Annotated in this window: 35 protein-coding genes and 1 pseudogene; 20 read left to right on the forward strand and 16 right to left on the reverse strand. The window is 64.7% G+C overall.

All coding sequences use genetic code 11. The features are described from left to right. Nucleotides 1-311 precede the first annotated feature (311 nt). The 4 genes from V8688_RS17370 to V8688_RS17385 all read left to right on the forward strand — a co-directional run bounded on the left by V8688_RS17370 (nt 312) and on the right by V8688_RS17385 (nt 5,765). Entirely contained in the window at nt 312-860 is a 549-nt protein-coding gene (locus V8688_RS17370) for a lipocalin family protein (protein WP_218716455.1), read from the forward strand. Then, entirely contained in the window at nt 857-2,179 is a 1,323-nt protein-coding gene (locus tag V8688_RS17375; RefSeq protein WP_342801235.1) for a deoxyribodipyrimidine photo-lyase, read from the forward strand. Before V8688_RS17370 ends, V8688_RS17375 begins: the two co-directional genes overlap by 4 nt. An 89-nt stretch (nt 2,180-2,268) precedes the next feature. Further along, on the forward strand, nt 2,269-3,690 hold the full coding sequence (locus tag V8688_RS17380) for a WGR domain-containing protein (protein WP_218716432.1): 1,422 nt from the start codon (nt 2,269-2,271) through the stop codon (nt 3,688-3,690). A 113-nt stretch (nt 3,691-3,803) separates the two neighbouring features. Then, nucleotides 3,804-5,765: a UvrD-helicase domain-containing protein gene (locus V8688_RS17385; protein WP_342801236.1), complete on the forward strand. Its 1,962-nt coding sequence runs from the start codon at nt 3,804-3,806 to the stop codon at nt 5,763-5,765. 124 nt (nt 5,766-5,889) lie between these two features. Here the strand turns inward: V8688_RS17385 and V8688_RS17390 are convergent, their stop codons facing one another. Both V8688_RS17390 and V8688_RS17395 read right to left on the reverse strand, forming a co-directional pair. Further along, entirely contained in the window at nt 5,890-6,624 is a 735-nt protein-coding gene (locus V8688_RS17390) for a glucose 1-dehydrogenase (RefSeq protein WP_218716434.1), read from the reverse strand. Between the two features lie 187 nt (nt 6,625-6,811). Continuing rightward, a complete protein-coding gene (locus tag V8688_RS17395; protein WP_218716435.1) occupies nt 6,812-7,357 on the reverse strand; it encodes a hypothetical protein in 546 nt (181 codons plus the stop codon). Nucleotides 7,358-7,636: 279 nt separating this feature from the next. Here V8688_RS17395 and V8688_RS17400 point away from each other — a divergent pair, with 279 nt between their 5' ends. After that, a complete protein-coding gene (locus V8688_RS17400; protein ID WP_218716436.1) occupies nt 7,637-8,734 on the forward strand; it encodes a sialidase family protein in 1,098 nt (365 codons plus the stop codon). A 3-nt stretch (nt 8,735-8,737) separates the two neighbouring features. Then, entirely contained in the window at nt 8,738-9,010 is a 273-nt protein-coding gene (locus tag V8688_RS17405) for a MoaD/ThiS family protein (protein WP_218716437.1), read from the forward strand. Between the two features lie 3 nt (nt 9,011-9,013). Here the strand turns inward: V8688_RS17405 and V8688_RS17410 are convergent, their stop codons facing one another. Beyond that, complete coding sequence (locus V8688_RS17410; protein ID WP_218716438.1) at nt 9,014-9,169, reverse strand: hypothetical protein; 156 nt, start codon at nt 9,167-9,169, stop codon at nt 9,014-9,016. A gap of 141 nt (nt 9,170-9,310) precedes the next feature. Here V8688_RS17410 and V8688_RS17415 point away from each other — a divergent pair, with 141 nt between their 5' ends. The 8 genes and pseudogenes from V8688_RS17415 (at nt 9,311) to V8688_RS17450 (ending at nt 17,301) form a co-directional block, all read left to right on the forward strand. Next, nucleotides 9,311-11,143 (forward strand): PQQ-binding-like beta-propeller repeat protein, encoded by a 1,833-nt coding sequence (locus tag V8688_RS17415; protein WP_218716439.1) that lies wholly within the window; start codon nt 9,311-9,313, stop codon nt 11,141-11,143. 129 nt (nt 11,144-11,272) lie between these two features. Next, nucleotides 11,273-11,488 (forward strand): hypothetical protein, encoded by a 216-nt coding sequence (locus V8688_RS17420; protein WP_342801237.1) that lies wholly within the window; start codon nt 11,273-11,275, stop codon nt 11,486-11,488. Further along, complete coding sequence (locus V8688_RS17425) at nt 11,485-12,735, forward strand: hypothetical protein (RefSeq protein ID WP_342801238.1); 1,251 nt, start codon at nt 11,485-11,487, stop codon at nt 12,733-12,735. The genes V8688_RS17420 and V8688_RS17425 overlap by 4 nt, the downstream gene beginning before the upstream one ends. 191 nt (nt 12,736-12,926) lie before the next feature. Next, a pseudogene (locus tag V8688_RS17430) lies at nt 12,927-13,043 on the forward strand (IS481 family transposase); the annotation flags it as partial. A 202-nt stretch (nt 13,044-13,245) separates the two neighbouring features. Then, nucleotides 13,246-13,584, forward strand: coding sequence for a WXG100 family type VII secretion target (locus V8688_RS17435; protein WP_342801239.1), 339 nt, complete (start codon nt 13,246-13,248; stop codon nt 13,582-13,584). Continuing rightward, nucleotides 13,584-13,880, forward strand: a complete 297-nt coding sequence (locus tag V8688_RS17440) for a WXG100 family type VII secretion target (RefSeq protein ID WP_342801240.1) — start codon at nt 13,584-13,586, stop codon at nt 13,878-13,880. Before V8688_RS17435 ends, V8688_RS17440 begins: the two co-directional genes overlap by 1 nt. A gap of 45 nt (nt 13,881-13,925) precedes the next feature. Further along, a complete protein-coding gene (locus V8688_RS17445; RefSeq protein WP_342801241.1) occupies nt 13,926-15,674 on the forward strand; it encodes a hypothetical protein in 1,749 nt (582 codons plus the stop codon). 1,261 nt (nt 15,675-16,935) lie between these two features. After that, complete coding sequence (locus tag V8688_RS17450) at nt 16,936-17,301, forward strand: hypothetical protein (protein ID WP_342801242.1); 366 nt, start codon at nt 16,936-16,938, stop codon at nt 17,299-17,301. 240 nt (nt 17,302-17,541) lie between these two features. Here V8688_RS17450 and V8688_RS17455 read toward each other — a convergent pair whose 3' ends face one another. Genes V8688_RS17455 through V8688_RS17465 form a run of 3 tightly spaced genes read right to left on the reverse strand, consistent with a single transcriptional unit; the run spans nt 17,542 to nt 19,018 of the window. Next, nucleotides 17,542-18,015, reverse strand: coding sequence for a SitI3 family protein (locus tag V8688_RS17455; RefSeq protein ID WP_342801243.1), 474 nt, complete (start codon nt 18,013-18,015; stop codon nt 17,542-17,544). Beyond that, nucleotides 18,016-18,498, reverse strand: a complete 483-nt coding sequence (locus tag V8688_RS17460) for a hypothetical protein (protein WP_342801244.1) — start codon at nt 18,496-18,498, stop codon at nt 18,016-18,018. Between the two features lie 19 nt (nt 18,499-18,517). After that, nucleotides 18,518-19,018 (reverse strand): hypothetical protein, encoded by a 501-nt coding sequence (locus V8688_RS17465; RefSeq protein WP_342801245.1) that lies wholly within the window; start codon nt 19,016-19,018, stop codon nt 18,518-18,520. Nucleotides 19,019-19,220: 202 nt separating this feature from the next. On the opposite strand from V8688_RS17465, the gene V8688_RS17470 reads away from it, so the two are divergent. Next, a complete protein-coding gene (locus V8688_RS17470) occupies nt 19,221-21,170 on the forward strand; it encodes a UvrD-helicase domain-containing protein (protein WP_342801246.1) in 1,950 nt (649 codons plus the stop codon). 89 nt (nt 21,171-21,259) lie between these two features. Here V8688_RS17470 and V8688_RS17475 read toward each other — a convergent pair whose 3' ends face one another. From V8688_RS17475 to V8688_RS17485, 3 genes are read right to left on the reverse strand one after another with little or no spacing between them, the layout of a single operon-like run. Then, nucleotides 21,260-22,342 carry a Fic/DOC family N-terminal domain-containing protein gene (locus V8688_RS17475; protein WP_342801247.1) on the reverse strand — a complete coding sequence of 361 codons (1,083 nt, stop codon included), beginning with the start codon at nt 22,340-22,342 and terminating at the stop codon, nt 21,260-21,262. Further along, nucleotides 22,339-23,319, reverse strand: coding sequence for an IS630 family transposase (locus tag V8688_RS17480; RefSeq protein ID WP_342801248.1), 981 nt, complete (start codon nt 23,317-23,319; stop codon nt 22,339-22,341). The genes V8688_RS17475 and V8688_RS17480 overlap by 4 nt, the downstream gene beginning before the upstream one ends. Beyond that, a complete protein-coding gene (locus V8688_RS17485) occupies nt 23,208-23,528 on the reverse strand; it encodes a helix-turn-helix domain-containing protein (RefSeq protein WP_342801260.1) in 321 nt (106 codons plus the stop codon). The genes V8688_RS17480 and V8688_RS17485 overlap by 112 nt, the downstream gene beginning before the upstream one ends. Before the next feature lie 430 nt (nt 23,529-23,958). On the opposite strand from V8688_RS17485, the gene V8688_RS17490 reads away from it, so the two are divergent. The 4 genes from V8688_RS17490 to V8688_RS17505 all read left to right on the forward strand — a co-directional run bounded on the left by V8688_RS17490 (nt 23,959) and on the right by V8688_RS17505 (nt 31,593). Beyond that, on the forward strand, nt 23,959-25,464 hold the full coding sequence (locus tag V8688_RS17490; protein WP_342801261.1) for a class I SAM-dependent DNA methyltransferase: 1,506 nt from the start codon (nt 23,959-23,961) through the stop codon (nt 25,462-25,464). Then, complete coding sequence (locus tag V8688_RS17495) at nt 25,461-26,690, forward strand: restriction endonuclease subunit S (protein ID WP_342801249.1); 1,230 nt, start codon at nt 25,461-25,463, stop codon at nt 26,688-26,690. Before V8688_RS17490 ends, V8688_RS17495 begins: the two co-directional genes overlap by 4 nt. 14 nt (nt 26,691-26,704) lie before the next feature. After that, a complete protein-coding gene (locus V8688_RS17500) occupies nt 26,705-30,169 on the forward strand; it encodes a DEAD/DEAH box helicase family protein (protein WP_342801250.1) in 3,465 nt (1,154 codons plus the stop codon). Nucleotides 30,170-30,330: 161 nt separating this feature from the next. After that, nucleotides 30,331-31,593 carry a hypothetical protein gene (locus V8688_RS17505; protein WP_342801251.1) on the forward strand — a complete coding sequence of 421 codons (1,263 nt, stop codon included), beginning with the start codon at nt 30,331-30,333 and terminating at the stop codon, nt 31,591-31,593. Here V8688_RS17505 and V8688_RS17510 read toward each other — a convergent pair. The 7 genes from V8688_RS17510 to V8688_RS17540 all read right to left on the reverse strand — a co-directional run bounded on the left by V8688_RS17510 (nt 31,590) and on the right by V8688_RS17540 (nt 40,199). Beyond that, nucleotides 31,590-32,303, reverse strand: a complete 714-nt coding sequence (locus V8688_RS17510; RefSeq protein ID WP_342801252.1) for a 2'-5' RNA ligase family protein — start codon at nt 32,301-32,303, stop codon at nt 31,590-31,592. The two genes, V8688_RS17505 and V8688_RS17510, sit on opposite strands and share 4 nt — an antisense overlap. Nucleotides 32,304-32,403: 100 nt before the next feature. Next, a complete protein-coding gene (gene argS / locus V8688_RS17515) occupies nt 32,404-34,170 on the reverse strand; it encodes an arginine--tRNA ligase (RefSeq protein ID WP_342801253.1) in 1,767 nt (588 codons plus the stop codon). A gap of 48 nt (nt 34,171-34,218) precedes the next feature. Next, a complete protein-coding gene (locus V8688_RS17520; RefSeq protein ID WP_342801254.1) occupies nt 34,219-34,941 on the reverse strand; it encodes a hypothetical protein in 723 nt (240 codons plus the stop codon). Continuing rightward, nucleotides 34,938-35,855, reverse strand: coding sequence for a class I SAM-dependent methyltransferase (locus V8688_RS17525; protein WP_342801255.1), 918 nt, complete (start codon nt 35,853-35,855; stop codon nt 34,938-34,940). The genes V8688_RS17520 and V8688_RS17525 overlap by 4 nt, the downstream gene beginning before the upstream one ends. Continuing rightward, nucleotides 35,852-37,369 carry a pyridoxal-dependent decarboxylase gene (locus V8688_RS17530; protein ID WP_342801256.1) on the reverse strand — a complete coding sequence of 506 codons (1,518 nt, stop codon included), beginning with the start codon at nt 37,367-37,369 and terminating at the stop codon, nt 35,852-35,854. The genes V8688_RS17525 and V8688_RS17530 overlap by 4 nt, the downstream gene beginning before the upstream one ends. A 387-nt stretch (nt 37,370-37,756) precedes the next feature. Further along, nucleotides 37,757-39,214 carry a hypothetical protein gene (locus V8688_RS17535; RefSeq protein WP_342801257.1) on the reverse strand — a complete coding sequence of 486 codons (1,458 nt, stop codon included), beginning with the start codon at nt 39,212-39,214 and terminating at the stop codon, nt 37,757-37,759. Then, nucleotides 39,207-40,199 (reverse strand): hypothetical protein, encoded by a 993-nt coding sequence (locus tag V8688_RS17540; RefSeq protein ID WP_342801258.1) that lies wholly within the window; start codon nt 40,197-40,199, stop codon nt 39,207-39,209. Before V8688_RS17540 ends, V8688_RS17535 begins: the two co-directional genes overlap by 8 nt. Before the next feature lie 109 nt (nt 40,200-40,308). Between V8688_RS17540 and V8688_RS17545 the strand changes: the two genes are divergently transcribed. Then, a partial coding sequence (locus V8688_RS17545) for a DUF4231 domain-containing protein (protein WP_342801259.1) occupies nt 40,309-41,386 on the forward strand: 1,078 nt, incomplete at its 3' end.

A 41,386-nucleotide genomic window follows, 5' to 3' on the forward strand; every position in this document is an offset into this window, starting at 1 on the left:
GGCCGCGCCGGAGATCGCGTCCCGGCAGCCGACCATGCGCGCCAGCGCCCGGCTGCCCGGCCGGTCGGTCTCGAATCCACACGGCCGCAGCAGCACCTCGGGACGAACGGCCACACTCGCGCCGTACGCGGCGGTCGCCAGGCCGAGCAGACGGAACGGCCACTCCCGTGTCATCGACAACTCCTCTCGCTGGGTGAATCAATTATGCATCGTTTCTTGATAGTCTGTCAGTACCAACAATCCGAGGAGTTCTCGTGCGCATCGCCCATTCCTCCGTTCCGCTCCGCCTCCCGCTGCTCGCCTGCGCGGCGATGGCCGCCGTGGCGCTGGCACCGGCCACCGCGTCCGCCGCGCCCCCGGCGCCGGTGCCGTCGCTCGATGTCGAGCGCTATCTGGGCGTCTGGCACCAGCTGGCCGCGGTCCCGGCCCCGTTCAGCCTCGATTGCGCCGGCGACACCACCGCCACCTACACCCTTGACGACGCCGGTGACGTCGGCGTCTACAACCGCTGCCGTACCTGGTCGGGCGGCACCAACGAGATCCGGGGCACCGCGACGGTGACCGATCCCGTCACCAACGCCCAGCTGCATGTCTCCTTCCCCGGCGTGCCCGGCCAGGATCAGCGCACCGGCGCCCCCAACTACATCGTCACGGCCCTCGGCCCGGACTACTCCTGGGCGGTCGTCACCGATCCCAGCCGCCTGTCCGGCTTCGTCCTGTCACGCACCCCCGCCGTCGACGCCGCCACCTGGAACGACATCGACGCCGCGATCGTGGCCGCCGGCCAGAACACCTGTGTCTACCTGACCACGCCGACCGCGGGCGGCCGCTCCGACATCACCCCGCTGTGCGCCCGATGACCGTCTCGATCGCGCTGTTCACCCGTGACCTGCGCACCGCCGACAACCCGGTCCTCACCGCCGCGCACCGCGACAGCGATGCCGTCGTCCCGCTGTTCGTCGTCGACGACGGCATCGTCCCGGACCGCTGCCCGCCCAATCGCGCCGTCTTCCTCGCCACCGCGCTGGCCGAACTCAACGAGCGCCTGCGCGGGATCGGCGGGCGCCTGGTGGTCCGGCGGGGCGAGGTGACCGATGTCGTGGCCCGGATCGCCGCCGAGACCGGCGCGAGCGCGGTGCATCTGGCCGAGGACGTCAGCGCCTACGCCACCCGCCGCGAACAGGCCCTGCGGGACCGCCTCGCCGGCACGGACTGCGCCGTGCGCACCCACAGCGCGGTCGTCACCGCGGCCGATCCCGCCGTCCTCACCCCCGCGACCGGCCGTGACCACTACGCGGTGTTCACCCCCTACTTCCGGCGCTGGGTCGACGCTCACCAGCGCCACCCGGTGGGCACCCCGCGCGCGCTGTCCGTTCCCGACGTGGCCGGCGACGCTCTGCCTGCGCCCGGCGACCTGTCGGCCGGCGAGCCGTCCCCGAACTGCCCGCGTGGTGGCGAGATCAGCGGCCGGGTGCTGCTGCGCAAATGGCTCGCGGGCCCGATCCAGGACTACGCCGACCGCAACGACGACCTCGCCGCCGATGCCACCTCCCACCTCTCCCCGCACCTGCATTTCGGCTGCCTGTCGCCGGTCGAGATCGTCCACCGCACCGACCTGTCCGACCCCGGCGGTCACGCCTTCGCCCGCCAGCTCGCCTGGCGCGACTTCCACCACCAGCTCCTGGCGGCGCGCCCCGACACCGCCTGGACCAGCTACCGTCCCGGCCCGTTCGCCGTGCGCACCGACCCCGACGCCGTCGCCGCCTGGAAGGACGGCCGCACCGGCTACCCGATCATCGACGCCGCCATGCGCCAGCTCGTCACCGACGGCTGGCTCCCCGGCCGCGCCCGCCTGATCACCGCCTCCTTCTTCGCCAAATCCCTGCGCCTGGACTGGCGCATCGGCGCGGCCCACTTCCTGCACTGGCTCGTCGACGCCGACCTCGCCAACAACCAGCTCAACTGGCAGTGGGCCGCGGGCACCGGCACCGACACCCGCCCCAACCGCGTCCTCAACCCCCTGCGCCAAGCCGACCGCTACGACCCCGACGGCACCTACGTCCGCACTTGGCTCCCCGAACTGGCCCACCTCGACGGCCCCACCATCCACCGCCCCTGGCGCGCCGAGATCCCCCACTCCGCCTATCCCCCACCGCTACTCGACGTCGCGGGCATGTGACCTGCGCGGACTCCACTCGCCCCGCCGATGTCGGTGTGCCTTGCTAGTTTTCGCTCGTTCGACCCACCGCACGAGCTCAGCGAGGATCCATGACGACCGCCGAAACCACCTACCTGGAACTGTCCGACGACACCGGTTCCTCGCACAAGTTCTACGAGGTGATCGTCACCGGCACCCAGGTGAACATTCGCTTCGGCCGGATCGGCGAACAGGGTCAGTCCAAGGCGAGCTCGTTCGCCACCGCGGAGAAGGCGAAGTCGGCCGCGCAGAAGAAGATCGGCGAGAAGGTTCGCAAGGGCTACGCGCCCGCCGTCATGGGCGCGCGCGAGCGTCGCTCGGTGACCCGCCGCGTGATCACCAGCCAGCGTTCCACCGCCAAGAGCGCTCCGGTCCTGTGGCGCTTCGACTCCGGCGCCGCCGCGTTCGGCATCTTCGTCGACGAGCAGCGCTGCTGGGTCGGCAACGAGAACGGCGAGGTCTACACCCTCACCCCCGACGGCGTCGTGACCAACCGCTACCAGCTCCCCGACGGCGTGAAATGCCTGGTGGCCGATGACTTCTGGATCTACGCGGGCTGCGACGACGGCCGCGTCTACGACCTGTCGGGCAAGGTCCCGCGCGCCGCCTACGACGTCTCGGCCACCGACGTCTACTGGCTCGACATCCACGACGGCATCCTCGCCGCCTCCGACGCCGCGGGCGGCCTGACCGTGATCGACCACGAAGAGGAATCCCTCTGGTCGGCGCGCAGTACCGGCAACTCCGGCTGGATGGTCCGCCTCGACCCCACCGGCGTCTACCACGGCCACAGCGCGGGCGTCACCAAGTACACCTTGGAAACCGGTGCCACCCAATGGCATTCGCCTACCCGGGGCTCGGTCCTGTTCGGCTGGCAGGAGACCTCCGACGTCTACGCGGGCACCTCGGCCAACCGCGTCGAGGAGATCACCAAGCAGGGCGTCACCACCCGCGCCTACCAGTGCGACGCCGCCGTCTTCTCCTGCGCCGCCTCCCCCGACGGCCGCTACGTCTTCGCCGGCGACTCGCACTCCTCGGTCTACTGCTTCGACGCCACCGGCACCCGCCGGTGGAAGCTGGCGACCGGCTGCGGCTCGGCCTACTCCATGCAGTACCACGACGACAAGCTGTACCTGGTCACCACGTCCGGGGCGCTGGCCTGCCTCGACGTGAGCGAGTCCGCCGTCCGCGACGCCGACCAGGGGGTGCTCCCCAGCACCGTCTCGGTCAAGGCCCCCGAGATCTCCGCCGTCCCCGCCTCCAGCACCCTCGAGGTCACCACCGACGCCGGCACCGGCATCGTCGTCGAATGCGTCGAACACGGCGGCTCCCTGCGCGTCCACGTCGTCAGCCCCGGCTACGAACGCGGCTGGAACGTCCAGTTCCCCCGCGACATCCGCCAGGCGGGCACCCGCTACGTCGTCGACGCCGTCACCGAATCCGCCCGCGGCGGCTTCTACCGCGTCCGCGGCGACATCCGCCGCCTGAGCTGACCGGCAGGCCGGCCGAACGCCGCTCCCTCGATGACCGGATTCCTTGTCTGACATGAAGTATCTTGTCAGACAAGGCATTACGCCCTAATGCCACGGACCGCATCGGGGGGATCATGTCCGACATCAGCAGGCATCGCCGCGCCCACTGGGCGGAGCAGCAGCTCGCCGCGCATCCGCAGCTCACCGCATCGCAACGTCGCTTCCTCTCCGCCATCCTGATCGAACCGCGATGGCATCTCTTGCTCGACACGACACCGCCCACGCCGGACCGGGCGGCGGCATTCGCGATCGGCCGGTCCGGAGTGTTCGCGCTGGTCTTCACCGATACGGTGCCGGCCGACCAGGTCGTTCGCGGAATCCGCCGCACCGCCGAGGAGATGTTCGCGAACTTGCTGTTCGACCGTGCGCAGTTCGTCCCCCACACCCTCGAACTGGTGCTGCTCATGCGACGGCGGGTGCCCACGGAGGCACACGATCCTTTCCTCACCGCCGATGAAGCCACGATCCGTGACACCCTGCTGACGCGTGAACGATTGCTGTCGCCGAGTCGGGCCGCGACCATCGCGGCCACAGTCGCCACCCGGGTGGGCGCGAGCTTCACCTCGATCAGCACCGACGACGCACCGACACCGGAAACCGTCGCCACGGATGGCTTGTTCGACAGCGCGGATCTGGACAACGACACCCGGTCCGCCTCTCTGACCCGGCCGGATCGCGAGTGGATCACCGTCCTCGACCCCGAACAGCTCGCCCTCGTCCACGCCAATTTCACCGGGCCCGCGCGGTTCAGCGGCCCGGCGGGCACGGGTAAATCCGTGGTGGCGCTGCACCGCATGGCCCATTTCGCCAAGCGGAACCCAGGTCGGCTGCTGTTCACGAGCTTCGTCCGCACGCTGCCCACTTATCACCGGTCCGGGTTCGCGCGGATCGCACCGACCGTGGTCGACCGCACCGAGTTCATCGGCCTGCACGCGTGGGCGACCGGATTCCTCAAATCCCGCAAGGTCACCTTCCACCTCGACGTCGACGCGGCCGACGACGCCATGGCCCGAACGTGGATGGGTGTCCGTCACCGGCTCGACGGCTACGCGGGGACCGATTTCACCTACTGGGAAGAGGAGATCAAACGAGTCATCAAGGGTCGCGGCCTGACCACGCTCGACGAATACCGCGCCATCGAACGATCCGGTCGCGACGGGTTGCGCCTCACCGGCCGCCAACGGGAATACGTCTGGGACAACCTGTTTCTGCCCTATCAGCAAAGACTGGCGGACAAACAGACCCACGACTTCAACGACGTCATCGCGCTGGCCACCGATGAACTCCGGCAGAGCCCGTTCGACGACGACGAGCGCTACTCGATGGTGGTCGTCGACGAGGTGCAGGACTGCACGCTGATGGAGCTCCGGTTGGTCCACCGCATCGCCGGAGGCACAGACACCGACCAGCTCCTCCTGGTCGGCGACGGACAGCAGCAGGTCTATCCAGGTGGTTGGCGGCTCTCCGATGCCGGGATCCCGCTGGCAGGTGGCCGCGGCCGGGTGCTGCGCACGAACTACCGGAATCGTGCCGCCGTGCTGGATCTGGCCAAGAAGCTCGAGGCGGGCAATACGGTCGACGACCTGGACGGCGGGCGCGGATTCGTCCTGCGCGACAGCGACGGGACGCTGCCCGACGGCGCGGCCGTGAAAGTCCGTCTACGCCGCGACGAACTCGATGCCGCCTTCCTGCACGCCGTCCGAGACTGTGGTGTCCCCACGGGCGAGATCGCCGTGATCGTGGACACGCACCGGGATGCCAAGCACTGTCGCGACCTTCTCCACGCGGCCGGCCTGCCGACGATGGCGCTCGACGACTACAACGGCACTCAGCTCGCCGAGATCAAGATCGGCACCGTGCACCGCGCCAAGGGCATGGACTTCGCCGCCGTCTTCCACATCACCACCGAACCGGCGACCTTCGCGACCGTCCGGGGCGCCACCCGTGATCGGGCGGAACTCGCCGCACGGCAGAAGCTCGTGGCCGTCACCCGAGCACGCGACTACGCGTGGCTGGCCTACATCACCGATCAGTGACCTGGTGTGGGGGCGGGCGACACACCCCGTCGCCGACCCCGACTACCCGTCATGGTCGGTTCGTGCCCCACGGATCGGCCCGTGGGGCTGAGTCCGAATCACCCGGTACGGACCTCGTCCTCGTTCAGAAACTCTTGTGCGGCACCCCGACCGTGAGCCCACCGTCGACCACGAATTCCGCACCGGTCGAATACGACGACTCGTCCGACGCGAGATACGCGACCAACGCCGACACCTCGTCCGGCTCGGCCGCCCGCTTCACCGGAATCTGCAGGAAGTCCGCCGGAATCCCCTCGGTCATCGGCGTGCTGATCAGCCCGGGATGCACCGAGTTCACCCGGATTCCCTGCGCCGCCAGCTCCAGAGCCGCCGACTTGGTGAGTCCGCGCACCGCGAACTTCGTCGCCGTGTACCCGTGCAGACCCGGGCTGCCGCGCATCCCCTCGACCGAGGAGATGTTCACGATCGACCCGCCGCTCGTCATCGCGGGCACCGCGGCCTGCATCCCGAGGAACGTCCCGGTCAGGTTGATGTCGATGATCCGCTGCCACTCCTCCAGCGCGAAGTCGACCAGCAGATTCCCGTTGACGATCCCCGCGTTGTTCACCAGCACGTGCAGTCCGCCGAAGGTCTCGACCGCCGCCGCGACGACCGCGGCCCACTGCTCGGGTTCGCGCACATCCAGGTGCCGGTAGATCGCGGCATCGCCGAGCTCCTTGGCGACGACGGCGCCTTCGTCGTCGAGCACGTCACCGAGCACCACCGACGCGCCCTCGGCGACGAACCGGCGCGCGTGCGCCGCGCCCATCCCCCGCGCTCCGCCGCTGATCACCGCGACTTTGCCGGCCAACCGTCCCATGTCCACATTCCTCTCACCAGAACTGAGCCACTCTCACCGTAGGAGCGTGGACCCGTTCCGCGTGGGGATATGCCTAAATGAAAGGTGAGTCGATCCGACGAAATACCGACACGGCCCGCTCGCCGCACCGGGTTTCAGCCCTGGCCGATGCGCCACTACGCCCCTGCGGCCGGATGATTCGCCGTGATCAGCAGGTGAGGTTGGCCGCGCCGTACGAGGAGAACGACACGTGCACGTGGTCGTAGTGGTTCTGGGTCGGGCTGCCCCGGTCCTCCATGTAGGACCAGCCGCCGCCGTCGTTGTAGCGCTGCTGCCAGATCACATAGGTGACGCCGAAGCGCGCCTTGTTGGCCAGCACGAACGCGGCGATCGCGTCACCCTGCGCGGGGTTGGAGGTCATGATGTCGAGCGCGAGACCCGCGCCGTGGTCACCGTCGAATCGCCCGTTGGCGCCGCCGATGTCGTCGAGCCCGAACATCTTCTGCACCATGTGGCTGACCTGCGCGACGTGGGGCTGGGTGCCCTTCCACTCCGTCGAGCACAGGTACTTCAGCTTCGAGGCCGACAGCGTCGCCGACTCGTCGTCCGCCGCGACCGGCGCCGGCGCGATGGTCGGTTCGTCGTGGGTCAGCGCGGGCAGGACGTCGACCTCGACCGCGGACGGCGTGTGCGGCACGACGGCCGCGACCTGCTGTACTTCGGTTCCACCCGGCCGGAACGCCATCCAGAGCATGCCGGGAACCGTTGCTGCGAGGCTGCACACAGCCAACGACATGCGCCCCGTCGGAGGAGCGGGGGTGCGATGTTGACCAGGCACTTTATCAATCACCAGCTACTGTCGAGAACAAGGTCACTGCCAGATTACGAAATGGTCGCGAAAAAGTCACGCTCGTGCGACGGGTTGCGCACGATCGGACCAGTATCCCTCACCGATCGCGATCATGCGGCCCTTACGTCCCCGCGGAGTACGCTCATTTTCATCCGCGTCGGTGAGACGACCTGGAGGTCGGCGATGGACGTACTTCTCGGAATCGGCACGCGCAAGGGATTGTTCCTGGCCCGCAGCTCGGACGACCGGGCGAGCTGGACGGTGAGCCCGCCCCAATTCCCGGTCGCCGATGTGAAAGCCCTGGCCATCGACACCCGCCGCACGCCACCACGTCTGCTCGCGGGTGTCCTCAACAGCCACTTCGGCCCGACGCTGGTCTCCAGCGACGACCTCGGCGCGACCTGGACCGAACCCGACGACGCCCCACTGGCCTTCCCCGCCGACACCGACGCCGCACTCGAGGGTGTCTGGCAGATCGCACCCGCCACCGCCGCCGAACCCGAGGTGGTCTACGCGGGCGTCGAACCGTCGGCGCTGTTCCGTTCCACCGACGGCGGAAGGACTTTCACGCTGGTCAGAGGCCTGTGGGACCATCCCCACCGGCCGCAGTGGGCGCCGGGCGGCGGCGGTCTCGCACTGCACACCGTCCTTCCCCACCCCACCGACACCCAGCGCCTGGCCGTGGCCATGTCGACCGGCGGCGTCTACCAGACCGCCGACGGCGGCGCCTCCTGGACACCGACCAACAAGGGCGTCACCGCCGACTTCATGCCCGGCGAGCTGCCCGAATGGGGCCAGTGCGTGCACAAGGTCGCCCGCGACGCCGAAACCCCCAGCACCCTCTACCTCCAGAACCACGGCGGCGTCTTCCGCAGCACCGACGACGGCACCACCTGGCAGTCCATCGACGCCGACCTCCCCCCGTCGAACTTCGGCTTCCCCATCGTCGCCCACCCCCGCCGCCCCGGCGTCATCTACACCTTCCCCCTCGTCGCCGACATGGACCGCTTCCGCTTCCCACCCGACGCCACCTGCGCGGTCTACCGCAGCGACGACGCGGGCCGCACCTGGACCGCGACAACGAACGGCCTACCGACGGTGCCCTTCTGGGCCTCCGTCCTGCGCGACGCCATGACCACCGACGACGCCGACCCCACCGGCATCTACTTCGGCACCCGCAACGGCGAGGTCTACTGCAGCCCCGACGAAGGCGACCACTGGCACCTCGTCGCCGACAAACTCCCCGACGTCCTCTGCGTCCGCGCCGCCGTCATCGGCTGACCCATGGCCCGCGTCCTGCTCCCCTCCGCCCTGCGCCCCTACGCGAACGGCGCGCGCGAACTCGACATCGACGGCCCCACCCTCGGCCACGTCCTCGACACCCTCCGCGACCGGTCCCCCGCCCTGGAACGCCGCCTCCGCGACGAACGCGGCACCCTGCGCCGCTACGTCAACTTCTACATCGACGGCGACGAATGCCGCACCTTGCACGGCGTGGACACCCCACTGACCACCACCACCGAACTGATGATCATCCCCGCCGTCGCCGGCGGCTGACCCTCACAACCCGTACTTGCGCACGAACTCCTCGGTGAGATCCACCGAGGGAACCCCCTGATCCACACCCCGCGTCTCGATCGTCGTCTCTTCGATGAGCTCCGAAGGCTCCGGCGGAAGTTCCCGCCACCTCGCCCGCGGATCATGCTGCTCGGACATCTCAGCTCCCCTCGTCCCCCTCCAGAGTAAACGGAAGTGGTTACCGCCGTCGGCCGTCGAGACGCGCGGGCTTGGTAGCCCGCGACTACGCTACTTCCCTGCCGGAGACACATCGGTCACTGACAAGGGGAGTTCAGTTCCATGGGGGATCTACACAGCACCACGCCGGACGACCGCCCAACCGCGACGCTCCCCACCCTGGAGCGTCCACTCGGCCGCCTGCCCCGCACCCGCGCGACAGCCGCCGCGACCGGCACCGGCCTGCTGATCGGCGGTGTCCTCCTCGCCCTCTACAGCTGGTTCGGCGCCACCACACGCCCCGTGAGCACGACGCTGGCCCAGTCCGCGCAGTTCGCCGCCGTCGCCGGCGTGCTCGGCACCGTCGTGCTCGCGATCGTCGTCGCCGCGTGGTTCACCGGACGGCGACGCAGGATCGATCTGTGGAACAGCCAGCACGCCTGGGAACTTCGCGCCAGCGGTGCGGTCGTGCTGGTGCTCTTGATCCTCGTCGGCATGTCCTGGAGTCGGCATCTGCCCAGCAGCTTCTCGGAGATCCGCGCGGACTATCCCTACTTCGACCAACTCCCCACGGCAGTCGGCGCGATCGCGCTCGTGGGCGTAGGCGCGATTCTCGCCCTGCTGCTCACGATTCACATGGGTCTGGCCAGAACCGTCAGCCGCCGCATTCTCTCGATCGCCGTCACCGCCGGGTTGGCGGTATCGACCGCCGTCGCAGTCACCGCCGTACGCGCGGGCGACGACAGCGCCAACATCGACCACCTGACGGTCGCCGAGGCTCCGATCGCCCCGGTTCCCGGCCGGATCACGGCCGAGGCGTATCGCCTCCAACTGCCCCCGACCAACGAACGACGGGAGTCCACTGGCCGCCAAGTACTCGCGGCGGGAACGGGATTCGTCGTCGTGAGCATCGACGGCGTGCGCGCCTACGACGGCGCGACCGGCGGACCACGCTGGCACTATCTGCGCCGACCGCAGTCCGGCCATCGCGTCATGTGGCCCGATTCGGGCGCCGCGTTCACGACGGCCGACCGCTCGGTCCTGATCACCCGCTGGTTCGCCGAAGACACCACGACACGTATCGCTTTCGACGCCGTGACCGGCCGGCTCCTCTGGACCTCCGCAGACCACAACGACTACACGGCCGACTATCCCGACGTTGCCCGCAGGGTGATCAGTGCAACCACCGCCACCGACCTCCTGGTCGAAACCGACGACGCAGTCACGGGATACGACGCCCGCACCGCCGCCCGGCGCTGGACGGTCGCTCTCCCCACCGCCGGCTGCACCCCGGACCAGGGGAAGACGCTGGCGTCGGACCGAGCCGTGTACCGGCTGTACCGCTGCGGTGAATCGACCCGTCGTCTCTTCGCGATCGACACCACCACAGGCACGCTGGTCGGATCCCGCGATATCTCCACCCGCAACAGTCCCTCGGCCTCACTGCTCGAGAACACGTTGCGAATCAGCTGGTACCAGCACGAGGACCAGGGCAATTACTACCTACTCGTCGACCGCGCCGACCGAATATCGACTGCCCCGATCCGTACCGCAGGCAGCCCCTTCGCCGCCGACCCCAACGGTCCGGAGGTGCTGGTCGCGATGCCGGAGCCCGAAGGCCCACAGCACAGCAAATACGCCGGGATGACGACAACCGACAGCATCGACCTCCGACGGATACCCGGCATGACACCGGGATACGAAGGCATCGACGGCGACTACTTCTACTTTCTCGCCGACGAATTCGTCGATCTGAACTTCGGTGGCTCCACCCACGAACTGTCGATCCGGGACCGCCGAACCCTGCTTCCCACCAGCACGATTCCCATCACCAACCCCTGCCGCCCCGGCCTCGCCCAGCCCACGCTGATGCGCGCCTCGTCAGCCGTCCTGGTCGTGTGCCAGAACAACGAGGCGATCGGCGACGCCACCCTCGACATCATCGGCTTCCGATAACAGTCCAGCCCCGACGCCGACGCACCCTCCCATATCCGACAGTGATCCTCGCCGCCGAAGAAGCGGCGGCGATCACCCACAGCTATCGTGTAATCGCCACTGCCACAACACCATCGAAGGAGCCCGACGGTGCCGGACCGCCTCGACAAGCTGACCGCGACCCTCGGAGCCCCTCCCCCGGCGGAGTTCGCGACCCTCGACGTCGACGACCTCACCCGCCTCCACGGTCTCACCGAATCGGCACTGGCCGCCCGCAAGGCCGCCATGGACGACGCCCTCGGCGCGGGAATGCACCTGATCCCCCGTCTGGCCCGCCCGGCCGTCCGAAAGGTCCTAGGACTATGAGCAGCATCCGGCACACCATGGCCGAGATCGCGAAACTGGCCCGCGTCCTCGACGTCGACCGGGCCGAACTGGATTTCCTGACAACCCAATCCCCTTCGGCGATCAAGGCTTTCCGCGACCAGGTCAGCGACGAGATGTCCGGCCGCGACGTCCTGCGCATGCAACGCGTCGCCGCCGCGGTGAAACTGGTCCCCAAACCGATCGCCGCACTGGTCGCCGAAAAGGCACTCGGCCCAGCCCTGGCCGCCGCGGTCGCCGGCGCGGTCGAACCGGCCCGCGCGGTGGGGATCGCCGAATCCCTGTCCCCCAAGTTCCTCGCCGACGCCACCGTCCTGCTCGACCCGAAACGCGCCGCCGAAGTCATCGCCCGCGTCCCCGACACCATGGCCGCCGAGGTGGCCAAGGAACTGATCGCCCGCGGCGACTACCTCACCATGGGCCGCCTCGCCGGCGCCATGCCCGACTCCATCCTCTGGGCCGCCCTCCCCCAAGCCACCGACAGCGACATCCTCCAGGTCGGCCTCCACCTGGAAGACAGCTCCCAGGCCGAACGCCTGCTGAACATGGTCACCGACCGCGTCCCCGGCATGGTCACCACCATGTACGCCGAGGAGAAATGGGCCGACGCCATCTCCCTCCTCGACATCATCGGCCCCGAGGAACGCGCCCGCATGGCCGACATCGTCGCCGAACAAGACGACGAAATCCTCGACGGCCTCCTGACCGCCGTCACCGACCTCGACGCCTGGGACGCCCTGCTCCCCGTCGCCGCAGGCATGGCCATCACCGGCCTGCAACGCCTGGCCCAGCGCCCGGTCATGCACGACCCCGCCACCCTGACCCGAGTCTCCGACATCTCCCTCGCCCAGGGCCTCTGGCTGGACCTGCTCCCCCTGGTCCCCCACCTCGACCCCACCCAACAGCGCTGTATCGCGAACCGCGTTCTCGCCGAAGACGACACCTCCCTCCGCGACCTGATCATCCTGGCCAGCCCCGAAGCCCCCACCATGCTGCCCTTGGCACTGATCGTCGAAGGCGAACCCCGAACCCGCGTCCTCACCCTCCTCGACGGCATGGCCGAACTCGGCACCCTCGTCGACCTCCTCGGCGGCGGCGACCACACCGCCTGGGCAACCCTCGTCGCCATCACCAGCGAACTCCCGGACCGCATGCGCAAACTCCTGGTCGTCCAGGCCCGCGCCTGCGGCCTCGGCGAAGTCGCCGCGGCGCTGTCGAGCGAAGCCTGAACAGAACTGGTCTGTCGGCCACGCGTTCCGAACTGTGGACTCACACCGCTCCCTCACCAGCCGTCCAGCCCGTTCCTTGTCACCTCCTTCACCACCACCGATCCCACAAGCTACGTTGCGACAGCGTTGATATCGCGGTAACGACAGTGACAAGGCAGTTACAGCCGCTCGGCCTGAACCGTCGCCGGTTCGTCGATGTGAATAAGGTCGGGCGCATCCCTGATGGCGGTGGCTGGCGCGCTCACGGCCGCACCTCCGCCCAAGCCACGACGGCCGAAGCCGCCACAAGGCGCGGGGCGAAATCCGGATACGTCTAGAAGTAAGTGGCTTCATGGACCGAGCACGAGCGCGCTTCCACGCGCACGGCATTCACTACCTCGACCGGAGACTCACCGACACCAGCTCCTACTACCGAGCCGCCGACTTCGCCGCGGATTCGACCTGTACCTGCCACGAACCACGCTCAACCGGCTCCACGAGGACCGGGAACAGCGGCTAGAGTCAGACACTATGACCAGCTCTGGGGGAGATGGCCGCGCGCTGTCAGTGGTGCCGGACCAAGTTCGTGAGGTCGGCAACTTCGTCTATGGCCTTGCCGAAACGCTGCGACAGGCACTGGAGTCAGCCGCGCGCGAGGTTGACGACGTGACGGAGGGCAGCTGGACAGGTGGCGCGTCTGTCACCTTCGCGGCCGGCTGGGCTGAGTGCCGCACCGGCGGCATCGAGATCATGACCGCATTGACCGGCATGGCCGAGAAGCTCGGCGTCACCGCCGACACCTATGCACGCCGCGACGAAAGCAATGCGGACGCCGTCGCTGCGGTCACACTCGATCTACCGGGGCTGTAATGGCGGAGTTCACAGTAGATCTCGACCGGCTGGACAACCTCGTCACCAAGCTCGCCGGGTTGTCCGGCTTCGTCGGCGATCACCTCGACGACATCGACGACAAGGTCGCCGGGCTGCTCGGAACCGGCTGGGAATCCGTCGCTGCGGCGGCCTACCAGACCGCGCATCAACGGTGGGCAGCCGGAGCACGCGATTTCGCAGACGGCATCCGAACGATGAGTGACGCGGCCAAAGCTGCACACGGGCACTACGGGACCGCTCAGTCGTCCAACTCGAGGATGTTCCGTGGTTGCTGACACAGCACTGTCCTCGGCAGCGCGGCGATCGCTCGGGCAAGGCTGATGGCGCCCGGGCTCGCGATCAGATCCGACGTCTACTACGCCGCCGCGCAGAAACTCAGTACGCTGTCGACCGAAATCGGCACTGCGGTCACCCGCGATCTCGCTCCGGCTCTGACCACTACGACCGGCATGGTGGGCACCTATCTGACCGCTGTGCCGTGGGCGACCGCGTATCTGCTGCACGCCAGCGAGATTCGGACTTTCCTTCAGACCTACGCCGACGCGATGCGTCATTACAGCGACATCATCAATGCCGCAGGCTACAACTGGGACACGGCGGAGTACAAAGCGGATTCGAACCCGAACAAGGGCGTTGCGCCGGGCCGTCCAGCCCGGGCACCGCTGTCATCCATCGCAGGTGCGGGGTTCCCTGACATTCCCTGCGCAACAGGCGACAACGGCCCTGGCGTAGTGATCAATTCCACCGGAGTCAGTTCCTCTGGGTGGACCGGGGTACCCAACGCGCGCGCTGATGCTCTCGACACCGCAGCCTCTGGGTGGGAGACCTTCTCGAACAGCCAGGAACTGAACAGCGCGGCGGCAACCCTGCAGGCGGTACACGATTCGTTTGCCGTAGTCCAGGCCGAGGAAGTCCCTGATCTGCAAATGGGCTTGGTCGCCTTGCGCGCCGCTGCACAACAGATTTCCACCGTCGCTGCGGCGCTGGCCGATGCAACACGCACCCACCACATCAATCTCGTCGCCGCCCGCCAGAAGCTCGCTACAGTTGCTACAACCACAGCATTCCCGGCTCATCCCGACGCCCATGTGGCCACAGCGATCGGTACCACCTCGATGACGATCACGGTCGATGCCGACCTGATCGAGCCTGATATCGGAATCGCTCGCAGCGCACTGTCCACCGCGTTGAGCAGTACTGACCTCTACAACCAATTGTCGGTAGTCGGATCCAACCGCGGACTACCTGGTTGTGACGCTCTCACTGGTCTGCGTGACCTCCAGGCGATCCAAGCGCTGGCAATGATCGTCGAGTCCGGCAACGAGCACGACAACGCGGCCATCGTCGATGACCTCACGAACCTGTCCACGTGGACTACCCCGGCACCGACGCTGACTCTCGGCGACCCCAGCGCACTGGATGCCTGGGGGCCGCAGATGAAAGCCTGGGCCATCTGGTCGGTCCAGTACGGGCACGAAGCGGGCGTCGATCCGCGCATGGTCCTGGCCATGGCTCTGCAAGAGGGGGCGCCGCTGCGATCCGGCTACGCCAATGGGAACGACTTCCACGCCGCGACTCATGGCAAGCCTGAGAACTACCACCCGGACTCGGACAAAGGAATTCTCGCCGGATACGCCTGGGACAAAGCACGAAGGTGGGCAACACCAATCGGCATCGACAAGAACGACGCCGGAAACTCCATCGGCCTGACCAATCAAAAACCAGGCCCATTCAACGAAGTAAAGGACAAATACCCGACACAATTCGAAGGGCAGGAATGGGCAGACTTGACAACAAGCGACGAGCTGGGAATCAAGGCCGCCGCCTACAATCTCCGGATGTTGCAGGACGCAGCGATGGAGAATACAACCGACGAGGTACGCGCCAGTACACCACTGAACCAATTTCTCGGTTCGGGATACAATGCCGGCGGCATGGAGGAACGCACCATAGATGTCGCCACGGGCCGCGGAACATTTAGCGACGGTGAAACCGAGCACGGTCAGAGCACACTTGAAGTGTTCAAGGCGGCAGACAACATTTTGCGGGGATCGGGAGCATACTATTGATAATCCAGTGGTTGAAGCGTCATACTCGGCGCCGCTGGGCAGTTCGAATTGTTATGCTAGCGGTAGTGACCGGGCTGGGCATCTACGGCTACAACCGATGGGACGAGTGGCGCTATAGCCCGAGCGAGGCCCGGCGTATCGTGGAAAATGCTGTCGCAACCGGATTCAATAGGGTAGATGTGACCGATGTGTCGAGCGGAAACGGTCCGCCCGGCGCAAAAGCATATTTCCTAGGAGCACCCCCCTTACCATCAGATGTCGCAGCTTTGATCACTATTCCTGGCCATCCGCTGCACAACCTCGATCCGCCGTACGTTTCGACCCCGAAGCAGCTTCCAAACGATTACACTATTCTCGCGAGATCCGCACAGGAGGGCCAGTGCGAGGCATCAGTTACCGCGGATCGCAATCCTCGCAACATAGCCTCGCCTTGGGGAAGGCAGAAGCATCCCAGGGAGATACTGTCGCCAGATCAATTGGAGTCGGTACGGAGAGGCGACTTGGTCCTCATCATCGTTTCGATCTACAACTGCAGGTAGGGCCAAGGATATCTGGGTCCAGCACGGAGGCGACGAGCCGTCAGTCACTCACCCTCGACGGGACCTGTTGAGCGGTCCCAGATGACGAGACCCGCCCGGTAGTAGAGCAAGGGACCGGCTTCCCCGTCGAGAACGGCCACCCCAGATCCAGCGGACAGCACCGAGCGACGTGACAAATCCGATCACGTGTGGCCGGGTCCGTCTTCGCTGGTCTGCCCCCGCCGACGACATGCTCACCGCAGGAACGGCCGGTGCCACTCCACGTCCAGCCCCCTGGGTCCAAGGACAGAGCTTTGCGCAACCCGAAGCCGTCCCCGGATTCCTGCGCTCGATCGAAGTAGCCAGCGTCGACCGAACCAGCATCTCCGACACCGACCTCGCTATCCAGGGCCGCCGGATCTGCAACCAGAAATACAGCGGGCGTGGCGATCTCAGCAGCGCGATGCTACCGCACACCCGCGCGGACGGCTTTCATTCCTCACAGTCGAGAGCAGGGACAACGCGGCTGCCCAACGGGGCAGGCACAATGTCGAGAAGGTCGGCGCGATGTACGGCGCGGCGTTCGCGGTTTGGAGGTAGTCGCCCGAGCGAGCATCAAATATCCGTGTTCACCGGCAGCCGAGTTCGCGGGAAACCTCGCGGACGTTGCGCCGTGAACGTGCAGGGACCACAGTCGAGGTCCGAACGCCCTGTGGAACTCGGGATCGTGCGCCGAGAACACTATGAGCTCCTGTCGGGTTCGGTTGCTGAGTCGTCGCCAACAGATCAGTGCTGCAAACCTCCGATCCGACCTGTCCGGCGCGGCACAGAATTGGGATGAGATCCGCATCCGATCGCTCGCGAAGCGCCACGGCTACGACCTTGCCAAGACCATCGTGTTCGCCGCTCGAACGGCCGACCCTCTCACCGGACTCATCACCATCGTCCGGCGAATCAACGCCGAAGCGGTCTTTGTACCTCATCGGCGCCATCTCGGCGCCGAGATGCCACCCACGCTGGTCAGAACCTGCGACGTGATCACAGTCAACGACGAAAGCACCTATGCAAGGCCGTATTTCGCAGTCCAGGACCGTATGTTCGCACCATGATCCGCGAGAAGTCCGGCGACCTCCTCGCCTCCGATGCCGAAGTAATGGTCAACGCAGTCAACACCGTCGGCGTGATGGGCAAGGGGCAGACCTCTCCAGACATGTTCCGGGAGTATGCAAAAGCTGCGCGGGCCGGCGACCTCCAGATCGGCCGAAAACTCGTGTGCCAGACCGGCGCGACCGGGCCGCGGCTCGTAATCAACTTCCCGACGAAGCGGCACTGGCACCCGGCCAGTCGCTTCATAGAGCGTACGACATACGGGAGTACGGTTGGTGTAGCATCTCGGTGCGCTCAGGTGTCCACATACAGGGAGCTGAATTTATTTCTAGGCTGCCCGCACGGCGAATCGCCCAAACATCGCCGGATTCCAAGAAGTATACGATCATGTCGTCGAAGGTAGCCGCAAGTAGTTGGGTCGCGATGAACAAAATGTCGGTGACTTGAGCATCGAGTCTTTCGGTCTTATCCAGTCTCAAAAAGATCGATACTGTCGGCTTGAATCCGAATTCCTCCTCTATAGGGTCTCCCCACGCTGGAGATCGGGCGGTGCTTACGCGAATATACAACCCACGTCGAACCGAAACACCATTGATCAGGCTGGTCGCAATTGCCTGACCAGAAATTTCGCCCGATAGGCAGATCGAGTTCACCAACGTGGCGATTTCTGACACGCTTCGGTCTGTTGCGACCGCCACCATGTATTCGAGTGCCATTTAGGGCAGTCTCCTAAATTGGGGGCGGCCCACCGGCAAGTGACTCTTACCTCTCTGCCGACACCGCACCTCCAGTGCGTGTTGGAGAAACGCCAGCAATGACTCTGCAAGCATCCTGACCTCAGGGTGACCTTCTTGATACGTAAATACGGCGGGGGAGTCAGGTTCGAATAAATATACCTTGCAACCTTGGTGATGGCCAAAGAAGAATCGGTTTTCGAGAGACAGCGACTCGCCGTCCCCGCTGGCGACATCGATCGCAGCTTCTCGAGCTTCCAGCGATCTGGGATAGAAGATGTCGGTGCCTTCGAAAAGTTTTCCGGCCCTCCTGCCCATTACCTGTAAGAATGCAAGATACTGGCCTGGTAGGCGAAATGAACCGGCACTGGAAGATACATCTTCTATTTCGCTGGCCGAACATCCCATGATCTCATCTTCTGACGCGACTCCAGAAGCCAACAATTCTCGACGCAGGTGCTTCATGTCATCGACATTACTGTCATTACTCACTGATCTGGGCAACCGTCTCCGCATCGGGCGGGTACGGCCGAGCACGCACTACCCACTCCCGCCGCAACTCCGGAATACACACCTGAATCTCGTCGAACTCCCACGTCTTCCGCCCGGACCAATCCATCCGCTCCGGCTGATCCTGAAGTCCTGCCGCATAGCCCAGGTACTCGTTCCACACCGCGTACGAGGTCGCCACCGTCACCTCCGTGGGCACATCGAGCTTCAACAACCACCGACCGTGCGCCCACTCATGATCACCGAGCAGCATGCTCGCCGAAGACCGAACAGCTCCACGCCGCCACCCCCGACCGGGCCAACACCACACCGGCGGCGACCCGACACAGTCGATCCCCCGCCGCCCCATCTCCGCCGTCATGGCGGCGTACGCACCACGCCAATTGCCGACCACCAGATCCCAGTCGGCGCGATAGGCACCGGTGTGACGCAATGCCGTCACCACTTCCGGAGCCTGCAACGTCCAAAGCCTCACCCACCCGACCATATGCCTGCGCACGACCCACCGGACACACCTGAACCCGGCCAGTCGCATCAGCAAGCCATCGATGCGGTACACCCGCCTTCGACGAAGGGCACATCATTCGACTCCCATCGTCGCGATCTTTCAACTATGTTGGGAGACAACGGGTTAGCTTCGGCAACGAACGCCCTGACCAGGGTTCGAGGGGGAAACCATGGCCAATATCCGACGTGAGCGCCGCCTGCGAGCGGCCGAAAAGGCACTCGCCGAACAGGCACACCTGAGTTCGCCGGAGCGTCGCGTTCTCACGGGCATTCTCGCCACCGAGGGCTGGCACCTGCTTACCCGCCTGGGAACTCGTCGGCCCGGCCACCCCGCCGCCTTCGCGATCGGTCCCACCGGCGTGTTTGCGGTTGTGTTCGCCGCCACCACGCCCGATGCCTCCGAACTCGGCGATCTGCGCAAGCACGCCGAAGAACCACTCGTGCGGCTCACCGCCGCCGACTTCCGATTCGTCCCGCACATGGTCGAGATCGTCGTCGTGCTCCCCGGCCGAATTCGTGCCGAATCCGATGGCCGCGTCCACGTCGTCGACGAAGCCGGCTTGCTCGACACCCTGATCCGGCGCGAACGACGGTTCAAGCCGGTCCGCTCCGCCCAACTCGCGGCCTCGAGCGTCGACAAGTTCATCCGCCTGCACCTCGACCTACCGGCCACCGACGAGCCCACCGATCTCGCAGGCCTTTTCACCGAAACCGACCTCAATGACGCCGAGCGCGCTGCCGCCCTCGCCCGCCCGTTCAGCGATTGGATGACCTTCCTCGACCCAGCACAGCTCACACTGGTGCAGACCACCTTCACCGGTCCAGCTCGCATCAGCGGACCGGCCGGCACCGGTAAGTCCGTGGTGGCCTTGCACCGCATGGCCCACTGGGCCAAACGCCATCCGGGCCGCCTGCTGTTCACCACCTTCGTCAAGACCCTTCCCACGTTCCATGAACGCGGATTCGCCCGCTTGGCACCGAGGGCGGCGGATCGCGCGGTCTTCACTGGTTTGCACGCCTGGACCGTCAAGTTTCTCGGCGAGCGGGACGTGTCGTTCAATCTCGACGAGAAAGCTGTCGATGCCGCGCTCGCCGATGCCTGGCGCGGCGTTCGCGATACTTTGGACAAAGTCGAAGGCACCGACTTCGGCTATTGGCACGACGAGATCGACCGTGTCATCAAGGGCCGCGGCCTACCGAGCGTCGAAGCGTACAAGCAGGTGCTGCGCCGAGGCCGGGAGGGAATCAGCCTCCACGGAAAACGCCGCGAGTTCGTCTGGAAACACTGGTACGAGCCCTACCAGCGCGGCCTTGCGACCCGCGGCGCCCACGACTACAACGACCTCATCTCGCTCGCCGTCGAAGAGCTCCGTGCACGCCCACTCACCGAGCGCGAGAGTTTCGACCTGGTGGTCGTCGACGAAGTCCAGGACTTCACCCTCTGCCAACTCCAGCTCGTCTACGAAATTGCCGGCGCCAGAACGGATTCTCTGCTCCTGCTGGTCGGTGACGGCCAGCAAGAGGTCTACGCCGGGGGCTGCACACTCTCCGAGGCGGGCATTCCGCTGCTCGGCGGCCGCGGCCGTGTCCTGCGCACCAACTATCGCAACCGAGCCGCGATCCTCGACTACGCCCGACGCATCGAAGCCTCCGACACCGTCGACGACCTCGACGGCGGCACCGGCGTCGTGCTGCGCGACAGCGACTCCACCCTCCCCGACGGCGAAGTCGTCGAGGAGCACCTCACCCGCTACCAAGCAGAGTCAGCCCTGCCCAAGGCGATCCAGGCCGCGAACCTGACCGGCGCAGACGTCGCCGTGATCGTCCCGTACCGCAGCTACATCAGCCGCTACCTGACCATCCTCCGCCGCGCGGGCTTCCCCGCCATCCCCCTGGAACACTACGACGGTACCCAAACCACCGACATCAAAGTCGGTACCATCCACCGCGCTAAGGGCATGGACTTCACCGCCGTCTTCCTCCTCACCAAACAACCCCCCACCAACCTCACCGACCTCACCCCCGCCGCCCGCGACCAGGCCGAACTCCAAGCCCGCCAGCACCTGGTAGCCGCCAGCCGAGCCCGCGACTACCTGTGGGTGGGTTTGCTCACCGATTGAACGTCCCGCATTCTCCGCGCGGTGAAGCCATCACCTCACGAGGCCTTGTCGCGATGTCCGCCCGGGACCGACGAGACCTCCCGTGAGCGTCAAGGAGCCGTCAGTAGATCCAGGAACTCCGCATTGATGAACACCCGGTCGCGACCGATCTTCACGTCTCGAATCATCCCGGCTTCGGCCAGCCCGTTCAACCATCCCGTTGCGGTCGGCCGCGAAACACCACAGCGTTCCATCACTGTTGCGATGCGGCAGTACGGCTGTTCGAACAGCACCGCCTGAAACTCCGAATCGGATCCGCCCTTGCACACTGCCCTGGCCCGCTGCGCGAAGTTCTCCTGGAGCTGCCTGATGTTGTTGATCTTCGCCACGGTGGTCTCCGAAGTCTGCGTGACACCGGCGAGAATGTAGAGCAACCAGGACTCCCAGTCCCTCTCGGCGGTGACCGCACGCAGCCGCCGGTAGTACTGACGCTTGGTGTCGATGATGTAGCGCGACAAGTACAGCACCGGGAGCCGCAGCAATCCGGCTTCTACCAGCATCAGCACGTTCAAGATGCGTCCGGTCCGACCGTTGGCGTCGGAGAACGGGTGGATGGCCTCGAACTGGTAGTGCGCGGCAGCCATGATAATCAGCGGATCCACACCGTCTTCGGAGTGCACGAACCGCTCCCAGTCGGCCATTTTCGCAGCGATGACCTCCTGACCTTCCGGCGGACTGTAGATGACCTCGTTGGTCACCGGATTTCCGATACGGGTACCCGGCAGATCACGGAGCCTCATCTGCCGGTTCTTGATGATCCCGCACACCTCTACCGCGGTCGAGGCGGTGAGCCCGCGGGTCACTGTGTGGTCATAGCCGATGCGCAGCGCGTGTCGATACCGAAGAGTCTCCCTGGTCGCGGCGTCGGCGTTGGCATCGTCATCGACGTGCCGGAAAAGCGCATCCGTGGTGGTGACGATGTTCTCGATCGCCGAGCTGGCCTGCGCCTCCAGCAGCGGGATCGTGTTGATCAGCACCGTCGGGTTGGGCATGGCCATGGCCGCCTGGTCGAGCTGCGCCAGCGCCCTGTTTGCCGCAATCGCTGCTTTCAGCACAGGTCGAGTCTCGAGAACCTCGGGCTTCGGAACCGCCGGAAGGTCGTTGTACGGGACATCCGGACGCCAACTGGTCATCCACCCAATCTGCCCCAACTCCCGGGACATGTAAAGTTTTCTCGACTTTTTTTACATATCATGGCGATGTGTGAAGTTCTTTTGCACGTGTCAAGCTGCGAGGGGTTCCGGTGTGGGTGTGGCGGGTCGCCCGAAGGCCTTGACGAGGTCGAATTCCTGGCGCTTCTGGAGGCAGTAGTAGAGCTAGTGCCGCGTCGAGCAACGTCGGGTAGGTAATCCGGCCGCCGGATCTTCGCGCCGACCGCGAAGTCGCGGATAGGTCCGGCGTGCTGGTTACGCCAGCGGATGTAGTCACCGATCGCCGCGTCCTGCTCGGCGTGGCTGCGGTGGTCGGTCCCGTTCAACGCGAAGTACCGCAGCGCGGCGAACTCGCACTCGATACGGTTCAGCCACGACGAATACGTCGGCAAGAACACCAACTCGACATCGTTGCCCGCGCACCACGCCCGGACCTCGGCTCGCTTGTGGACCGAGTAGTTGTCGCAGATCAGATACAGTTTCTCGCCCGGCCAGCGAGCCCGCAACGACTTCAGAAACGACAGCAACTCCATCCATCGTTTCCGGTCCCGGATCCGGTAGTACAACTGGCCACTTGCCAGGTCCAGAGCACCGAACATGTGCCGGACACCCTGGGCGCGGTGGTAGGTCGCCCGCAACCGCTTGGGCCGACCAGCGGCGAACCAGCCACGGCCCGCTCGTGGGAGCAGATTCAACGGCCCGAACTCGTCCACGCAAATCACCCGCCCGTCTTCGGGCGGATTGTCGTAGAGGTCGAGCACCCGGCTCATCTTGGCGACGAATTCCGGGTCGTTGCTGGACTTCCACGTTTTGGTGGACTGCCACGACACCCCGCCAGCCTTCAGGATCACGCGCAGCGTCTCCCGGCTGACGTCGGCGATGCCGTTGCCCCGCAACACTTCCACCAGCTTCGACAGGCTCCACACACTGAACGGCCAGCCCAGATCACGGGGCAGCACCGGGCGATCTGAGTGATCCGATCACGTGTCGCTCGATCGGTCTTCGCCGGCCTGCCCCCGCTCCATTTTGGGTCGAGTGCCTCGAATCCATGGGCGTTGAAGTCGTGGATCACTTGCCGCACATAGGATTCCGACACCTGCATCAGCTTCGCGATCAGCCCGACCGGCTGATGCTGGGCCGAGGCCATCACCACCACGGCCCGCCGCATCCGGACCGGCACTGTGCTGCGCCGGGCGATCTGGGCGAGTTTGCGGCCTTCCTCCGGGGTTACCGCTCTGACGAACACATCCGGCTTGCGAGCCACCGGCACCACCTCCGTCAGGCAGCATCACCGGTCACCGGCCACGGATCAACCCACCACCTCGAGCCGTTACCGCATCAACCTTTCCAGACGCGGCACTAGCTATGTGCGGTGAACCACCAACGCAACGCTCAGCCGAATGACATACCCGATATCGAACACATATTCTATACCGGGCCGGGCTAGACAGCGTCCACCTGCCTCGAACGTTGACGGTCAAACCGCGGGCGGTCCACCCGAGGGCGATAACCAGGGCATCACACGACCAGACGCATCACACAGCTGCTCCTCGTCGAGTGTTGCCGAGCGTGTCGCCGCGTTCCGATACCCTCATCGCATGATCACAGGGGAACTGCGGAGCAAGATCGACCGGCTCTGGGATGCGTTCTGGTCGGGCGGTATCTCAAATCCGCTGGAGGTGATCGAGCAGATCACCTACCTGATGTTCCTCAAGCGCCTCGACGAGCTACAGACCGGCAAGGAACGCAAGGCCAACCGCAGTGGGCGGCCGATCGAAAACCCGATCTACGACGCCGACACCGACTCGCTGCGCTGGTCGAAATTCCAGGAGCTGGGGCCGGACCAGCTGCTGCGAACTGTCCGTGACGACGTGTTCCCCTGGTTGCGGCTGCTCGGTGGCGAGGAGTCGACTTATGGCGAGCACATGAAGGACGCCCGATTCACCATCCCGACGGCGAGCCTGCTCACCAAAGCCGTGGACATGCTCGACGAACTGCCGCTCGGCGACGGCGACGTCAAGGGCGATCTGTACGAGTACATGCTGTCCAAGATCGCCACCGCGGGCCAGAACGGCCAGTTCCGCACCCCGCGCCACATCATCGACCTCATGGTCGCGATGATGGCGCCAGGCCCCAACGATGAAATCTGCGATCCGGCATGCGGCACCGCCGGCTTCCTCGTCGGCGCCGCCGAGTACATCCAGCACACCCATCGCGACGCCCTGCTCGACTCCGCACAGCAGGATCACTTCCACCGCAGCATGTTCCACGGTTTCGACTTCGATTCCACCATGCTGCGCATCGCCAGCATGAACATGCTCATGCACCAGATCGAACACCCCGACATCCGCTACCGCGACTCCCTCGCCGAATCGGTCGCTGGCGAAGCCGGCCGCTACTCAATGATCCTCGCCAACCCGCCGTTCGCAGGCAGCCTCGACTTCGAAACCACCGCCAAGGACCTGCTTCAGGTGGTGAAGACGAAGAAGACCGAACTGCTCTTTCTCGCCCTGTTCCTGCGCCTGCTCAAGACCGGCGGCCGGGCGGCGGTCATCGTTCCCGACGGCGTGCTGTTCGGCTCCTCCAAAGCGCACAAGGATCTGCGCCAACTCCTCGTCGAAGAGCACGGCCTCGACGCCGTGGTCAAACTCCCCTCCGGCGTCTTCAAGCCGTACGCCGGTGTGTCGACAGCGATCCTGTTCTTCACCAAGGACGACGAGACCGACCAGGTGTGGTTCTACGATGTCACCGCCGACGGCTTCAGCCTCGACGACAAGCGCAATCCTCTGCTCGCCGATGAAAAACTCGGCGTGCGAGCAACTCTCGCCGCCGACGAGCACACCAAGAACAACCTCCCCGACGTCCTCGCCCGCTGGTCCCAGCGCACCACCACCGAACGCAAGCGCACCCGTACCGAACAGAGTTTCTGCGTACCCAAGACCGACATCGCCGCCCAGGACTACGACCTCAGCCTCAACCGGTACAAGGAGATCATCCATGAGGAAGTGGAGCATCGGCCGCCGCTGGAGATCATCGAAGAGTTGGAGTTGATCGAGGCAGAGATTCAACAGGGCATGTCGGTCCTGAAGGGAATGTTGGCATGAGCGCGCCACATCGGGTCCGGTTGGACGAAGTTGTCACGGAAGCGAAATCCGGGTTCGCATGTGGAGAGGAAGTGCAGAACGGCGTTTTCCAGATCCGCATGAACAATGTCACCAGGGATGGTCGACTGGATACAACGAAGAAGCGTCTCGTTCCGTCGAATCACAAGGGCATTCCCGGCACCTTACTGAAGGAAGGTGATGTCCTATTCAACGCAACCAATAGCCCCGACCTTGTCGGCAAGACCGTGATGGTCCGCAATCTCACCGAACCCACCGTGTTCAGCAACCACTTCCTTCGATTGCGAACCGACACCTCACGTCTCGATCCGAGTTACCTAACACGCTGGCTGAATGCAGAGTTCCAGCGCGGTACCTACAAATCGATGTGTCGACAGTGGGTGAACCAGGCAACTCTAGGCCGAGATGCCCTGCTCGGAACAGGTATTTCACTGCTAGATCTGGCCGAACAGCGGAGGATTGCAGAGGTGCTGGATCAGGTGGATGCGCTGCGGGAGAAGCGCCGGAAGTCCATCGCCCTCCTCGACGACCTCGCCCAATCCGTCTTCCTCGACATGTTTGGCAGCGCAGGATCAGAGTTCCGGTCGAGCACTGTTGAGGAACTCGCTGCAAATACCAAGAACTCCATCCGCACCGGACCTTTCGGAAGCCAGCTTCGCCACGAAGAATTCGTGGATGAAGGAATACCGGTTCTCGGTATCGACAACGCCGTTAATAACGAATTCAAATGGGCCAAGGCGCGGTACATCACAGATGCGAAGTACCGCCAACTCCAGCGCTATACCGTATTCCCCGGCGATGTGCTGATCACAATCATGGGAACCTGTGGCCGTTGCGCGATCGTACCAGACGACATCCCTACCGCGATTAACACTAAGCACCTTTGCTGCATCACACTTGATCAGCGCGCCTGTCTACCCGAATACCTTCACAGCTACTTTCTTCAGCACCCAGTCGCGCAACAATACCTTCGACAGACCGCGAAGGGTGCGATCATGTCCGGACTAAACATGGGCATTATCAAGTCTCTACCTGTCGCCCTCCCGCCTCTGCGATTGCAAGAAAGTTACGCACAGCGTACTCGGGAGATCCGAGAAGCACGGTCGACTGCGGAACGACATCTCCGCCAACTAGACGAACTCTTCACCTCCATCCAGTCCCGCGCCTTCCGCGGCGAACTCTGGCAAGATGACCTGAAAGATCTTTAAGGGGAGGACCTTTCGTGGCCGAGAGCAACTTCGACTTCCTGCAAGCCGAGTGGCCGGACCTGTTCACCGAGGCTGCGCGGGCGGAGCGGAGCGCGGTAGGCGATCCGCGAGTCGCGTGCTTCTTCGCACGGCGGGCGTTGGAGTTGGCGGTCAACTGGGTGTTCAAGGCCGATGACACGCTGCGGATGCCGTATCGCGATGACCTGAACGCCAAGCTCAAGGAGCCGACCCTAGTGCAGGTGGCGGGGTCGGTGATCGTCACGAAGATGGATGTGGTTCGGCGGCGCGGGAATGTCGCGGTGCATCGTTCGGGTGAGGTGCCTGCGCAGGATGCGGTGAACGCGGTCGGTGAGCTGTTCCATGTGCTGTATTGGCTGGGCCGCACCTACGCGCGCACCGAGGAAGGGAAGCCGTTCGACGGGCAGCGGTTTGATACCTCGCTGATCCCCCGCCCGGTCCCGGCTGAGGTGCAGCGCAAGAAGTACGCCGAGGTTCAGCAGATGGCCGCGGATTTCGCGGCGCAGCAGGCAGAGCTGGCGACGGAGCGCAAGCAGCGCAAGGAACTCGACGACGAGGTCAAGCGGCTACGGGCCGAGGTGAAGGCGGCGAAGGCCGCCAATGCCACGGTGCCGGATCACCATGATTACTCCGAGGCGCAGACCCGCACCCAGCTGATCGACCTGCTGCTCCTGGAGGCGGGCTGGGCGCTGAACGGCCCCGACGACCGCGAATACCCGGTAACGGGAATGCCGACTGACAGCGGTAAGGGCAAGGTCGACTACGTGCTGTGGGACGACAACGGCAAGCCGCTCGCCGTCGTCGAAGCGAAACGCACATCCAAGAGTGTGGAGTCGGGCAAGTATCAGGCGTCGTTGTACGCCGACGCGCTCGAGCAGCAGCACGGGCAGCGGCCGATCATCTTCTACACCAACGGTTACGAAACCCAGATCTGGGACGACGCCTTCTACCCGCCCCGCCCGGTCCAGGGCTTCTTCAGCAAAGACCAACTGCGGCTGTTGATTCAGCGGCGTGCCCGCCGCAAGTCGTTGGCCACCGAACCGGTCAACGAGATCATCGCGGGAAGGCACTATCAGAAGCGGGCAATCGGACGCATCGGCGATGCGTTCGAGAAGGACAAACAGCGCCAGGCGCTGCTGGTGATGGCGACCGGTACGGGCAAGACCCGCACCGTGATCGCACTCGTCGATCAGCTGATCCGGGCCGGCTGGGTGAAGCGGGTGCTGTTCCTCGCCGACCGGCAGGTGCTGGTGTCACAGGCGACGAACGCATTCAAAACCCATCTGCCGAGTGTGCCGACGGTGAACCTGCTCACCGAGAAGGACAACAACGCCCGCGTCTACGTATCCACGTACCCGACGATGCTGAACCTCATCAACGAGATCGACGAGACCGAGCAACGCAGGTTCGGCCCCGGATACTTCGATCTCGTCGTCATCGACGAAGCGCACCGGTCGGTGTACCAGAAATACGGCGTGATCTTCGAGCACTTCGACTCGCTGCTGGTGGGCTTGACCGCCACCCCGAAAGACGAGATCGACCGCAACACCTACCGGCTGTTCCATCTCGAAGAAGGTGTTCCGACCGACGCCTACGACCTGAAACAGGCCGTGGAAGAGGGCTATCTCGTCGCTCCAGAAGCCAAATCGGTGCCGTTGAAGTTCCTGCGCACCGGCATTCGCTACGACGAACTCTCCGACGACGAGAAGGACTACTGGGAAGACCTCGAGTGGCGCGATGACGAGGACATCCCCGATTCCGTCGACGCGCACGCGCTCAACAGCTTCCTGTTCAATCACGACACCATCGACCAGATGTTGCTCGTCCTCATGGAACAGGGCGACCGCGTCGCCGACGGGGAACGCATCGGCAAGACCATCATCTTCGCCCGCAACAACCGCCACGCCGAACTGATCGTGCAACGATTCCGGGTGCTCTACCCGGACATGCCGGGCGATTTCATCGAGATGATCACCCACAGCGTGAGCCATGCCCAGAGCCTCATCGACAAGTTCGAGAACCCGGGCAAGGCGCCCCATATCGCCGTCTCGGTGGACATGCTCGACACCGGCCTCGACGTGCCCGCCGTCGCGAACCTGGTGTTCGCCAAGGCCGTACGCACCAGCACCAAGTACTGGCAGATGATCGGCCGCGGCACCCGGCTGTGCCCGGACCTGTACGCACCGAACAAGGACAAGGAACGGTTCCTTGTGTTCGACCTGTGCCAGAACGTCGAGTACTTCAATCAAGATTTGCCCACCGCCGAGGGCCGCACTCAGGCTTCGATGAGCGAGAAGGTGTTCGCCGCCCGAGCCGACCTCCTGCGCGACATCGACCAGCTCCAGCCCCCCGGCGGTAGGCCCGCCGAGATTCCCGACCGTGAACCCAAGGATCTGCCGGACGTGCGGTGGCAGCTCGCCGAACATCTCCGGGTGGAGGTGGCGGGCATGGATACGCGGAATGTGGAGGTTCGCAAGCAACTGCAGCACGTCGAGAAATACACCGAGCTCGGCAGCTGGGACATCGTCACTCCGGAGATCCGGGTCGAGGTCGGGGCGCTTGCCGGATTGCCCACCCAGTTCAAAGACGACGATCCGAGTCCGGCGGCGAAACGATTCGATCTTCTGGCGTATCGCTTGCAGTTGGCTCGGCTCACCGGCGACACCGGATACGACGCACTGCGCGAGAAGGTCCAGGAGATCGCGAGCGCGCTGCTCGATCCTGGCCTCAATACCATCACCGCTATCCGGCAGCGGCACGACTTCCTCGAAGATGTTGCCGGCGACGCGTGGTGGGAGGATGTCACCGTCGCCATGCTGGAAACACTCAGGCGACGGCTGCGCGGCCTGGTCAAAGCGATCCCGCCCAAGGGAGCACAGAATCCTCTCTACACCGATTTCCAGGACGAGCTGGGCGAAGTCGCCGATGTTGAGATGACAGTCCTGCCTGGCGGAGGCAAGGGCATGGCGCGCTTCGAGTCGAAGGTCCGCACCTACATGCGCAGCCATGAGGACAAGCTCGCCGTCCAGAAACTATTGCGCAACAAGCAGATCACCTCTGCCGACCTCGCCGAACTCGAGGAGATCTTCATCGACAACAGCTTCGGCACCCTCGAGGACATCGAACACGCCGCCAGCATGCACGGCGGTCTCGGGCTGTTTCTGAGATCCCTCGTCGGTCTCGATGCAACCGCGGCGGCCGCCGCCTTCGACGAGTTCCACACGGGGCGCAACCTGACCGCGAACCAGCTCCACTACCTGAAGCTGCTAGTCGACTACCTCACCAAGAACGGGGTGATCGATGTGGGCGCGCTCTACGAACCGCCGTTCAAGTCGGTTGCTCCAAGCGGTCCGGAAGATATCTTCTCCGAGAACGATGTGGATCGGATCGTCGCGATCGTCAAGAACATTCGCACAACTGCGGTAGCCGACCAGCAGGGAGCTGCTGCCGCGCAGGGGTGAGGAGTGGTACTCGGGGATGGATTGCGCCTCTTCTCAGCGCCAGTCGAAGTCTCCTACGTTCGGCATCAGATTGCTGTCGCCCGACACGGTGACAGCACCCCCGCGGCGTTCTACGCTCTTACCAGCGGTTACACGGTAAGAGCCGAACTTCGGGGGGCATCGTGGTGGTGGGAGAATGGACTGGCGTCGAGGTTCGTGCGATTCGGACCGCCGCGCTTCGGGTGACTCAGGCTGAACTCGCCGATCGACTCGGCTTCACCGAAGCCGTCGTCCGCAAGTGGGAGAAGCGTGGCACGACAATCACTCTCGCCAATCAGCATGCAGCGGCGATGGATACGCTGCTTCAGCGTCTCGATGCAGAACAACGCAGCAGGTTCGACAGCGCATGCGCCGATATTCGGTACCCGACGCCAACCGCGCCAGTGGCTCGATTCGACCAGCCCGATGCGATCGTTGGTCAGCTTCAAGATCTCACCGGGCTTCACGGAGACGGCGAGCTCGTCGACGGGTTCCGCCTCGCGCTCGACGACATCGTCGACCGGTACGAGACGGAGGGGCCGCGGGAGCTCGCGATCGACACCCGAGAGCTTCGGCAGCGTGCCAATCTCCTTCTTCAGCAACGACGTCACCCAGCCCACGTCGAGAGCCTCTACCGGATAGCGTCCCAAATCTCCGGCGTCCTCGCGTATATGGCGGTCAACTGTGGTCGGTTCGGTGCGGCGCGTATGTACTGCCGCGAGGCTCAGGTAATGGCCTCGTTCACCGATGACCACGAAATGCTCGCCTGGGTGAAGTCCACCGAAAGCTTCTGCGCCTACTACGCAGGCGATTTCGCGGAAGCCGCAGCTCTGGCGGAGCAAGGAATCGCCATGGCCAAGACAGGCTCTCAAACGATCCGCTTGTACTCCAACGGGTTGGCTCGCGCACAGGGAAAACTGGGCGGCGCCGCCGACGTCGAGCGCTCGGTCGAGCAGGCAATGGCGTTGGCTGATCGTATGAACGTCACGCCCGGTCTGACTCCGGCACTCACCTTCGGTTCGTACGGCAAGGCCCGCCTGCTAGCCAACGCCGCGACGGCATTCCTCTCCGCTGGGCGATTCGACAAAGCACTCGAGTACGGGAGCTTGGTCAACGAGTATGTCTCGCAGTCGGACTCTGTTTGGAGCCGCGCATTGGTGAACTTGGATGTAGCGACCGCGCTGACTCTCCAGCGCTCGCCAGAAATCGAACAGGCGGTTCATTTCGGGATCGAGGCGCTCGACGCTTCGGCGGATCGGCCTATCCGCTCGGTGTGGCAGCGAGCGAACGAGCTCGGCGCTCTCCTTGATGCCCACTACCCCGGACCGTCGAGCGACTATTTCGAGCGATTGACGCAATGGCGGCGCGCCTCGCGACCGCTCATTGCCCCAGAGAGCGTTCGCTAGCCGCCCAGTCCGAGCACAGCCCGTGTGTCCCACCGATAGCAGCGCCCCTCGCGCCGGAGAACGACGAGCTCAACGGTGTCGACCCGAACAGAGACTCGCTCAGGTCTCCGCAGAGCCGCAACCGCGGCGATGACCTCTGCCGCAGCGCGGTCAGTGTTGTTGTACGCGATGCCCAGGTGTGGCCGGAACCGCGCAGACGACGCTGGTACATCGCGGGGCGCACGGTCTGGCGAAGAGTCGTTGGAGCATGCCGACAGAACTCGGTGTAGGTCGAGCAGCGGATCCCACGGCGCCACCGAGAATCGAATCGCGCTTCGAGATCCGCTGAGCGGACCGATAGTCAGATCGAACGGCTTCACTTCCGAAAGTCGTTCGCGAGCAACCGAGACCAGGTCTTCTATCTGCTCATCGGTGATCGCGGTCGTGTCGCCGACACTGCTGATCGTGAGGTGCAAACCGTCCGATGGCACCGAGTCGATACCCGCGATGTCGAGACTGTTCTGGCATTTCGCGGCCAAGTCAACCAGGTCCGGGTCATTGAAGGTCAAGTACCAGTAGTACCCGGTGCGCCCAGGCGCCCACTGCTTCACGCTCCAGTGGTCGCGCAGATGTTCGAGCTCGGCGAAGGCCTCCCAGTCGTTCTGGACGATGGCCTCGGGATCCGCCGTCGAGTCCGGCAGGTGCCGGGGAAATGGACCGTTGGAAGTCATCCCTGGTCGGCCTACCTCTCGATATCGAACTCCCTGGCTGGGAGTGTACGGCTCCGCCGGCCGGACACAACTCCACGACGGTGTGCGTCCGGCCGACAGCTCACATTCGTTGCGGAGCAGCAATGCCCAGCTGCCCCAAACCGAGCTCGAGGGTTCGAGCCGTCAACTGGCACAGCGCGATTCGGTTCGAACGGATCGACTCCTCAGCGGAGATCACCGGGCACGAATCGTAGAACGTCGTATAGGCGCGAGCGAGATCATAGAGATATCCGGCCAGCCGGTGCGGTTCCAGTGCCCCGGCTACCTCATCCAGGACTGTCCCGTACCCGTCGAGGGCCAACGCGAGTTCACGCTCGGCCGGTTCCATCGGGCCGTTCGTGTCGACCGCGGCTGGACCCGCGATGTCCGCCTTGCGGAGGATCGAGCAAACCCGAGCGTGGGCGTACTGCAGATAGACGCCGGTGTTGCCATTGAGTGACGTCATTCGAACAGGGTCGAAGGTGTAGTCCTTGACTCGGGAGGTCGACAGATCCGCGTACTTCACCGCCCCGATGCCCGCCTGCTCGGCGATGGTGTCGAGCTCGGCTGACGCGAGTTCCGGGTTCTTCTCGGCGACCACGGCGCGGACGCGCCCGACCGCCTCATCGAGGAGATCCATCAGCCGGACCGTGCCGCCCGCACGAGTCTTGAACGGCTTGCCGTCCGGTCCGAGAATCGTTCCGTAAGCGACGTGGTCGACCTGGATCGCGTCAGTCAGCCAACCTACCCGCCTGGCGGCCTCGAAGATCAGCTGAAAGTGCAGGGCCTGGCGCGAGTCGGTGACGTACAGCAACCGATCCGCGTGCAGTGAGGCGATCCGGTACCGGATGGTCGCGAGGTCGGTGCTGTCGTAGCCGTAGCCGCCGTCACGCTTGCGAGCCATCAGCACGGCGGGCTTGTCGTCCGGACCATTGACCTGCTCGGACAGGACGACGACGGCACCGTCGCTGTCGACCGCCACACCCTTGTCGACGAGCTCGGCCACCGTCACGGCCAGCTGGTCGTTGTAGAACGACTCCCCGACGTAGTCATCGGGAGTCAGCAGGACACCGAGACGGTCATAAATGGCGCCGAACGCCTTCTCTGATTCCGCGACGATCTCCCGCCACCGAGCGACGGTGTCGGGATTGCCGGCCTGCAGCGCGACCACTCGGGTTCGCGCCCGATCGGCGAACTCCGAGTCGGCGTCGAATTGAGCGCGCGCGGCCTTGTACAACGTATCCAACGCCGACACCGAACTAGTGTTGGCGTCGAGCTCCTCTGTGTGCCAAGGCGATTCGGGATGCTCGTCGATGTACTGGATGAGCATGCCGAACTGCGTGCCCCAGTCGCCGAGGTGGTTGGCGCGCACCACATCGGCGCCGAGGAATCCGAAGATCCGGGCGAGGCTGTCGCCGATGATGGTGGTACGGAGGTGTCCGACGTGCATCTCTTTCGCCACGTTCGGGGCCGAGTAGTCGATGACCACTCGGCGTCCGTCCTCCGTGGCCGGGATACCCAACCGGTCGTCTGCCAGTCGGGCCGCCACGGATTCCCACACCGCGGAGTCGGCCAGGGTGATGTTCAGAAATCCCGGGCCCGACACCTGAACGTCGGCGATGACGCCCCCGCTCCCGTCGATGGAGGAAGCGAGCTCGCCACCGAGTTGCGCGGGCGGCACTCCCACTCGCTTGGCCAGCGGTAACGCGGCGTTGGATTGAAAATCGGCGCGGTCGGATCGTCGCACTACCGGGTCCGCATCCGCCGTTTCCGGACGGACTCGGGCGATCGCCTCCGACACAGCGGTAGCGACACGTCCGAGCAGCGGTACGACACCGGCAGAGCTCACCTTCGATTCCTTTCGAATGAGGATAGTGAGGCTATTGTCGCAGGTTTCTCATGCGGCCTGGACTGGGCCGACCACACCACCCGGCTCACGGCATCTCCGGAATCTCGCACCGTCGACGACTTCGACCACGTTCGCCGCGGCCAGCGCGGCGAAGCCGGACTGGATCGTCGAATACAAGCGGGCGGTCGGTTGGTAGCCGAGGAAGTCCTTGCCCCACGCTCCCTCGGGAGATCGAGTGAGCACCGCGACAGCGTCCTGGATGGTGACCTCGGGCTTGGCCACCATGGCCAGCGCCAACGACGCAACAGCCCGCTCCGCTCGCGATCGGTCAGCTCGGTAGCGCTGCACGTCTCCACCTAGGAAGACATGTTCGCTGGTCAGCGCATTGAGCACTAGGCGTTGCGCGAACTCCGAAGAGTTCAACCAGTCGGGCTCGGCAACCACGGGAGCTGGGTTCAACACTCCTTGTATACGCGGAAAGCACCGCAGTTCGACCGCGCAACAGACATCGGCGTAAGTCGCGAAAAGCTTTGTCTCATAGTCGACCTCGGTGTCCGTCAGAAGGTCAAAGTCAGCATGGAGCCCGCACACCGCGGCCACGAGATCGGTCATGTAGTGACACCCTGGACGGGAGCGCCCGATGATGACAAGGTCGAGGTCGGACCGGGACTCGCCGATTGTGGCCTGTGAGCCGTAGACCAGCCCATATCCGCGCGGTGGCGCGAATTTGCGGCATATCTCCGCCGCCGCGGCGAAGAGTTCCGGGGTCATGAATCGATACCGATCGGAAGTGACGCGTACGGGTGGGCGACTGCGTGGAAGTCGATGAAGTGAACTCCACTCGGAATCGCGACACCGCCACTCGCCATCTCGTAGCGTTCGAGAAAGTCCTCGACCTCCCGCGCTACCTGACGATCGTCCAGTAGTTGGGGATGGTGTTTGAAATGCACTCCGAAGAACCACTCACGGGCAGCCTCCCGATTGGGCGCCCACGCCACTCCTCCGAGCCGGAGGTGGGACAGAGTTCCCTCCCCACGGCTCTCGGCGGCACGGAGCGCGTCGATCAGAACGTGGCGTGTGTACGCGCGCCCGCCCCGAGGGAACGGCGCGACCTTCTCCCACGCCCTGGTCACCAACTGCTGTTCGGGACTCTCCGCATCGAACAACATCGCCAACAGGTGTCCACCCGGCGCGACCAGCCGAACCAGGTCGTGCACGAACTGGCCAGCCTGGTTGGCGGCGCTCGCTTGATCGCTCCGGAGTCGGACGCCCACGGATGAAAGCTCCTCGAAGAACTTGCCAATCGGATAACTCACCGACCAGAACGCGGAGACCAGGTCGAAGGCCCCGGCCTGCCCTTCTAACAGAAGCTGCGCGACAGCGTCACTGGTATCCGCGCACATCGTTTCGGCATCGGGGAACTTCTGGGTGACGGCGGACACCATGATTTCGCTGTAGTCGGCGAGAACCATTCTGGCGGCGTACGGCGCGACGGCGTCGGTAATTCGGCCTGTACCGCAGCCGAATTCGGCCACGTTCAACGTGGCGGCCGGTGCGGCGTAGTGCTCGGTCAGCCAGTCCGCGACAAGGTCGACGTCCTCGGTGCCACCGTAGTAGTGCCGCAAGAGCAGTTTATCGTAGGTGCCGACCGTTTCGTAGACAGCGCGGAAGGTCTTGTCGGTCATGGCGTTTCCTCCAGTTCGATCGCGAGGTGGTCGAGGTAGGCGAGGACTTCACGCATGTGGGCCTCCGTGAGCTGAGGATTGTTCGCCATGAACCGCAGCGGGTGCACGATCGCGCCTTCTCGGAGACGTCCCAGGTCGTCAGGCAGGGTGAACTGATGCAGGTGCCACTGTCCTTCCGCGAGCATTCGCCGGTGAATCGCGATGTTGAGATCGTTGACATCGCGAAGCCCTTCATCGTCGATAGCGCCGGGACTGATGCCGGATGGCAGGTACGTGAACACGACCGCGGCGAGGTCTGGATCATTGAGACGAACAAGGCGGGGATGGTCGTCTACGAGGGCAGCGAAGCGTCGCGCCAAGGTCGCTCGGTGGTCGGCCAGCGCGGCCAACCCGGTTCTGCCGCGGCCGAGCATCATCATCCACAACTTCAACGACATCCAACCCTTGGTGCCGATGAATGGAGTGACCTGTCCGAAGGCGAAGTCTTCCTGCATGATCAGATCCGAGTACGTCGAGATGGTCCGGATGACAGCTGGTTGACGAACCAACAATGCGCTGAGCCCGTAGGGGACGGCCATGATCTTGTGAGGGTCGACCGTGATGCTGTCGAATTCGGCTATGCCGTCGATCTTCTCCCGCATGCCCGCACTGAAAGCGGCCAGCAGCCCCCAGCAGGCATCGGCGTGCAGCCAGATCCCGGGGCCAATCTCCCGGACGATCTCGTTCACCGAGCGCAGATCGTCGATCGTTTGTGTCCTGCTGTCGCCGGCGTAGGCGACCACCGCCATCACGTATTCTCGGTGTCGGCGAAGTGTCCGAGCGAGTTCGCGCTTGTCGTAACGGAACCCGTCGGTGCCGACCTCGATGACGTGCGCCCCACATCCGATCCACGTCAGCGCCGCCTTCACGCTGTAGTGCCCGATGCCTTTCGGGACAACCACCGCCATTCGGCGCGGGTCGGTGACACCTGTCCGCATCGTCTCCGGCGCCTTGGCTTCCCGTGCGAGCATCATCGCCACCGTGTTGCTGGTGGTCCCGCCCGGAGTGACCATGCCACCGACGTCCCACACGGTGCGCACATCGCTGACCGCCGGGTTCGGATATCCGAGTAGATCACGTAGCCAACGCAATACCGCGATCTCGATGAATGTCGCGCTAGGGCTGTCGAACGACTGGTTGATCATGTTCTGTTGCGTGAGCGCCGCGAGCATCGTGCCCGCGAGAGCGAGCGGATCGTCGCCGGTGTCTCCGAAGCCCATGAACCGTGGTGATGCCTCGTTCTTGCAGAGCGGGAGAACCCGGGCCACGAAGTCCGCCATCACCGCGTCGTCTGTCAGCGGCTCGGCGGGCAGCTCCGTCAGCAGCAGATCGCGGATCTCGTGGGGGCCGCTGCGCTGACCGAAGATCTCGGTCCTCGATTTGAACCGCAGGCCAAGATCGACGACGTGGTGAAGTAGTGCCTCTCGCTCGCCATCCGGGCGCTCGCGCAGAGCGTGAATATCTAACTGGTGCATCGTGAGTGCCTTCCGTGGGCAAACTTCCGTTGCCCATCACGATCCCGGCTTCCTGGAGGATTCAAAAGGCACGCCACCGCTACGCGATCGATACGCAAACGCACATCGCATCGTCATCAGAGTGGCGGACTTGAAGCTCCCCCACCGATGCGCCTTCGACGCGGCAGGAACCTCGCGCCTCGATCATCAACGGGCTGCTTGCCCCGACGTCACCTGGAAAAAGCGCGACGTCGGTAGCGATATACAAAGTTTCTGCCCAGTTCTTTACACGTCCCACTGACATACAAAGTTTGTTGGCACTGACCGAGGCCGACAGTAAGCACGCTCCCCGGCAACACTCGACGCAAGGACAGCTCAGCGTGCATGCGGTGGCTGCGGCGGACGCCCCTAGTCGAGGAAGTAGGCGTCGACCTTCTCCTCGGAATCCAGAATCTCGTCCGTGACCACGCCAAGTGCCGCCGCCAGCGCAACCGATCCGACGAACGCGACCTGTACGTCGGGTGAGAATGCGCGCTCGAGCAGTCCGAGATAGTCCGACATGCTCTGGTCCAACTTTTCCAGAAGCGCCTGGTACTCGGTGGCGAGTTGCTCGTCAAGCACACGCTGCTCGGCGAGGTAGCGCTCGATCAGCGCCGCCTCTCGCTTCGTCAACGAGGATGCGACGGCCTTGTACATCACAATGCCGACCGTGTTGCCGATGACGGCACCGAGGATCGGAATGGGGATGGCCGCCTGGCCGACGAAAGAGGACAGCGCACGGACTGCGGCCTCCAAGGCGATGAGCTCGGAGGTTTCGATGAACTCCAGTTCGTTGATCTCGTTGCGGCGGAGCTTGTTCGCTTGCTCGGCGATACTGAAGGACGCAGTGACGATCGAGCTTGCGACTGCTGCGGAGGTCGCGGTGAAGTTCGTGAGCGTGTAGATGCTCAGCCCACGGACGCCGCCCTTGCCGAAGCCGATGCCGGTCTCGCCTGCGATGTCGAGCCAGTCCTCACCGGTGAACTCTTTGAGCCTCTTGCCTTGCCGACGCCTTGTGAACACGGCCAGTACAAAAGCTGTTCCGCCCGCGGTCACAGCAGCGGTGAGGGCGACCGTGCTTCCTTCTCGCAAACTCGGCTGGCTCTGCTGGTAGGCATCGTCGCGCAGCGATCGGTCCGTGGCGCGAAGCGAGTCCTTTTCCGCCGCCATGGTCGAGGTGTAGACATCGCGTTGGACTTCGTCGTATCTGAGCGTCGAGGGTTCGAGAGATTCGATGCCGACCGATCTGGTTTGGAAGAACGTCTGGACCCGCTGCCAGTCTCTGAGAGAAGGTCCGTCGCCGCTGCGTGACAGCTTGCTCGCTTCCTCGGGCGACAAGGTGTGCAGCCGCTGAATCATCTCGAAGTGATCACTGGGGATCTGGTACTTCCCACCCTTGTTCACGTACTCGGGATATTTCTGGAGGTGCTCGGTGATCGCGCCCAGTGAGAAACGCCCGCCCGCTGCGACGAACTTCTGCTGGATCTCAACACTTCCGCGCATCAGGTCGACGGGGCCGTTGTCGTTCACCCACTGGTAGTCAGGCGCGTGGCCGAGGATCTGCTTGCGGGCGTTGCCGATCCCGACCTCAGCGATCTCCGCGATGAAGCCGTGCATGCCATGCTGTCCGCCGCGGTTGGCGGCGACCACCTCGAGGTCGATCTTCCTGACGGCTTCATCGACGCTGGTGAGCGCGTCCTGGAGGTGCACGTCCTGCTGGCTGAGCGCGCTCAGAAAGTTGTCGATGCGGAGCTGATTGAGATAGCTCACCCAGGACGCGACTGCCTGCTCCTGTGTGTTCGCAAGGAACTCGGCAGCATCACTCACTGGCGGCGTCCTGCTCGATGCGCAGGCTCAGCATGGCCGCGCACGACTTCGTGTTGTTCACCAACGTTGCGAGTGTCGACCGCTCGGCAGGGGCGAGCGCTTGGAAGTCGGCGCGGAAGTGCACCACTGCTTCGCCGTAGCCCTTGACCAGACCTTCGCGGAGCGCGGTCGTCCGCTGGAGGAGGTCCTCGATCTGCGCGTCCATGCCCTTGACGAGGGCGGTGTTCCGCTTGATCGCCGTCAGCGCTTCGTGCTTCGCCTCTCGATTCTCGAACTTCTTCTTCGCGAACAGGGCGATGGACGCGAGCAGGGTTGCGCCCGCGATGGTCCAGCCGATCGGGCCGGCCAGCGCAAGCAGTGTGGTGCCTGCCGCCGTGCCGCCGCCACCGACAGCCAGCGCGCCTCCACCGAGCCACGCCAATGCTGCCTGGCTGGCCGCGGCACCGGACAGGGTCGAGATTGCGGTCCCGGTCGATGCCGTCCCGAAGGTGGTGGCGACCCAGATCGCCGCCGAAGGCGCGAGGCCCGCTACCGCGGTGCCCGCAGCGAACCCGGCGCCGGCGCCTGCGGCCGACAGCCGTGCCGCTTCCAGCTCCTTCTGAGCGAAATCCTCCGCCTGCAGGAAGTGCTTCTTGTGCACCTCGATCTCGTCGAAGTCGGTATCGAATGACTTCGGAGTGTTGGCGATGCTGTTCACCAGCTGCTCGACCAGCTCGATCAGGTCTGTCGAGCGTTCGCGCTGACGCAAGAGAGACAGGCCTCGGTCAGCCATCGCGGTGAAGACACCGTTGTATTCCGCCACAGCCGATTCGTAGGGGTCCGGCTTCTTCACGGTCAGCTTCTCGACCCTGCCTTTGGCAGCGTCCTTGACGTTGCCGACTTGCCCGACGAACTGCGTTGAAGCGGTTCGCGCGGCCTTGCCGATGCCGTCGACTGTCCTGCCGATGCCTTCTTTGGCGTTGCCTACGTTGAGCTGTTCTACCATCGCACCCTCCGAGATCGTTACGGCCAGACTGCGTATCGGAGGATGCCGACCATATGTGACATATTCGACAGCCCGCTGAACCGCCGCTGTGGACCTCGGCGAGGAGGGGATGCCGACCGTCCTCGTCAGGACCTGCGATGTGATCACGATGGACGGCGAGACCACCTACGCCAGATCGCATTTCGGATTCCCAATCCGAACCCGCATCCCGGTGAAACATTCTGTGGTCAAACGTATCTCGAATCCGCCCGAAGATCACTGCTACTCTCGTTGGGTGTCTGGGGGCCATGCGGACGGGTTCGTGTTCTCCACCGAGGACTATCCCGCTCTGTACCAATCTGCCGATTCTGCCTCGCTGCGGGGGCAGTTCCAGTTCCTGCGCGCTCATGGTGCGCGACTGGTCCTGGCCGTCGTCGCGGCTGTGTTCGCCGCGTTCACCATTCGCGTGGGCTCGCACGGTATCGATGCCGCCGCCATCGTCACGACCGTGGCGTTCGTGACGATGCTCGCGCTGAACGTCTGGCAGCTGCGTGACCGTCCCGATCAGGATTGGTACGAGGGGCGCGCACTAGCCGAGTCGGTGAAGACACTCACCTGGAAGTACATGGTCGGCGGTTCGCCGTTCCCGAGCGGTATGCCGGCAGCGGCTGCCGATCAGCTGCTCGTCGACCGGGTGCGGCGCTTGCAGCGTCCGCTGCGTTCGCTGAACTTTCCGCCGCCGACCGGTCGGACCATCAGCGACCGGATGCGCGAGGTACGGCAGCTCCCGTTGGGTCAGCGCCGCGCTGTCTACAACGAGGCGCGGGTGCTCGAGCAGCAGCACTGGTACGCGACCAAGGCGGAGTACCACTACCGGCGGGCCAATCAGTTCGGGTTCGTCTCGCTGAGCTTCGAGATCGTCGGGATCTCGGCGGCCTTGGCGAAGGCGCTGGGTGCTGTCGACTTCGACCTCGCGGGCATTGTCGCCGCGACGATCGCCGGCCTCGCCGCGTGGTCGTCCGCTCGTCAGCACACGACCACCGCGGTCGCCTACTCGGTGGCCGCGCACGAGCTGAGCACGATCCGGGACATGCTCGAGCGCGACCATACCGAGCAGGAGTGGTCGTCGGCGGTCGCCGATGCCGAGGAAGCGATCAGCCGCGAGCTGAGGTTCCCCCGTTTTCACGGAGAGCTCCAACCCGTGGTCC

This window comes from Nocardia sp. No.11 (genome assembly GCF_038752175.1).
GTDB lineage: Bacteria > Actinomycetota > Actinomycetes > Mycobacteriales > Mycobacteriaceae > Nocardia > Nocardia canadensis.

Coding starts and splice junctions, on each gene's coding strand:
- V8688_RS17370 (WP_218716455.1), top strand. CDS start 312: ATGGCCGCCGTGGCGCTGGCACCGGCCACCGCGTCCGCCGCGCCCCCG.
- V8688_RS17375 (WP_342801235.1), top strand. CDS start 857: ATGACCGTCTCGATCGCGCTGTTCACCCGTGACCTGCGCACCGCCGAC.
- V8688_RS17380 (WP_218716432.1), top strand. CDS start 2,269: ATGACGACCGCCGAAACCACCTACCTGGAACTGTCCGACGACACCGGT.
- V8688_RS17385 (WP_342801236.1), top strand. CDS start 3,804: ATGTCCGACATCAGCAGGCATCGCCGCGCCCACTGGGCGGAGCAGCAG.
- V8688_RS17390 (WP_218716434.1), bottom strand. CDS start 6,624: ATGGGACGGTTGGCCGGCAAAGTCGCGGTGATCAGCGGCGGAGCGCGG.
- V8688_RS17395 (WP_218716435.1), bottom strand. CDS start 7,357: ATGCTCTGGATGGCGTTCCGGCCGGGTGGAACCGAAGTACAGCAGGTC.
- V8688_RS17400 (WP_218716436.1), top strand. CDS start 7,637: ATGGACGTACTTCTCGGAATCGGCACGCGCAAGGGATTGTTCCTGGCC.
- V8688_RS17405 (WP_218716437.1), top strand. CDS start 8,738: ATGGCCCGCGTCCTGCTCCCCTCCGCCCTGCGCCCCTACGCGAACGGC.
- V8688_RS17410 (WP_218716438.1), bottom strand. CDS start 9,169: ATGTCCGAGCAGCATGATCCGCGGGCGAGGTGGCGGGAACTTCCGCCG.
- V8688_RS17415 (WP_218716439.1), top strand. CDS start 9,311: ATGGGGGATCTACACAGCACCACGCCGGACGACCGCCCAACCGCGACG.
- V8688_RS17425 (WP_342801238.1), top strand. CDS start 11,485: ATGAGCAGCATCCGGCACACCATGGCCGAGATCGCGAAACTGGCCCGC.
- V8688_RS17435 (WP_342801239.1), top strand. CDS start 13,246: ATGACCAGCTCTGGGGGAGATGGCCGCGCGCTGTCAGTGGTGCCGGAC.
- V8688_RS17440 (WP_342801240.1), top strand. CDS start 13,584: ATGGCGGAGTTCACAGTAGATCTCGACCGGCTGGACAACCTCGTCACC.
- V8688_RS17445 (WP_342801241.1), top strand. CDS start 13,926: ATGGCGCCCGGGCTCGCGATCAGATCCGACGTCTACTACGCCGCCGCG.
- V8688_RS17450 (WP_342801242.1), top strand. CDS start 16,936: ATGAGCTCCTGTCGGGTTCGGTTGCTGAGTCGTCGCCAACAGATCAGT.
- V8688_RS17455 (WP_342801243.1), bottom strand. CDS start 18,015: ATGGCACTCGAATACATGGTGGCGGTCGCAACAGACCGAAGCGTGTCA.
- V8688_RS17460 (WP_342801244.1), bottom strand. CDS start 18,498: ATGAAGCACCTGCGTCGAGAATTGTTGGCTTCTGGAGTCGCGTCAGAA.
- V8688_RS17470 (WP_342801246.1), top strand. CDS start 19,221: ATGGCCAATATCCGACGTGAGCGCCGCCTGCGAGCGGCCGAAAAGGCA.
- V8688_RS17475 (WP_342801247.1), bottom strand. CDS start 22,342: ATGACCAGTTGGCGTCCGGATGTCCCGTACAACGACCTTCCGGCGGTT.
- V8688_RS17485 (WP_342801260.1), bottom strand. CDS start 23,528: ATGCGGCGGGCCGTGGTGGTGATGGCCTCGGCCCAGCATCAGCCGGTC.
- V8688_RS17490 (WP_342801261.1), top strand. CDS start 23,959: ATGATCACAGGGGAACTGCGGAGCAAGATCGACCGGCTCTGGGATGCG.
- V8688_RS17495 (WP_342801249.1), top strand. CDS start 25,461: ATGAGCGCGCCACATCGGGTCCGGTTGGACGAAGTTGTCACGGAAGCG.
- V8688_RS17510 (WP_342801252.1), bottom strand. CDS start 32,303: ATGACTTCCAACGGTCCATTTCCCCGGCACCTGCCGGACTCGACGGCG.
- V8688_RS17520 (WP_342801254.1), bottom strand. CDS start 34,941: ATGACCCCGGAACTCTTCGCCGCGGCGGCGGAGATATGCCGCAAATTC.
- V8688_RS17525 (WP_342801255.1), bottom strand. CDS start 35,855: ATGACCGACAAGACCTTCCGCGCTGTCTACGAAACGGTCGGCACCTAC.
- V8688_RS17530 (WP_342801256.1), bottom strand. CDS start 37,369: ATGCACCAGTTAGATATTCACGCTCTGCGCGAGCGCCCGGATGGCGAG.
- V8688_RS17540 (WP_342801258.1), bottom strand. CDS start 40,199: ATGGTAGAACAGCTCAACGTAGGCAACGCCAAAGAAGGCATCGGCAGG.